At 40.5% G+C, this 57,671-nt stretch carries 60 protein-coding genes (2 of these 60 cut by a window edge); all 60 read right to left on the bottom strand.

Annotated elements, in window-relative coordinates; all coding sequences use genetic code 11:
• Positions 1 to 399, bottom strand: the 5' portion of a protein-coding gene (gene pnp, locus ACXAF2_RS18160) for a polyribonucleotide nucleotidyltransferase (RefSeq protein WP_475140777.1). It extends 1,725 nt beyond the left edge of the window; 399 of the gene's 2,124 nt are visible here — the first part of the coding sequence; the start codon lies at positions 397 to 399; its stop codon lies beyond the left edge, outside the window.
• A 357-nt stretch (positions 400 to 756) separates the two neighbouring features.
• Positions 757 to 1,026, bottom strand: coding sequence for a 30S ribosomal protein S15 (rpsO, locus tag ACXAF2_RS18165; RefSeq protein WP_034760125.1), 270 nt, complete (start codon positions 1,024 to 1,026; stop codon positions 757 to 759).
• Positions 1,027 to 1,161: 135 nt separating this feature from the next.
• Positions 1,162 to 2,106, bottom strand: coding sequence for a bifunctional riboflavin kinase/FAD synthetase (gene ribF, locus ACXAF2_RS18170; RefSeq protein ID WP_475140779.1), 945 nt, complete (start codon positions 2,104 to 2,106; stop codon positions 1,162 to 1,164).
• Between the two features lie 19 nt (positions 2,107 to 2,125).
• A complete protein-coding gene (gene truB / locus ACXAF2_RS18175; protein ID WP_475140781.1) occupies positions 2,126 to 3,034 on the bottom strand; it encodes a tRNA pseudouridine(55) synthase TruB in 909 nt (302 codons plus the stop codon).
• 100 nt (positions 3,035 to 3,134) lie between these two features.
• Positions 3,135 to 3,503: a 30S ribosome-binding factor RbfA gene (gene rbfA / locus ACXAF2_RS18180; RefSeq protein WP_148968773.1), complete on the bottom strand. Its 369-nt coding sequence runs from the start codon at positions 3,501 to 3,503 to the stop codon at positions 3,135 to 3,137.
• A gap of 55 nt (positions 3,504 to 3,558) precedes the next feature.
• Positions 3,559 to 3,837: a DUF503 domain-containing protein gene (locus ACXAF2_RS18185; RefSeq protein WP_475140783.1), complete on the bottom strand. Its 279-nt coding sequence runs from the start codon at positions 3,835 to 3,837 to the stop codon at positions 3,559 to 3,561.
• Positions 3,834 to 5,999 carry a translation initiation factor IF-2 gene (gene infB / locus ACXAF2_RS18190; protein ID WP_475140785.1) on the bottom strand — a complete coding sequence of 722 codons (2,166 nt, stop codon included), beginning with the start codon at positions 5,997 to 5,999 and terminating at the stop codon, positions 3,834 to 3,836. Before infB ends, ACXAF2_RS18185 begins: the two co-directional genes overlap by 4 nt.
• A gap of 4 nt (positions 6,000 to 6,003) precedes the next feature.
• The gene (locus ACXAF2_RS18195; protein WP_475140786.1) at positions 6,004 to 6,321 is read right to left on the bottom strand and encodes a YlxQ family RNA-binding protein; all 318 of its coding nucleotides are present in this window, start codon (positions 6,319 to 6,321) and stop codon (positions 6,004 to 6,006) included.
• 10 nt (positions 6,322 to 6,331) lie between these two features.
• A complete protein-coding gene (gene rnpM, locus ACXAF2_RS18200) occupies positions 6,332 to 6,601 on the bottom strand; it encodes an RNase P modulator RnpM (RefSeq protein ID WP_113968187.1) in 270 nt (89 codons plus the stop codon).
• A 12-nt stretch (positions 6,602 to 6,613) separates the two neighbouring features.
• Entirely contained in the window at positions 6,614 to 7,747 is a 1,134-nt protein-coding gene (gene nusA / locus ACXAF2_RS18205) for a transcription termination factor NusA (RefSeq protein ID WP_475140788.1), read from the bottom strand.
• A 35-nt stretch (positions 7,748 to 7,782) separates the two neighbouring features.
• Entirely contained in the window at positions 7,783 to 8,253 is a 471-nt protein-coding gene (rimP, locus tag ACXAF2_RS18210; RefSeq protein ID WP_113968189.1) for a ribosome maturation factor RimP, read from the bottom strand.
• A 186-nt stretch (positions 8,254 to 8,439) separates the two neighbouring features.
• The gene (locus ACXAF2_RS18215) at positions 8,440 to 12,765 is read right to left on the bottom strand and encodes a PolC-type DNA polymerase III (RefSeq protein ID WP_475140789.1); all 4,326 of its coding nucleotides are present in this window, start codon (positions 12,763 to 12,765) and stop codon (positions 8,440 to 8,442) included.
• A gap of 93 nt (positions 12,766 to 12,858) precedes the next feature.
• Positions 12,859 to 14,568 (bottom strand): proline--tRNA ligase, encoded by a 1,710-nt coding sequence (locus ACXAF2_RS18220; RefSeq protein WP_475140791.1) that lies wholly within the window; start codon positions 14,566 to 14,568, stop codon positions 12,859 to 12,861.
• 147 nt (positions 14,569 to 14,715) lie between these two features.
• Positions 14,716 to 15,972, bottom strand: coding sequence for an RIP metalloprotease RseP (gene rseP, locus ACXAF2_RS18225; RefSeq protein ID WP_475140793.1), 1,257 nt, complete (start codon positions 15,970 to 15,972; stop codon positions 14,716 to 14,718).
• A gap of 117 nt (positions 15,973 to 16,089) precedes the next feature.
• Positions 16,090 to 17,232 carry a 1-deoxy-D-xylulose-5-phosphate reductoisomerase gene (dxr, locus tag ACXAF2_RS18230; protein ID WP_475141281.1) on the bottom strand — a complete coding sequence of 381 codons (1,143 nt, stop codon included), beginning with the start codon at positions 17,230 to 17,232 and terminating at the stop codon, positions 16,090 to 16,092.
• A 34-nt stretch (positions 17,233 to 17,266) separates the two neighbouring features.
• On the bottom strand, positions 17,267 to 18,052 hold the full coding sequence (locus tag ACXAF2_RS18235) for a phosphatidate cytidylyltransferase (RefSeq protein WP_475140795.1): 786 nt from the start codon (positions 18,050 to 18,052) through the stop codon (positions 17,267 to 17,269).
• Positions 18,052 to 18,843, bottom strand: a complete 792-nt coding sequence (locus ACXAF2_RS18240) for an isoprenyl transferase (protein ID WP_475140797.1) — start codon at positions 18,841 to 18,843, stop codon at positions 18,052 to 18,054. Before ACXAF2_RS18240 ends, ACXAF2_RS18235 begins: the two co-directional genes overlap by 1 nt.
• 273 nt (positions 18,844 to 19,116) lie before the next feature.
• Positions 19,117 to 19,674 (bottom strand): ribosome recycling factor, encoded by a 558-nt coding sequence (frr, locus tag ACXAF2_RS18245; RefSeq protein WP_475140799.1) that lies wholly within the window; start codon positions 19,672 to 19,674, stop codon positions 19,117 to 19,119.
• Entirely contained in the window at positions 19,674 to 20,399 is a 726-nt protein-coding gene (pyrH, locus tag ACXAF2_RS18250) for a UMP kinase (RefSeq protein WP_148968763.1), read from the bottom strand. The genes frr and pyrH overlap by 1 nt, the downstream gene beginning before the upstream one ends.
• A gap of 82 nt (positions 20,400 to 20,481) precedes the next feature.
• Complete coding sequence (gene tsf, locus ACXAF2_RS18255) at positions 20,482 to 21,363, bottom strand: translation elongation factor Ts (protein ID WP_475140802.1); 882 nt, start codon at positions 21,361 to 21,363, stop codon at positions 20,482 to 20,484.
• A gap of 148 nt (positions 21,364 to 21,511) precedes the next feature.
• Positions 21,512 to 22,219 carry a 30S ribosomal protein S2 gene (rpsB, locus tag ACXAF2_RS18260; RefSeq protein ID WP_044337376.1) on the bottom strand — a complete coding sequence of 236 codons (708 nt, stop codon included), beginning with the start codon at positions 22,217 to 22,219 and terminating at the stop codon, positions 21,512 to 21,514.
• Positions 22,220 to 22,377: 158 nt separating this feature from the next.
• Positions 22,378 to 22,902: a DUF6115 domain-containing protein gene (locus ACXAF2_RS18265; RefSeq protein WP_475140804.1), complete on the bottom strand. Its 525-nt coding sequence runs from the start codon at positions 22,900 to 22,902 to the stop codon at positions 22,378 to 22,380.
• Positions 22,903 to 23,044: 142 nt separating this feature from the next.
• Positions 23,045 to 23,803, bottom strand: coding sequence for a FliA/WhiG family RNA polymerase sigma factor (locus ACXAF2_RS18270; RefSeq protein WP_475140806.1), 759 nt, complete (start codon positions 23,801 to 23,803; stop codon positions 23,045 to 23,047).
• A 120-nt stretch (positions 23,804 to 23,923) separates the two neighbouring features.
• Positions 23,924 to 24,421, bottom strand: a complete 498-nt coding sequence (locus ACXAF2_RS18275; RefSeq protein ID WP_475140807.1) for a chemotaxis protein CheD — start codon at positions 24,419 to 24,421, stop codon at positions 23,924 to 23,926.
• Entirely contained in the window at positions 24,418 to 25,053 is a 636-nt protein-coding gene (locus tag ACXAF2_RS18280; protein WP_475140809.1) for a chemotaxis protein CheC, read from the bottom strand. The genes ACXAF2_RS18275 and ACXAF2_RS18280 overlap by 4 nt, the downstream gene beginning before the upstream one ends.
• Positions 25,054 to 25,068: 15 nt before the next feature.
• Entirely contained in the window at positions 25,069 to 25,515 is a 447-nt protein-coding gene (locus tag ACXAF2_RS18285) for a chemotaxis protein CheW (protein ID WP_475140811.1), read from the bottom strand.
• A gap of 12 nt (positions 25,516 to 25,527) precedes the next feature.
• Positions 25,528 to 27,552 carry a chemotaxis protein CheW gene (locus tag ACXAF2_RS18290; protein ID WP_475140813.1) on the bottom strand — a complete coding sequence of 675 codons (2,025 nt, stop codon included), beginning with the start codon at positions 27,550 to 27,552 and terminating at the stop codon, positions 25,528 to 25,530.
• Positions 27,553 to 27,567: 15 nt separating this feature from the next.
• The gene (locus ACXAF2_RS18295) at positions 27,568 to 28,641 is read right to left on the bottom strand and encodes a protein-glutamate methylesterase/protein-glutamine glutaminase (protein WP_475140815.1); all 1,074 of its coding nucleotides are present in this window, start codon (positions 28,639 to 28,641) and stop codon (positions 27,568 to 27,570) included.
• A gap of 9 nt (positions 28,642 to 28,650) precedes the next feature.
• On the bottom strand, positions 28,651 to 29,511 hold the full coding sequence (locus ACXAF2_RS18300) for a MinD/ParA family protein (RefSeq protein WP_475140817.1): 861 nt from the start codon (positions 29,509 to 29,511) through the stop codon (positions 28,651 to 28,653).
• Positions 29,492 to 30,649, bottom strand: coding sequence for a flagellar biosynthesis protein FlhF (gene flhF, locus ACXAF2_RS18305; RefSeq protein WP_475140818.1), 1,158 nt, complete (start codon positions 30,647 to 30,649; stop codon positions 29,492 to 29,494). Before flhF ends, ACXAF2_RS18300 begins: the two co-directional genes overlap by 20 nt.
• Positions 30,649 to 32,682, bottom strand: coding sequence for a flagellar biosynthesis protein FlhA (gene flhA, locus ACXAF2_RS18310; RefSeq protein ID WP_475140820.1), 2,034 nt, complete (start codon positions 32,680 to 32,682; stop codon positions 30,649 to 30,651). Before flhA ends, flhF begins: the two co-directional genes overlap by 1 nt.
• Positions 32,683 to 32,700: 18 nt before the next feature.
• The gene (flhB, locus tag ACXAF2_RS18315; protein WP_475140822.1) at positions 32,701 to 33,783 is read right to left on the bottom strand and encodes a flagellar biosynthesis protein FlhB; all 1,083 of its coding nucleotides are present in this window, start codon (positions 33,781 to 33,783) and stop codon (positions 32,701 to 32,703) included.
• A 1-nt stretch (position 33,784) separates the two neighbouring features.
• Positions 33,785 to 34,561 carry a flagellar biosynthetic protein FliR gene (fliR, locus tag ACXAF2_RS18320; RefSeq protein WP_475140824.1) on the bottom strand — a complete coding sequence of 259 codons (777 nt, stop codon included), beginning with the start codon at positions 34,559 to 34,561 and terminating at the stop codon, positions 33,785 to 33,787.
• Between the two features lie 4 nt (positions 34,562 to 34,565).
• Positions 34,566 to 34,835, bottom strand: a complete 270-nt coding sequence (gene fliQ / locus ACXAF2_RS18325; RefSeq protein ID WP_044337389.1) for a flagellar biosynthesis protein FliQ — start codon at positions 34,833 to 34,835, stop codon at positions 34,566 to 34,568.
• A gap of 14 nt (positions 34,836 to 34,849) precedes the next feature.
• Positions 34,850 to 35,515, bottom strand: a complete 666-nt coding sequence (gene fliP, locus ACXAF2_RS18330; RefSeq protein ID WP_427597527.1) for a flagellar type III secretion system pore protein FliP — start codon at positions 35,513 to 35,515, stop codon at positions 34,850 to 34,852.
• Complete coding sequence (locus tag ACXAF2_RS18335; RefSeq protein ID WP_475140826.1) at positions 35,508 to 36,140, bottom strand: flagellar biosynthetic protein FliO; 633 nt, start codon at positions 36,138 to 36,140, stop codon at positions 35,508 to 35,510. Before ACXAF2_RS18335 ends, fliP begins: the two co-directional genes overlap by 8 nt.
• Before the next feature lie 24 nt (positions 36,141 to 36,164).
• A complete protein-coding gene (locus tag ACXAF2_RS18340) occupies positions 36,165 to 36,527 on the bottom strand; it encodes a response regulator (protein WP_098351769.1) in 363 nt (120 codons plus the stop codon).
• Between the two features lie 27 nt (positions 36,528 to 36,554).
• Positions 36,555 to 37,727, bottom strand: coding sequence for a flagellar motor switch phosphatase FliY (fliY, locus tag ACXAF2_RS18345; protein WP_475140828.1), 1,173 nt, complete (start codon positions 37,725 to 37,727; stop codon positions 36,555 to 36,557).
• A complete protein-coding gene (gene fliM / locus ACXAF2_RS18350; protein WP_148968746.1) occupies positions 37,717 to 38,715 on the bottom strand; it encodes a flagellar motor switch protein FliM in 999 nt (332 codons plus the stop codon). Before fliM ends, fliY begins: the two co-directional genes overlap by 11 nt.
• Positions 38,716 to 38,748: 33 nt before the next feature.
• Positions 38,749 to 39,174, bottom strand: a complete 426-nt coding sequence (gene fliL / locus ACXAF2_RS18355) for a flagellar basal body-associated protein FliL (protein WP_475140830.1) — start codon at positions 39,172 to 39,174, stop codon at positions 38,749 to 38,751.
• Positions 39,171 to 39,386, bottom strand: a complete 216-nt coding sequence (locus ACXAF2_RS18360; RefSeq protein ID WP_475141283.1) for a flagellar FlbD family protein — start codon at positions 39,384 to 39,386, stop codon at positions 39,171 to 39,173. The genes fliL and ACXAF2_RS18360 overlap by 4 nt, the downstream gene beginning before the upstream one ends.
• Positions 39,387 to 39,469: 83 nt before the next feature.
• Complete coding sequence (locus ACXAF2_RS18365; protein WP_475140831.1) at positions 39,470 to 40,693, bottom strand: flagellar hook protein FlgE; 1,224 nt, start codon at positions 40,691 to 40,693, stop codon at positions 39,470 to 39,472.
• Between the two features lie 70 nt (positions 40,694 to 40,763).
• On the bottom strand, positions 40,764 to 41,150 hold the full coding sequence (locus tag ACXAF2_RS18370) for a TIGR02530 family flagellar biosynthesis protein (protein WP_475140833.1): 387 nt from the start codon (positions 41,148 to 41,150) through the stop codon (positions 40,764 to 40,766).
• Between the two features lie 12 nt (positions 41,151 to 41,162).
• The gene (gene flgD, locus ACXAF2_RS18375; protein WP_475140835.1) at positions 41,163 to 41,795 is read right to left on the bottom strand and encodes a flagellar hook assembly protein FlgD; all 633 of its coding nucleotides are present in this window, start codon (positions 41,793 to 41,795) and stop codon (positions 41,163 to 41,165) included.
• 8 nt (positions 41,796 to 41,803) lie between these two features.
• Positions 41,804 to 43,048: a flagellar hook-length control protein FliK gene (locus ACXAF2_RS18380; protein WP_475140836.1), complete on the bottom strand. Its 1,245-nt coding sequence runs from the start codon at positions 43,046 to 43,048 to the stop codon at positions 41,804 to 41,806.
• Between the two features lie 29 nt (positions 43,049 to 43,077).
• Positions 43,078 to 43,668 (bottom strand): MotE family protein, encoded by a 591-nt coding sequence (locus ACXAF2_RS18385; RefSeq protein ID WP_475140838.1) that lies wholly within the window; start codon positions 43,666 to 43,668, stop codon positions 43,078 to 43,080.
• 4 nt (positions 43,669 to 43,672) lie between these two features.
• Complete coding sequence (gene fliJ, locus ACXAF2_RS18390; RefSeq protein WP_475140839.1) at positions 43,673 to 44,119, bottom strand: flagellar export protein FliJ; 447 nt, start codon at positions 44,117 to 44,119, stop codon at positions 43,673 to 43,675.
• Positions 44,120 to 44,124: 5 nt separating this feature from the next.
• Positions 44,125 to 45,444, bottom strand: a complete 1,320-nt coding sequence (gene fliI, locus ACXAF2_RS18395; RefSeq protein ID WP_475140841.1) for a flagellar protein export ATPase FliI — start codon at positions 45,442 to 45,444, stop codon at positions 44,125 to 44,127.
• On the bottom strand, positions 45,441 to 46,217 hold the full coding sequence (fliH, locus tag ACXAF2_RS18400; RefSeq protein WP_475140843.1) for a flagellar assembly protein FliH: 777 nt from the start codon (positions 46,215 to 46,217) through the stop codon (positions 45,441 to 45,443). The genes fliI and fliH overlap by 4 nt, the downstream gene beginning before the upstream one ends.
• Positions 46,210 to 47,223 (bottom strand): flagellar motor switch protein FliG, encoded by a 1,014-nt coding sequence (fliG, locus tag ACXAF2_RS18405; RefSeq protein ID WP_475140845.1) that lies wholly within the window; start codon positions 47,221 to 47,223, stop codon positions 46,210 to 46,212. Before fliG ends, fliH begins: the two co-directional genes overlap by 8 nt.
• Before the next feature lie 11 nt (positions 47,224 to 47,234).
• Complete coding sequence (fliF, locus tag ACXAF2_RS18410) at positions 47,235 to 48,833, bottom strand: flagellar basal-body MS-ring/collar protein FliF (RefSeq protein ID WP_475140848.1); 1,599 nt, start codon at positions 48,831 to 48,833, stop codon at positions 47,235 to 47,237.
• Between the two features lie 33 nt (positions 48,834 to 48,866).
• A complete protein-coding gene (gene fliE / locus ACXAF2_RS18415) occupies positions 48,867 to 49,172 on the bottom strand; it encodes a flagellar hook-basal body complex protein FliE (RefSeq protein WP_475140849.1) in 306 nt (101 codons plus the stop codon).
• An 18-nt stretch (positions 49,173 to 49,190) separates the two neighbouring features.
• Positions 49,191 to 49,652, bottom strand: a complete 462-nt coding sequence (flgC, locus tag ACXAF2_RS18420; protein WP_475140851.1) for a flagellar basal body rod protein FlgC — start codon at positions 49,650 to 49,652, stop codon at positions 49,191 to 49,193.
• 2 nt (positions 49,653 to 49,654) lie between these two features.
• On the bottom strand, positions 49,655 to 50,044 hold the full coding sequence (flgB, locus tag ACXAF2_RS18425) for a flagellar basal body rod protein FlgB (protein ID WP_475140853.1): 390 nt from the start codon (positions 50,042 to 50,044) through the stop codon (positions 49,655 to 49,657).
• Between the two features lie 679 nt (positions 50,045 to 50,723).
• Positions 50,724 to 51,503 (bottom strand): GTP-sensing pleiotropic transcriptional regulator CodY, encoded by a 780-nt coding sequence (gene codY / locus ACXAF2_RS18430; protein ID WP_148968731.1) that lies wholly within the window; start codon positions 51,501 to 51,503, stop codon positions 50,724 to 50,726.
• Between the two features lie 96 nt (positions 51,504 to 51,599).
• On the bottom strand, positions 51,600 to 53,012 hold the full coding sequence (hslU, locus tag ACXAF2_RS18435; protein ID WP_475141285.1) for an HslU--HslV peptidase ATPase subunit: 1,413 nt from the start codon (positions 53,010 to 53,012) through the stop codon (positions 51,600 to 51,602).
• A 68-nt stretch (positions 53,013 to 53,080) separates the two neighbouring features.
• On the bottom strand, positions 53,081 to 53,623 hold the full coding sequence (hslV, locus tag ACXAF2_RS18440; protein ID WP_324748084.1) for an ATP-dependent protease subunit HslV: 543 nt from the start codon (positions 53,621 to 53,623) through the stop codon (positions 53,081 to 53,083).
• A gap of 19 nt (positions 53,624 to 53,642) precedes the next feature.
• The gene (gene xerC, locus ACXAF2_RS18445; protein ID WP_475140855.1) at positions 53,643 to 54,542 is read right to left on the bottom strand and encodes a tyrosine recombinase XerC; all 900 of its coding nucleotides are present in this window, start codon (positions 54,540 to 54,542) and stop codon (positions 53,643 to 53,645) included.
• A 61-nt stretch (positions 54,543 to 54,603) separates the two neighbouring features.
• Entirely contained in the window at positions 54,604 to 55,902 is a 1,299-nt protein-coding gene (gene trmFO, locus ACXAF2_RS18450; RefSeq protein ID WP_475140857.1) for an FADH(2)-oxidizing methylenetetrahydrofolate--tRNA-(uracil(54)-C(5))-methyltransferase TrmFO, read from the bottom strand.
• A gap of 247 nt (positions 55,903 to 56,149) precedes the next feature.
• Positions 56,150 to 57,671: the 3' portion of a type I DNA topoisomerase gene (topA, locus tag ACXAF2_RS18455; RefSeq protein ID WP_475140859.1), read on the bottom strand. Its footprint extends 554 nt past the window's final position; the window shows 1,522 of its 2,076 coding nt (coding positions 555-2,076); its start codon lies off the right edge, out of view; its stop codon occupies positions 56,150 to 56,152.

A 57,671-nucleotide genomic window follows, 5' to 3' on the forward strand; every position in this document is an offset into this window, starting at 1 on the left:
TCCGAACATAGCTGCCATTTCAGATGAACAGTTTTGGTCTACACTCATCACTATACTGATTACTTGTACTTCATTACGGAATCCATCCGCGAACAATGGACGGATAGGACGGTCGATTAAACGGCTTGCCAGGATCGCTTTTTCACTAGGACGTCCTTCACGTTTAATAAATCCTCCTGGAATTTTACCAACAGCATATAATCTTTCTTCATAATTTACAGTCAGTGGGAAGAAATCCAATGGTTTTGGCTCTTTTGAAGCTGTTGCACTACTTAATACCGCAGTATCTCCATAGCGTACCATAACCGCTCCATTGGCTTGTTTGGCAAATTGGCCTACTTCGACCGTTAATTCTCTTCCTGCCCATTCAATGGAAAAGATTTGTTTAGTTTGTTCCATAAAGTGTGCCCCTCTCTTTATATATCACTAAAAGGTTCGGCCTGTACCTAACCCGGATAAATATTGTAAATAAAATAATCTAATCTATATCATGCACATTTGTGCCGTTATATTCGCTTGGGTGAATAACATAAGGAACTATGTAAAGATAGTACGTTCTCTCAATGGAAAGTTCTATTTACTCGCATTAAGGACTCGGATAACTCTTATGTACATATTATGTATTTTAGACAAAAACTATATAATTGAACACTTTTCGTGATAAAAAAATTCAAAAATAAGTGGGGGATCATACAAAGATTCCCACTTATCAAAACTAAAGAAAAAGCGGGACATAATCCCGCTTCCTTTGTCTGTTTATCGACGTAAACCTAATTTGTTGATTAACTCACGGTAGCGTTGTACATCTTTCTTACGTAGGTAAGATAATAGATTACGACGGTGACCTACCATTTTTAGAAGACCGCGACGAGAGTGGTGGTCTTTCTTGTGAACGCGTAAGTGATCGTTCAGGTTGTTAATTTCTTCAGTTAGGACAGCAATTTGAACTTCTGGAGATCCAGTATCGTTCTCATGTACTTTGTATTCACTGATAAGTTCGTTTTTACGCTCTTTAGTGATAGCCATCCTTTTCACCTCCTAATAATTTCTTTCAAATCCCCTGTTACTGAGCAACCGTTGGTGAATCGTGATGCCAAGCAAAGGTTCATTTCATACGCTATTTAGAATACTACTCTTTTCAACAAAAATCAAGTATAAACCTCAAATTTCCGAAAAGTAGTGTATTGCTTTGTCTTTATCTTTCTGAATCTGCGAGATTAATTCCTCTATCCCTGAAAACTTCTGTTCATCCCTAATTCTTTCATACCATTCGATATACACTTCTTCGCCGTATATTGACGCATGAAAATCAAAAATGTGAACTTCGATTGATAGAGAGTATTCATCTGGATTTTTAAATGTAGGCTTATAACCAATATTACATACACCATCGAACCATTTATCATGAATTTTCATTCGAACAGCATACACCCCCACTTTAGGAGTGAGATAGTCGTTGGCCAACTCAATATTGGCAGTAGGAAAGCCGATTTTCCTGCCTCTCTTATCACCATGAATGACAGTCCCTTTCATTTTATACGGCCTGCCCAGGAGCTTATGAACCTTCTTTACGTCGCCTTCTTTAAGGCATTCTCTTATGAACGTTGAACTTACTTTGGAGTCATCTTCTGTAAGCTTCGAAATTGTAGTAGAAGTAAACATATCACGTGAATGGAATGGAAGTGTTTCCATCGTCCCTTTCCCTAGACGTCCATATGAGTAATCAAAACCTGCTACTACATGCAGTGCATTGAGCCCAATGATGTATTGATCAACGAAGTCCTGAGGAATCAGACTTGCAAATTCTGATGTAAAACGGACAATAAATAAATAATCCACACCCAGTTCCTCTATTATTTCTTTCTTATCTTCAAGAGGAGTTATGTAGTGTATATGCTTGTGCTTATGACCTAATACAACTGAAGGATGAGGATCAAATGTCATCACCGCACTACAAGCTTTTAGCTCTTTCGCTTTTTCTTCTGCTTCACTGATCACCCTCTGGTGTCCTCTATGCACTCCATCGAAGTACCCTAGAGCCAAAACAAGGGGTGGAAAATCATTTTTACTAATTGAATGTGGATGATGTACAGTTATCACTTTCACAGTATTTCACCTTTTTTCACTAGTCGTTGAAAAGCACTTTGACAGGCTTGATAACCCCTGGTTTGTCCGGGTGACGGCGATAGATGGCAATACTCTTACCGTGATACTCCATCACTACCTCTCTGGTATCCGGCCAATCCTCAGGCTCTTCCAAGCGTGCTCCGTTCTTCACTTTCTCTGCTAATGTATCATTAATTGCGATTTTCGGCAAATGTGAAAGCCCCATTTCCAATGGGAGAAGAAGACCTTGTGGATTTTCATTATCAACGAACTCTTTTACATCTTCTAAAGTAAAACAGTCCTCTTTCCTAAAGCTGGCTGATTGTGTACGGGTAAGAGCTGACATATGAGCTGGATATCCAAGTCTATTTCCAATTTCAACAGCAAGAGTCCTCACATAAGTACCTTTGCCGCAAACTACTTCAAATGAGAAAGCCGGAACCTTGCTGTCTAACAATCCCCAATCCTCCAGTAATTTAAGCTTGTGGATACGAACGGTTCTTGATGGTCTTTCAACTTCAATCCCTTGTCTTGCATACTCATATAATCGTTTACCGTTTACCTTTACAGCTGAATACATTGGAGGGGTTTGCGTAATATCGCCGGTTAAACTCCCTAGAATCTCCTCAACCTCTGCTCTGGTAATCCTACGGTCCACCGCCTTCTCTACGACAGGTTCACCCCAAGCATCTTCTGTCGTAGTCGAGAAACCGAGAGTGACTTCCCCTTCATAGGTCTTTCCCGATTCTGTAATGTACTCAGCTATCTTTGTAGCTCTTCCAATACAAATTGGAAGTACCCCAGATACTTCCGGGTCAAGTGTGCCTGTATGGCCTACCTTTTTCGTTCTAAGGAGCTTCCTTAATTTAAATACACAATCATGTGACGTCATGCCACGGGGCTTCCATAGGGGCAGGATTCCATTCATCTTTATACCTCCATTAATGTTCATTCTTCAATACAACTATTAGAAAACAAAAGGACTCATCCATTGGAAATGAAATTCCCTCCGGATCAGCCCTTTCTTGTTACTCTTCTGTGTCTTTAGACTCTTCTGGTTCATCTTGAACTTTTCTTAATAAAGTTTCAATATGATTACCATAATCAATCGATTCATCAAACTCAAAAATAATTTCTGGTGTTTTGCGCAGACGGATTCTCTGCCCTACTTCAGAACGGATGAACCCTTTTGCCTTCGCCAGACCTTTAAGCGTGTTTTCTCTTTGGTCTTCTCCACCCAGAACGGTAATATACACTTTTGCCTGTTGTAAATCACCAGTTACCTGCACATCAGTAACTGTCACAAAGCCAATGCGTGGGTCCTTTATTTTTCGTCCGATAATATCGCTGAGCTCTTTCTTCATTTGCTCGCTAACACGATTCGCACGATGGCTCATCAATATCACCTCTTATATATCGTTAATGGTTATATGTTGGAATATAAGCCACTCTCTATAACGACTCGATTTGGGTCTCCAGTCTCTCCCACTCCGGAAAAGAATCAATGAATTTCAATGCATGCTCAATTTCTCTTTCACTGGCTCCCTTAGAAGAAGCGACTGAGACGATGGCAATCCTGGTTCGCTGCCATACATCCTGGTGTCCGATTTCAGAGACAGAAACATTAAATTTTTGTTTGAGGCGAGACAGAATCCTCTGCAGGACCGCCCGCTTTTCTTTTAAAGAGTGAGAATCATAAATCATGCACTCACATTCTACATATGTGATCATTTACGTGTAATTTCCTCCATGATGAAAGCTTCGATTACGTCGCCTTCCTTCACATCGTTAAAGTTCTTAATCGTAATACCACATTCGTAACCTTTAGCTACGTCTTTGGCATCATCCTTAAAGCGTTTAAGGGCATCCAGCTCACCTTCAAAGATAACAATTCCATCACGTATTAGACGAACGCCGCTGTCGCGAGAAATTTTACCTTCTGTTACATAGCTTCCCGCAATAGTACCAACTTTAGACACTTTAAATGTTTGACGAACTTCTGCTTGACCAATGATTTTTTCTTCGAATTCAGGGTCCAGCATCCCTTTCATAGCAGCTTCGATTTCCTCCATTACCTTATAGATAATACGGTGTAATCGAATTTCTACTCCTTCAGTATCAGCTGTACGTTTCGCATTTACATCAGGGCGAACATTAAAGCCTATGACAATGGCGTTGGACGCTGCTGCAAGTGTAATATCAGATTCGTTAATCGCTCCGACCCCAGTATGGATGATACGGATATTTACACCTTCAACTTCAATTTTCAGTAATGAAGCCGCAAGAGCTTCTACTGAACCTTGGACGTCCGCTTTAAGAACAAGGTTGAGGTCCTTCATTTCACCTTGTTTCATTTGCTCAAACAAATTCTCAAGGCTTACCTTCGACTTCTCTCCCCTTTGTGCTTGGAGAGCTTGAGAAGCACGGGCTTCACCAACAGAACGAGCCGTTTTCTCGTCTTCAAATACAACGAAACGATCACCAGCTTGAGGAACATCATTTAAACCTGTGATTTCAACAGGAGCAGATGGACCTGCCACTTTCACACGGCGACCAAGGTCATTGACCATTGCACGAACACGACCGAATGTATTTCCTACTACGATAGGGTCTCCAACTTTTAATGTCCCGTTTTGAACAAGTAAAGTTGCTACAGAACCCCGGCCTTTGTCCAATTGTGCTTCAATTACCGTACCTTGAGCAAGGCGATTCGGATTTGCTTTAAGCTCTTCCACTTCACTCACAAGAACGATCATTTCAAGTAGGTTATCGATCCCTTCACCTGATAATGCAGACAGTGGTACGAAGATTGTGTCTCCACCCCACGCTTCAGGAACCAGTTCGTATTCCGTCAGCTCTTGCATTACGCGATCCGGGTTCGCTGCTTCTTTGTCCATTTTATTGACAGCAATGATAATTGGAACTTCGGCCGCTTTCGCATGGTTGATTGCTTCAACTGTTTGAGGCATGACACCATCATCGGCAGCAACAACTATGATTGCAATATCCGTTACTTGAGCACCGCGGGCACGCATCGTTGTAAAGGCAGCATGTCCAGGAGTATCAAGGAAGGTGATCTTCTTTTCATCCACTTCTACTTGATAAGCACCGATATGCTGAGTGATTCCCCCAGCTTCTCCTGCCGTTACTTTCGTGTTACGAATGGAATCAAGCAGAGTCGTTTTACCATGGTCAACGTGACCCATGATTGTCACAACAGAAGGACGCTCTTCTACTTGCTCTTGTGTATCTTCAGTGAAGTATACTTCAAGATCAGTGGCATCTACTTTAATTTCTTCCTCTACTTCGACTCCATATTCCCCTGCTATCAGTTCAATTGAGTCTTTATCCAATTCTTGGTTGATTGTTGCCATGACACCAAGCATGAATAGCTTTTTAATGATTTCAGATGGCTCTTTGTGAAGCTTTTTTGCAAGTTCTGAAACTGTCAATGACTCTGAGAACGTAATTTTTGAAGGAAGTTCTTTTTTCTTGGCAGGCTGTTGCTGCTGTGGAGCCTGTTTGAAATTTTTATTTTGCCTGTTTGGTTTGTTATTTTGGTTTTTGTTGTTGTTATTATTGAAGACCTTCTTCTCCTTTGATTGGTGCTGTTGTTCGTGTTTTTTTCCTTCACGACTTTTCGGTGCTGATTTTACTTTTTCCTTGTTCGGAGCTTCTTCTGTCTTTGAAGCATTTGCCTTGGAATCCTTTTGGCTTGGTTTTTGACTGCCTGAATCCCCTTTATACATCGCGTCTAATTTTGTTACTGCGTCATCTTCTATAGTTGCCATATGGTTTGATACCTCAATATTCAGTTGCTTTAATTTTCCGATAACATCTTTGCTTGAAACATTGTATTTTTTTGCATATTCATAAACACGCATCTTGCTCATATGTTCACCCCCACTGAGATTCATCGAGCAGTTCGGATAATTTCCCGGCAAAACCTGCATCCATTACAGCCACCACTACCCTGGCTTCTTTTCCAATGGCCTGACCTAAATCATTCCTGCTATCCACCAAACTAACCGGGACATTGTAGGATTTACATTTGTCCGTGATTTTCTTGTACGTATTAGCAGAAGCATCTTTGGAAAGAATGACAATTTTTGCTCGTCCACTACGAACTTCTTTAATAACAAGCTCTTCACCTGAAATAATCTTACGTGCCCGATTCGCCAATCCTAAAAGTGACATCCAACGATTTTGATTCATACGCTAAACGTTACTCCTTCTCCACAAGGCTAATCAATTCATCGTAAAGAGATTCATCTATTTTCGCCTGTAATTGATTGGCTAATGTATTTTTCTTTTTAGCTTGTAAAATGATGTCTTTATCCTTGGAAAGATAAGCTCCACGCCCTGACTTCTTACCGGTGGGATCGATGGAAACCTCCCCTTCTTTCGAGCGGACAATCCGTATCATTTCTTTCTTCGGTTTCATTTCACCCGTTGCCACACATTTGCGCAATGGGATCTTCTTATTTACACTCATCCGACTCACCTCTTAATCTTGATTATCGAAATCAATATTTAAAGGCTCGTTATCATATTCTTCCTCTTCATCTTGAGGAAAGAATGACTCTTCTCGAGGATATAATCCCAGTTCACGAGCGTCTGTTTCACTCTTGATATCAATCTTCCAGTTTGTCAATTTGGCTGCAAGACGTGCATTTTGGCCACGTTTACCGATTGCAAGTGAAAGTTGATAATCCGGAACAACTACTCTTGTCGCTTTATCATCTTCATTCACCTGTACATCCAGTACTTTGGATGGACTTAATGCATTGGCTACGAATGTTACAGGATCTTCTGACCATTGAACAATGTCAATTTTTTCACCTTTTAATTCGTTTACAATTGCCTGTACACGTGCACCCTTTGTTCCCACACAAGCTCCAACGGGATCCACCTCGGAATTTTCTGCATGAACAGAGATTTTAGAGCGATCTCCAGCTTCCCGTGCAACAGATTTGATTTCTACCGTTCCATCAAAGATTTCAGGAACTTCGATTTCAAATAACCGCTTCAGTAATCCGGGATGTGTTCTTGAAACAAAGATTTGAGGGCCTTTTGTCGTCTTCTCAACCTTTGTAATAAACACCTTTATGCGATCATGAGGTTTGTATGTTTCATTTGGCATCTGCTCGCTCACTGGTAAAAGCGCCTCGATTTTGCCTAGTGCCACATAGATAAAGCGATTGTCCTGACGTTGAACGATACCCGTCATGATATCTTCTTCGCGATCCACAAATTCGGAATAGATAATTCCTCTTTCAGCTTCTCTTACTCGTTGGGTAACAACTTGTTTAGCGGTTTGGGCAGCGATACGGCCAAAGTCCTTTGGTGTAACTTCCAACTCAACAACGTCTCCAACCTCGTAGCTAGGATTGATTTCCCCGGCGTCTTCGACAGAAATCTCCAGGCGGGAATCAAATACTTCGTCTACAACTTCCTTACGAGCGAAAACTCTCATCGTACCCGTTTCAAGATTAAGGTCTACACGGACATTTTGTGCTTGGTTAAAATTTCGTTTGTAAGCCGACACAAGTGCAGCTTCAATTGCTTCAATGATGACATCTCTTGCAATGCCTTTTTCTTTCTCTAAAACAGTAAGAGCATCTAATAACTGAGTGCTCATGGTGGTTTCATCCCCCTTTATAGTGCGGTTAGTTCCTATGAAAATGTAACAGCCAATCGTGCGATCGCTATCTTATCTGTTGGAATTTCAACCTTCTTTTTTCGAGTCTTAATGGTTACTTCTAATGCTAATTGGTCTGAAGTATAGGAAAGAAGTGTGCCTTCGAAGGCCTTTTCACCGTTCAACGGCTCATATGTTTTTACATAAACGTTTTTGCCGATGGCTTTCTCAAAGTCCTTTTCTTTCTTTAAAGGACGTTCAGCTCCCGGTGAAGAAACTTCTAAAAAGTAATTATGAGGAATTGGGTCAATTTCATCTAACTTCTCACTAAGTCTTTCACTTACTATTCCGCATTCTTCAATGTCAACACCTGAATCTTTGTCGATGAATACGCGAAGAAACCAATTGGATCCCTCTTTCACATATTCCATGTCGATGAGTTCTAATGACATGTCGTCTAAGATTGGTGTAACAAGTTCTTCTACAAGTGTTGTTATTTTGCTCATACTTACCTCCTGGTCTATATGAAAATCTTGCACCAAGACTAGAAATGATAGTTCAAAAAATCTCCATGTAATAACGAAAGAGTGGGGTGCGACCCCACTCTTCTACCTTTAGAGCTATCTTTAGTATTTCCAATAAAAATATACCATAATCAACATTTTTATGCAAACAATTCCCATGGTATCAGCTTAGAATAGGGATAATTGGTTCTTATCCGGCAAGGCTTCCAAGCAGCCGTGATTGTCCAGGTACTCGATGATTGTCTTGGAGACTCGACCTCTTTGTTGAAGATCTTCTTTAGAGAGAAACTCCCCATTCTGTCTTGCATTCACAATATTGATTGCCGCATTCGTCCCGAGCCCGGGAATCGAGTTGAACGGTGGAATCAATGAATCTCCATCTATGACAAATTCAGCCGCTTGTGAACGATACAGATCTACTTTTTGGAACTTGTATCCCCGTTCACACATTTCAAGGGCCAACTCCAGTACTGTTAACGTGTTCTTTTCTTTCGGAGATGCATCCAGGCCTTTACTGTTGATCTCTTCTATCTTAGCCCGGATTGCTTGTGACCCTCTCACCATGGCTTCAATATCGAAATCTTCTGCACGAACGGTGAAGTAAGCAGCATAGTACAAGAGAGCATGATGCACTTTAAAGTAAGCAATACGAACTGCCATTAATACATAGGCAGCAGCATGGGCTTTCGGGAACATATATTTGATCTTCAGACAAGAATCAATATACCAGTCAGGTACCCCATTCTTTTTCATCTCTTCTACCCATTCATCCTGCAGACCCTTCCCTTTACGTACAAATTCCATGATTTTAAAGGCAAGTGAAGGCTCGAGTCCCTGATAGATGAGATAAACCATAATATCATCACGACATCCAATTACTTCGCTTAGATTGCATATATTATTATGAATAAGCTCTTGTGCATTGCCGAGCCATACATCAGTACCATGTGAAAGTCCTGATATTTGAACAAGCTCAGAAAATGTCGTCGGTTTTGTATCCTCAAGCATTTGACGAACAAATCGTGTCCCGAATTCAGGAATTCCAAGCGTCCCGGTCTTACACATGATTTGTTCCGCTGTCACTCCGAGGGATTCCGTTCCACTGAAGATTTTCATCACTTCCGGGTCATCTGTCGGAATCGTCTTCGGATCAACACCTGATAAATCCTGAAGCATACGAATGACAGTTGGATCATCATGACCAAGAATATCAAGCTTCAAAAGATTATCATGAATGGAATGGAAATCAAAATGTGTTGTCTTCCATTCCGAGCTAGAATCATCAGCAGGGAATTGAATTGGCGAGAAATCGTAGATATCCATATAATCAGGTACTACGATGATCCCTCCAGGATGCTGTCCGGTTGTTCTTTTCACACCGGTACACCCACTTACCAATCGATCGATTTCAGCTCCACGTATTTGCAGCTGATGATCATTGGCGTATCCCTTTACATACCCGTAGGCGGTCTTTTCCGCCACTGTCCCGATTGTACCTGCTCGATAGACATTGTCTTCACCGAACAGAACCTTCGTATAGTTATGGGCGTTAGGCTGATATTCACCCGAGAAGTTCAAATCGATATCAGGAACTTTGTCTCCTTTAAATCCAAGGAATGTTTCAAACGGGATATCATGACCATCCTTCTTATATGGAATACCACAATCAGGACAATCCTTATTGGGCAAATCAAACCCGGATCCCACAGATCCATCATCAAAGAACTCGGATTTTTTGCAAGATGGACATACATAGTGAGGAGGTAAAGGATTCACTTCCGTTATTTCTGTCATTGTGGCAACAAAAGAGGAACCTACTGACCCACGTGACCCTACCAGGTATCCATCATCCAATGACTTTTTCACGAGCTTATGTGAGATTAAATAGATCACTGCGAATCCATGTCCGATAATACTCTTTAATTCCTTTTCAAGCCTTGCTTCTACAATTTCAGGAAGCTCTTCTCCGTAAATGCTTTTCGCCATCGAATAACTCATGCGGCGCATTTCTTCATCAGCGCCTTCAATTTTAGGCGTATAAAGATCATCTCTGATTGGTTTAATTACGTCTACGAGATCAGCTATCTTGTTGGAATTATCCACGACAATTTCTTTCGCTGTTTCTTTCCCTAAGAAAGAGAATGCATCCTGCATCTCATTCGTTGTTCTAAAATGAACATCAGGAAGTTCGTGTCGGTTTAACGGATTCGCCCCTCCTTGAGAGCCAACGAGAATCTTACGGTAAATCTTGTCGGTTTCATTCAAGTAATGAACGTTACCCGTAGCCACTACAGGCTTATCCAATTTCTTACCAAGATCCACAATGTTCTTAATGATATCTTCAAGGTTTTTCTGACTTTGTACCAAATCCAACTCGATTAAATGTTGATAGACTTCTTTAGGATGAACTTCCAGGTAATCATAGAATTGAGCCGTTTCCTCAACTTCTTCTTTCCCTTTTTGCATCATCCCTTCAAACACTTCACCTTTGTCACAGCCTGAACCTACAAGAATTCCCTTTCGATACTTTTGAAGCTGAGAGCGGGGAATTCGCGGAACACGGAAAAAATAATTCATGTGAGAAATGGATACTAGTTTATACAGGTTCTTTAAGCCTTCTTCTGTTTGGGCAATCAGTGTACAGTGATATGGTCTTGATCGCTTGTACGCATCACCTTTCCCCATGTAATCATTGAATTGATTATGGTTGGTGATCCCGATCCCTTTCTCAATGGCATCCTTCAGCATTTTCAATAACAAGTAACCAGTTGTTTCCGCATCATAGATTGCTCGGTGATGCTGGGTAAGTTCAATATCAAATTTCTTGGCTAACGTATTTAAACGATGATTTTTGAATTGAGGATACAGGAGTCTTGCAAGCTCCAGCGTATCGATGACAGGGTTAGTCGCTTTTGGAAGTCCTGCTTTTTGATACCCTGCATTCAAGAAACCCATGTCAAAGGAAGCATTATGTGCAACTAATATATCTTCTCCTGCCCATTGATGATAGTCGTGAAGAACATCGTTTATTTCAGGTGCCGTTTGCACCATATCATCAGTGATCCCCGTTAATTCAATAGTTGTAGCGGATAACGGATGATGAGGGTTGGCAAACGATTCAAATTTATCAATGACCTCGCCATCTTTGATTTTCACAGCGGCGAGTTCAATGATGGTATCGTAAACGGCCGATAGTCCAGTCGTTTCGACGTCAAAGACAATAAAGGTACCCTCTTCTAAAGGAAGATCCCGGTCGTTATAGGCAATCGGTACTCCATCATCTACAAGATTCGCCTCTACTCCATACAGCAGTTTAATGTCATTTTTCTTGCTTGCGCTATATGCCTCAGGAAACGACTGTGCAACGGCATGATCCGTTATCGCAACCGCTTTATGGCCCCATTTTTTTGCTTGGGCAACAAGACTTGCCACTGAAGAAACGGCATCCATCTGACTCATTGGAGTATGCATGTGAAGCTCCACCCTTTTTTCATCAGCTGGAGCAGTATCCAATCTCAGAACAGGTTTAATTTCATTCACATCGTTGGCAATCATCACCAGGTCACGTACGAATGTATCATTTTGGATGCTTCCACGACAGCGGACCCACATGCCTTTTTTCATACTGTTCATGATAGCAGCGTCCTCTTTGTCCCTCGAGAACATTTTGACCAGGATCGAACTTGAGTAGTCTGTTACTTTAAATGTTAATAAAGTACGGCCGCTACGTAATTCTCGTGTTTCACAGTCGAAAACATACCCTTCAATGGCGATTCGGCGTTCTTCGTCATAAATCTCTTCAATCTTTCGGAAGTCAGCATCGTCTTTAATTGTAAGACCAAGCATGAATGGACCGCTGGGTGCATCACTTGCTTCCTCTTTTTCAGCCTTCTCCATTTCAATGAGAGCTTGTTTGGCCCTCTCTTGATCTTCTTTAAGCTTTTCTTCTAAAAACTTCTCATATTCATTGCTTTGTTCTTCTACTTGACTTACCTCTGCATCCAATACTAGTTTAGGAAAGCCAAAGTTCTCGAAAGTAGAGGTGATCATTTCACCGTATTTTCTTTTTAACTGTGTTGCTTCTGTATCATTGGAAGCAAACACAATAATTTTATTTCCGTTGATTTTAGGTTTTTGAGTATTTAATAATTTTAATAATGGCGGTGAAATACCTTGAATTTCTTTCACACATTCCTGCCAATAATCTAAAATATGCTGATCTGATATTTGGGTATTCACCACTTTTATCGTAAATCCGACGTTTGCAATATGTTTAAAGGATGTTTGAAGTGCGATTGAAAATTTACTCCACACGTTACACGGAACGATTTCTTCGAATGTAAAGTAAAAATGCCATTTCTTCTCCTTGCGAAACACCGCTAGTTTTTCAATTTCAGCGTATTGAAAGTACTTCACAAAGGCGTCCTCTGTTAACCCTAATTGGTTTAGCAACAGTTGAAACCTTTCTCTTTTGCCCAGGGGCTTTTCTTCCATGATCCTTCTCCCCCATTTCTAATCGTGTTATTTACAGTAGAAAAAGGGCTGACAGCTAAGGATTGCCTCCTTTAAAGTCGAGCCCTTTTCTTTTTAAGAAAGAGTCTTGTATAGTTCTTGCAGTTTTGGCAGTAGCTCGTCCTTATGCACTTCCAGCATCTCTCCGGTGCTTCTTACTTTCACTTCAACGATGCCTTCTCCTGCTTTCTTCCCGACCGTAATGCGAATTGGAAGACCAATCAGATCAGAGTCAGCGAATTTAACACCTGGACGCTCAGCCCGGTCATCCATTAATACATCATAACGATTTTCTTTAAATGTATCATATAGTTCGTTTGCAAGCTTCGCCTGCGCTTCATCCTTCATATTAATTGGAATTAAATGAAGGTCGAACGGTGAAAGATCCTTTGGCCAAACCAGACCATTGTCATCATTGAATTGCTCTGCAACTGCTGCAAGGGTACGAGAGACACCTATTCCGTAACAACCCATGATGATCGACTGAGAACGGCCATTTTCATCCAAGAATGAGCTGCCAAGGGCGTCTGAATATCTTGTCCCCAATTTGAATACATGTCCCACTTCGATTCCTTTTGCGAAAACAATCGTACCATTTCCGTCCGGAGAAGGGTCACCTTCCTGAATGAAGCGAAGATCTGCGTATTGAGAAACCTCAAAATCACGTTCAGGGTTCACGTTTGTGAAATGGTATCCCGCTTCGTTTGCTCCTGATACACCGTTTCGAATGTATTTAACTGCTTGATCAGCAACAATTTTCACGTCTTTATCTAATGAACATGGACCAATTGATCCGATTTCACATCCGATGATCTCTTTCGTTTCTTCGGCTGATGCCAATTCAACGATACTTGCATTTAGAAGGTTCTTCACTTTGATATCGTTAATTTCATGATCACCACGGGATAATACCAGTACATAATCATCATCTACCTTAAATAGTAGCGATTTTACACATTGATCTTTCTCAACAGATAGGAAAGAAGAAACTTCTTCAATCGATTTACTCTCTGGTGTTGATACCTTTTCTAATGCAAGCATCTCATCTGCCGATTGAGTATAGGAATCCACTACTTCAGCCATTTCGATATTCGCTGCATAATCGGATTCATCGGAGTATGCAATCGTATCTTCGCCTACTTCTGATAACACCATAAATTCATGTGTATCCTTACCGCCCATTGCTCCAGAGTCAGCGATAACTGCTCTGAAATTCAGCCCGCATCGGCTGAATATAGTTGAATACGCCTGAAATAATGCATCGTATGTTTGATCCAGACTTTCAGAAGATGAATGGAATGAATAGGCATCCTTCATAATGAATTCCCTTCCTCTAAGGAGTCCAAAACGTGGACGCTTTTCATCACGGAATTTAGTTTGAATTTGATACATCGTAAGGGGGAGGCGTTTATATGATTTTATTTCGTCCCTTACTAAACTTGTAATCACTTCTTCATGTGTTGCTCCAAGGGCAAATTCACGATCATGCCGATCATGCATTCTCATTAACTCAGGGCCATACGTTCCCCAGCGCCCCGATTCTTTCCAGAGCTCGGAAGGTTGCAGGGCAGGCATAAGCATTTCAACAGCACCTGCTGCATCTAATTCTTCACGAACAATCTCTTCCACTTTTTTCAATACTTTATTTCCTAATGGCAAAAAGCTATAAATACCACTTGCATTTTGTCTTATGAAACCCGCTCTCAAGAGAAGCTGATGACTCTTAATTTCTGCATCAGCTGGTGTTTCTCTTAAAGTAGGGATAAATGTATTACGTTGCTTCATCTATTAGCACCTCAGTTACCATATATATTATTTATGTAGTGTGGAAATTTCCTTCTCACTATTTTATCTTAAATCAACAGGCAGTGACACCCTCATTTTTTGATTCTGGAGGGAGAAACTGCCTGTTCATGATTCATGCATCATATTTTATAAGAAAAACCTTTGAATGTCGTTCCATGTCACAACAAGCATGAGAACCATGAGAAGGGCAAACCCGACAAAATGGACCATTCCTTCCATTTGGCGATCCACCGGTTTCCCTCTTACCGCTTCAACTGCGAAGAACAGGAGTCTGCCTCCGTCAAGGGCAGGAATCGGCAGAAGGTTCATAATTCCAAGGTTGATACTAAGGATGGCTGCCCATCTCATTAGGTAGAATATACCTGATTTAGCAACAACATCCGTTGACTGATAGATTCCAACCGGCCCTGATAATGCATCGATTGAGAACTCACCGGACACAAGCTTTCCTAATAGAACAAAAATCATTTTGGTCCATTCATAGGTTTGCTGTGCACTATTGGTCACCACTTTGAGAGGCGACTTTTCAACAGGACTATGAACACCAATGATCCCTATTTCTTCCCCTTCTATTTCTTGAGGTTTTGGGGTGACTGAAATCTCTGTGTTTGATCCGTTACGATCAACATTAAATCGCAGCTCATCGCCTGGGTGCTTCTGTATGATGGTGACAATATCATCCCAAGTTGAAATCTCTTTACCATCTATACTTAAAATCACGTCATTTTTCTGAAGGCCGGCTTCTTTTGCTGCCCCATCTTCTGTGAGTTCACCAAGAACAGGATCATTCGTCGGAACCCCTTGCAATAAGCCTACAAGGATGAAAATGAAGAAGGCTAAAATAAAGTTGAATAGCGGTCCAGCAAAAATGGCCATCGCTCGTTGGGGTAGTGACTTAGAAGCAAATTGTCGATCCCATGGAGCGATTTGTGTCTCGACACCATCTTCAATGAATACGGCATCCCTGGAAATCGAAAAGGTTTTCAGTTCCTCCTCGTCTTCTTCGTATCCACGTATATGCAGTCTATGCTCTAAATCCGCTTCTTCTACCTCAATGACACGAATGTTCGGATAGCGATCTTTGTTATTTAAGACAATTTTTTTAATTTTTTCATCCTGATCGAGTACAAGACCAACCCGATGACCGGCCTTTAGCTCTACCATTTCCGGGTCTTCCCCGGCCATTCGGACAAAGCCCCCAAGAGGCAATAAACGAATCGTATAGGTTGTTTCATTCTTTTTGTATGAAAACACTTTAGGACCAAACCCTATTGCGAATTCACGGCATAAAATGCCTGCACGCTTTGCGAATATTAAATGTCCAAGCTCATGAAAGAATACTAAAGCTCCAAAAATAACAACAAAGGCAATCACCGTTTGCAAATAAAAAACCACCTTTTTTATAACCTGTCGGTAACAGATCTAAATGTTTGAAGTAAGCGTAAGAAACATGTCCACTATCATACTACGTTACAAAACATGTAAACATGCCCAAGTACTCTACAACCAGCTTGAAACGAGTTGTCGAGTCTGTTGATCTATCTCATGTATGGTTTCAAGATCTGGTCTATGTATCACTTGATGAGTAGACATAGCCTTCTCGATATACGATTCAATGTCCAGGAAAGATATCTTATTTTCCAGGAACATGGAAACAGCCGCTTCATTTGCAGCATTTAGTACCGTCGTCATACTTCCGCCTATCCGTCCAGCTTCATAGGCAAAAGCAAGACAGCGGAAACGATTTAGATCCATCTCTTCAAAGTGAAGCTTACCCATTTCGACTAAATCCAATCTTTTACCTGGCCTAATGAGTCTATCAGGATAGGTTAAAGCATATTGAATCGGAACGCGCATATCAGGCGTACCTAACTGAGCCATCACAGATGAATCATGGAACTGGATCATGGAGTGGATAATGCTCTCTCTATGCTGCACCACCTCAATTTGGTCATACGGAATATCAAATAGCCAATGTGCTTCGATCACCTCTAACCCTTTGTTCATCATTGAAGCAGAGTCGATGGTAATCTTTGCACCCATTGACCAGTTCGGGTGATTCAAGGCTTCTGTTACTGTCACACCCACTAATTCTTCTCTCGTCCGGTCCCTGAAGCTACCTCCGGATGCGGTAATGATCAGTTTTTCAATATTCTTATCTTGTTCTCCCTGCAGCGCTTGGAATATGGCAGAATGCTCACTATCAACCGGCAGTAAAGGTGTATTCTTTTTCCGGGCAGCCTCCATCACCAGATGTCCAGCCGTAACGAGCGTTTCTTTATTGGCAATCGCGATCATTTTCCCTGCCTCGATGGCTTGTAATGTAGGGTAAAGTCCAACACTGCCCAGCACTGCGTTAACGAGTACGTCCGCATCCTGATGGCAAGCTACCTCCACCAAGCCTTCTTCCCCGTAGAGAACCTTTACAGAAGATGACATTTCTTTCTTTAGTGATTCAGCATCCTCTTTTCGTTGAACAGAAATCAATTGAGGACTGAATTCCAGTATCATTTTTCTAGCTTCTTCTATATTTTTGCCAACAGACATAGCCGTAAGTTTGAATTCTTCAGGATGCTCACGGATTACATCAAGGGTTTGTGTCCCTATAGAACCGGTAGCTCCCATTAAGCTAATCTTTTTCAACAACTACACTCCTCCCACTAAAAGCCTTCTACCTTTATAAAAGAAAGTGAAGAAGGGGAAACACAAATAATAAACTATCAAAACGATCCAGCATTCCACCATGTCCAGGTAATAAATGCCCGGAATCTTTTACTTTGTAATGTCTTTTCAAAGCTGATTCGACCAGGTCTCCAACTTGTCCAAAGACGGATAGAATTGCAGTCACGATAATAAGTTTAGGAATGGACATATCAAGATCCGTGAAAAATGTCATGATAACTCCAACAATAATGGCACATATAATCCCGCCAACAAAACCTTCGATGGTTTTATTCGGACTGATTTGAGGCCATAGCTTCTTTTTCCCCATTGCTCTTCCAATGAAATAAGCTCCTGAGTCTGTTGCCCAAATGATAAATAAAGCATAGAAAACAAACTGTACTCCCTCATCTAGACGGATCTCCATAAAGTAATAGAAACCAATCCCTACATATAAAATGCTTAACAGAGCAAAAGACACATCATCGAATGTATAACGGTTCTTAGTCGCTACTGTATAGGTTAAGAAAAGCAGCACGGCAAGAAAAGCCATTTCAATCTTGGAATAGCCAAAATCCGCTAATATCCCGATAGCATCGGTTGGGATCAAAAATACCCACAACAGGGCCAGGGATAACAACCCGGGAATGGTGAAAATCCATTGCCCTCTCATCTTTAAAGCTTCATATAAGCTGATGGAAGCAATAAGATACATTAAAATAATAAATGGTGTTTCACCAAAAATGATGATTGGCAAAAATATCGCTGCAGCTATCACTGCTGTTATAATTCTTTGTTTCATTAGGATTCCTCGCTTTGTAACCCACCAAATCTTCTTGAACGACCTTGATATGCTTCAATTGCTTCTATTAAATGTTCCTTGCCAAAATCCGGCCACAGTACGTCTGTAAAAAAGAACTCTGTATAAGCTAATTGCCATAGCATAAAGTTACTTAAGCGGATTTCTCCACTCGTTCGAATAAGCAGGTCTGGATCTTTTAAATCTTTCGTCATCAAGTAACTTGAAAACACTTCCTCATTTAATTGGTTCTCATCTAGTATTCCATTCTGAACATCTTTTAAGACATGCTTCATAGAATCAATAATTTCTGAACGGCTGCCATAGTTTAAAGCAAAGTTTAATATGAGACCGTCATTATTCTCCGTAGCTTCCATCGCCTTAGTGACGGCTCTCTTAGTGTGGTTCGGCAAGGCATCAGGAGAACCCATCATTTTAACCTGAACGTTTTCTTCTACTAATTCAGGTAGAAAGGTTCCTAAAAACTCTTCTGGCAACTTCATAAGAAACTCCACTTCCATTTTGGGGCGTTTCCAATTCTCAGTTGAAAAAGCATAAAGAGTTAAGGCTTCTACACCTAATTCGTTTGCCAATTTCGTTATTCTTCTAACACATTTCATGCCTTCATGATGTCCAGCGACTCTAGGTAAGGCTCTTTTTTTGGCCCACCTTCCATTACCATCCATAATGATAGCTATATGACCCGGAATCGGGTGTTTTACTAATTCTTGAAATCGATCATCCACTTCTTCGGAAGTTCGCTGTCTTTTCCATTGCTTAAGCTTGTTTAGCATAAAATCCTCCACCAACAATCCAAAAAATATTTACCTTTACTATCATATCAAAAAATAAGGAAGATATCTTTAAGAAAATAGATTATGTACATTCATATATGTATTTTGAACGTTAAACGATGTTTTCTCTCAAAACGAATAAGATCATTCAATCAGAGAAATGGAGAAGCCGGCTATCATAAACACTCTAAACAAGCATAAAACAAAGGGACCGGCCCATAAGGAATATGAGTTCACTTATAGGTCAGCCCCTTAGGATTAGAATATGATTAATTATACTTCTAACATTTCTTGTTCTTTATCTTTTGCAACAGCATCAATCTTGACAATGCTTTCATCTGTTGCTTTCTGAACATCATCAGAATATCCACGAAGGTCATCTTCTGTAATGTCCCCGCTTTTCTCTTTCTTTTTAAGATCATCATTTGCATCACGACGGATATTACGGATCGCCACTTTTGCATCTTCAGCTTCTTTTTTCACAAGCTTCACAAGTTCTTTACGGCGTTCTTCCGTTAATGCAGGAACAACGATCCGAATGATGTTCCCGTCACTTGTAGGTGTAATTCCCAAGTCTGATTTCAATATCGCCTTTTCAATATCACCTAAAGCTGATTTATCATAAGGCTGGATGACCAACATACGGGCCTCAGGAATTGAAATACCTGCTAATTGGTTAACAGGTGTTGGCGCACCATAGTAATCAACTGTAATCTTATCAAGCAGAGATGCGTTTGCTCTTCCTGCACGGATACTTGCTAACTCACGAGAAAATGTTTGAATAGCTTTTGTCATTCTTTCTTTTGCGTTTGTAATGATCGTATTTGGCATTATGCTTTCCCCCTAACGATTGTACCTATATTCTCACCTGTGATGGCTCTCTTAATATTCCCATCCTCCATAATAGAGAATACAATAAGTGGAATATCATTGTCCATACAAAGTGAAGATGCTGTTGAATCCATTACAGCCAAACCTTCTTTCAGAACATCTAAATAGGAAAGTTCTTCATATTTAACAGCCGTTTCGTCCTTCTTAGGATCTGCTGAATATACACCATCTACGTTGTTTTTAGCCATCAGGATGACCTCTGCTTCAATCTCAGCTGCTCGAAGTGCCGCAGTAGTGTCGGTTGAGAAGTAAGGATTTCCCGTACCTGCCGCAAAAATCACAACACGTTTCTTCTCTAAGTGACGGATGGCTCTGCGTCTGATATAAGGTTCTGCCACTTGACGCATATCAATTGAAGTTTGAACTCTGGTTTCGATGCCAATTTGCTCAAGGCTGTCTTGAAGAGCCAAAGAATTCATTACGGTAGCCAGCATCCCCATATAGTCAGCAGAAGCACGATCCATTCCCATCTCACTACCTATCTTACCACGCCAAATATTACCTCCGCCAACGACAACTGCAACTTCAACATCAAGTTCAGCAATTTCTTTTACTTCTTCTGCTACATTCTTAATGACAGAAGGGTTTATTCCGAAGCCATCATCACCTGCTAATGCTTCTCCACTAAGTTTCAGAACGACACGTTTGTATTTAGGAACGCTCATGGGAACCTCCATAAAGATAGAATTTTTCTTGAAAAATAGGGAACACGCTAAGTGTTCCCTACTAAGAATTGTTTAGCTTTTATTATTTCTTAACTTGACTCATTACCTCTTCAGCGAAGTTATCTTGACGTTTTTCAAGACCTTCCCCTACTTCGTAACGGATGAAATCAGTTAAAGTAGCTTTATTCGCTTCAAGGTATTGACGTACCTTTTGATCTGGGTTCTTAACGAATGTTTGATCCAGGATACAAATATCTTCGAAGTATTTTCCAAGGCGTCCTTCAACCATTTTTTCTACGATGTTTTCAGGCTTACCTTCATTTAATGCTTGTTGCTTAAGTACTTCACGCTCACGCTCTACTTCTTCAGCAGAAACTTGATCACGTGAAACATATTTAGGATTTAATGCTGCAGCGTGCATAGCAACGTCTTTCGCAACATTAGCATCTGTAGTACCTTCAACCACTGTAAGAACAGCGATACGGCCACCCATGTGCAAGTATTCACCGAAAGCAGCGTTATCACCTTTAGTACGGATTTCAAAACGACGCAGAGTGATTTTTTCTCCGATTTTAGCGATAGCAGCGTTGATGAATTCACTTACAGTTGAACCATTTGCCATTTTTTGTTCCATAGCAACTTCAACTGAAGCCGGTTTGTTAGCTAATAAGTGATCAGCTAATTCTTTAACAAGACTTTGGAAGTTTTCGTTTTTCGCAACGAAATCAGTTTCTGCATTCACTTCGAAAATGATAGCAGTATTCCCTTCGCTTGCAATGAAAGTAGTACCTTCAGCTGCAATACGATCAGCTTTTTTAGCTGCTTTTGCAATTCCTTTTTCACGTAAGAAGTCAATTGCTTTGTCCATATCTCCGTCAGTTTCTGTTAACGCTTTTTTACAGTCCATCATTCCAGCGCCAGTTTTTTCACGAAGTTCTTTAACCATTTGTGCAGTAATTGCCATAGTGGGTTTCCTCCTTAGTTTAACTATGTAGACTATATCACCTTGGGTGATAGTCAAAAATGTACTGTATCTCGAATTGAGTACAGTAGATGTGCATACTCTTTAAAAAAAGGTGATAAGGGTAAGCCCTCTTATCACCTTCCATTCATTACTCAGCTGCTACAGCTGCTTCTTCACCTTGCTTAGCTTCTAAAATAGCATCCGCCATTTTACCTGTAAGAAGCTTAACTGCACGGATTGCATCGTCATTCGCAGGAATGACAACATCGATTTCATCCGGATCACAGTTTGTATCTACAATACCCACGATAGGGATATGAAGTTTACGAGCTTCAGCTACAGCAATACGCTCTTTACGAGGGTCGATGATGAATAATGCATCAGGTAGCGTGTTCATATCTTTGATTCCGCCTAAGAATTTCACTAAGCGCTCATGTTCTTTTTTAAGTTGTACTACTTCTTTCTTTGGTAGTACTTCAAACGTTCCGTCTTCTTCCATTTTTTCAATTTCTTTAAGACGGGAAATACGCTTTTGGATTGTTTCGAAGTTTGTAAGTGTTCCACCTAACCAACGTTGGTTGATGTAGTACATACCTGCACGTTCTGCTTCTTCTTTAACAGACTCTTGTGCTTGTTTTTTCGTACCAACGAAAAGAACTTTACCGCCGTTACCAGCTAATTCTTTCACGAAGTTGTACGCTTCTTCAACCTTTTTTACTGTTTTTTGAAGGTCGATGATGTAGATACCGTTACGCTCAGTGAAGATGTATCTCTTCATTTTTGGGTTCCAACGGCGAGTTTGGTGTCCAAAATGTACACCAGCTTCTAGCAATTGTTTCATAGAAATTACTGACATGTGTGTTTCCTCCTAAATGGTTTTTGTTTTCTCCTCCGTTTCCGTCATCTTGTAGTAGAAACTATTCGTATGAATAGCACCATCTACCTCAATCGAGAAACGTGTGTAATCACACCATGAATACTATAGCACACCTACTCCAACCAATCAAGACATTCCTACATAATTTGACGGAATTTTAGCAGGAGCTCAATTTCCGTTTTCCCTTTTCCGACAGTTTGAGCAATTTCCTCGATGTCCTTCCCTTCTTTTTTAAGTGAGAGAACCTGTTGGATAAGGGGATCTTCATCGGTTTTTACTGTTGGTGTCACTTCCAACTTTTTTTCGACAGCTTCCAATTGTTGAGTTGGTGTTTGCTGATAGGCCCTTGAAGCTTGCTTATATCCTGTTCCTGACCACTTCGGGTTGGTTTGTAGCGGGGAACTATTTGCATTCTCATCGTCCGTTTTGTCAGGGATACGTGTTTGACTTTTAGCATGATGATCAAAAGTCCTTATGAACTCTTCATTCTCTTCTTTCATTTCGATCAGATAAGTAGAAATGACTTCTTCCAATTCCATGATCATTTTCTTTTGTTCTTTTTCCATGTTAAGAAAACGATTTTGCCTTGAGTATAAAATGACGATCGCGAGAAAGGAGACGATATTAAGAAGAAAAGTTATAAAAAGCAGGAATGTTACCATGTCATCACCTTAGTTTAGTTAGATTTTTGTTTTTTCCTGAACATATAAAAGGACTGCTCCTATAAGCCGTATTTCACCGGAACAGTCCTTCAATTTCTATGGTCTTGGCTCATTGTGTGCACCGTTAATCAATAAAGTTGATTCAAGAGCCTAATAAATTGCGCAGTTTAAAAATGGCCTTGGAATGTATTTGTGAAATTCGTGACGTTGACAGTTTCATGACTTCCCCGATTTCCGTCAAAGTTAATTCCTCTTTATAAAATAAGCTTAACACAAGCTGTTCTTTATCAGAAAGCGTTAAAATCGTTTTCTCTAACTCTGTCACCTTTTCACCTTTCAGCACTTCTTCCTCAGGTGTGATCGTCTTATCATCTTTAATAGAATAGCTTTGAGATTCATGATCTTCATCGGTTAGTTGCTCATCCATGGAAAGGACATTGGCAAAGAAATGTTCATTGGTCGTTTGATATACTTCCTCAGGAGCCATCTCTAATGAGGCGGCTACTTCCTCGGCGGTCACGTGGCGTAATAAAATTTGTTCCAGCTCTACTGTTTTGGCTTCGATTTTTTTCGCCCTGTCTCTTGTTGATCTTGGTAGCCAGTCTTCTTTTCTCAGTCCGTCGAGAATGGCTCCACGGACTCTGAACGAAGCATATGTATCGAACTTTAGATCTCTTGTTGGATCAAACTTCTGAAGTGCATCCAGTAAACCCATCAACCCAAGACTCTTTATATCTTCTCTCGAGACGTTTCTTGGCAGCCCAACGGAAATTCTCTGAACATGATACGACACAAGGGGCATATATTTCTTCACTAACATATCACCTGCCTGGGTATCACGACTGTTTATCCATTTCTCCCAATATAGTTGTTCATCTGTTCGAGGGGGTTGCTGAGACATAAGAATCCTCCTTGCTTACTATTTTCTTCCTTGAAACCCTGATTAAGGTATAGAACTCCATGGTATGAGAAGACGATGGATCATTCCTGTTACATCTACTCCTTGAAACGTATCATTAACTCATAATTCTCTTGTTTCTTCATTTACCGTGCGAACTTGAAGGATCCCAGTCGACGTGAAGAATTCGATGGTCCTCCCTTTATTACCACCCAAATCCTCTGCTACAATGGGCACCTGATGCTTCAAGAGAGCCTCTTTGACTGCTTCAGCATTCCTAGGGCCAATTCTCATCACATCGCTTTTTGATTTGAATTGAAACATTTGTGCACCACCCGCCATTTTGCACTTAAGTCTTTCAACTCTCGCCCCCTGTTCTCTCAGTTGTCGAATGAGTTCATCTATTCCAGTGTCTGCATATTTAGCTAAGTTCACGGCAGGCTCTTTCCCTAACGGTGAATGAGGGAGCATGACGTGGACCATACCAGCTAATTTGATACGTTCATCGTATAATACCACCCCTATGCAAGAACCTAAGCCCGATGTGCGGATTGAACTTCCCTTACTAACGATATTCATATCTGCAATACCCACCCTTACCACTGTGTCCACTATAATCATAGCCTCACACCGAGGGATTGGAAGATGATTTCAAATGAATCGGGATCCGGTAAGAGGAAGAAGTGACCTTTCACACTTTCTGATTCCTCTAACTCCTCTTCTTTTAATGCTGTATCTATGACGATGGCATAATCACTTACCTGAGAAATTTCCAGTAAGCCGAAGCCGATAATGGCACCAGCCATATCAACAGATAAAGCAGGAACAGAAGGTAATAGCTTAAGACTCGTAAAGTCGGATAAGGAAGACAAATATGAACCTGATAGAATATTCCCTAACTCTTGCATGGCTGATAAACCTAATTCTGAATACGGTGGTTCACTAAAGGAAAAAGAACGATCCTGTATCATTGTTCGAATATAAGTTGATGCTTGTTCAAGAGGCAATAAAAAAAACATACTACCAGGTGCATCCCCTTCAATTCTTAAGAACACACTTACGACCACATTATCCGGTCCTCCTGCCATGTCCATCATTTCATCGAATGTAACAACCTGGACATTGGGTACCTTCATGTCAATTTTCTTCCCCAGAAGAGTAGAGAGGGCAGTTGCTGCATGCCCCGCTCCAATATTGCCGATTTCTTTCAAAATATCTAAGTGCATTGACGAAATTTTCTTCTCATAACCCATTCGTATCTGTTCTCCTTAGATGGATTGCAGGATTTTGTCTAAATGAAGTAGAATCAATAATCGTTTATCTTGCTTTACGACTCCGCCAATATACTCTGCTTCTACTACCCCGACAACTTCCGGTGAAGGTTCAATCATTTCTCTCTCTACATCCAACACATCATTTGCCGCATCAACGATCAACCCTACTTCTTTATCCTCCAAACCTACGATAATCACACGGGTGCTTTCGGTTGGTTCAGAAGAGGATAGATCGAATCGACTTCTTAAATCTATGATGGGGGTCACGACACCACGTAAATTTATTACACCTTTAACATAGGAAGGCGTTCTAGGCACTCTTGTAATATGTTCTAGCTTCTCAATTGAACGGACCTGGTCGACAGGAATGGCATACTCCTTATCCACCAATTGAAATACGATAAGCTTTAGGTCTTCCAATGTCTCTGACACTACACTCATTTCCCTTACCTCCTATTTAATCAATGCATTGCAATCTACAATCAGCGCTACCTGCCCATCACCCAATATAGTTGCACCTGAAATGGCAAATACATCATTAAGATAATTCCCTAAAGATTTTAGGACGATTTCCTGTTGACCAATAAATGAATCCACTACTAACCCTGCCATTTTTTCTCCTTTGCGGACAACCACGACAGAATAAAACTCTTCATCTTTTGAATCTTTAGGAACTTCGAAAACATCCTCCAGGAATAACAAGGGAACTACCTTGCCTCTGAAATCTATCACTCTTTGATTATGTGCATTCATGATCTCTTCTTTTTTGACTATGGCAGTCTCGATAATGGAAGAAAGCGGAATTGCGTATTTCTCATCTTCTATCTCGACAAGCATGACAGATATAATCGATAAGGTTAATGGCAATTGGATAGAAAACAATGATCCTTCACCAGCACTGGAGTCGATTGTAATGGCACCACCTAATGACTCAATCGTCGCTTTCACTACATCCAATCCAACACCTCTACCAGAGATATCTGAGATTTGATCAGCTGTTGAAAATCCTGAAGCCAGGATAAGTTCATAGATTTGTCTATCGGATAAGGTTTGCGCCACTTCCTCTGATACGATTCCTTTTTGGATCGCTTTCTCCATGACTCGCTGCTTATTAATACCTGCACCATCATCTTCAAGTTCAATAAATACATGATTTCCGCTATGATAAGCTTTTAGCTTGACCGTCCCTTGCTCAGGCTTACCATGTTTCGAACGAACTTCAGGCATTTCAATTCCGTGATCCAGGGCATTTCGGATTAAGTGAACAAGTGGATCTCCGATTTCATCGATCACCGTCCGATCAAGTTCTGTTTCTGCCCCTATGATTTCTAATTCAATTTTCTTATTTAAATCTCTTGCAAGCTGTCTTACCATGCGGGGAAAGCGGTTAAATACCGTTTCTACAGGAACCATCCTCATAGTGAGGATAATGCTTTGTAAATCTCCGGAAATTCGTGTCATTCTTTCCACCGTTTCATTTAATTCCGGATTATTCAAATCTTTTGAGATCTGTTCCAACCTGCCTCTATCAATGACAAGTTCTTCAAAAAGGTTCATAAGTACATCCAGCCGCTCAATGTTTACACGTATCGTTTTGCTCGAAGGATTCGATTGTCTTGATGTTGAATTCGTTTCTTTAGGTAACGCGTCTTCCTTTTCTTTTACAACAACTTCTCCTGACTGTTCCTCCGACCCTTTCACTTCATTGTTGTGAATATGATGTGAGGTCAATTCCATTAAAGTGACTTCTTCAACCTCAGAGACGTTACGTATACTCTTTTCTATGTCGCTTGCATCCTCTTTTGACACAACTGCTATAACAAAGGAATGGTCGAACTGTTCTTCTTCCAGCTGATCTACAGTAGGGAAAGACTTAATGACTTCTCCGAGTTTTTCCAGCACTTCGAAAACCATATATACTCTTGCTGCTTTTAACAGACAATCATCCCTCAAGGAAACGGTCATTTCAAAGCAACGGAATCCCTGCTCAAAGGATTGCTGAATAACCGTTTGTTCAAATGCTTCGTACTTCATGGACAATGTATGTATTTCAGGGGCTATGGTTGCGGCAGCTTCATTACTTGCGGATTGTAAATTTTCTCCCTTTTCAATTGCTTGGAGAAGGGTGACTACTTCCGTCACGTCCCGTTTCCCATCTCCGCCGTCCGCGATAGAAAACACCATTGCTTCCAGATCGTCAACGGATTTAAACACTACATCCAATATTTCGGGTGTCACTTTAATTTTTTCATTACGTATAGCATCCAGAACATTTTCCATTTTATGGGTAAGGTTTGCTAAATCTTCGTACCCCATCGTTGCAGACATCCCTTTTAACGTGTGAGCTGAGCGAAAAATTTCATTAACGATCGTCAGGTTTCCAGGGTTTTTCTCCAATTCCAGTAATTGCTCATTACATGTTTGTAGATTTTCCTTACTCTCTTCTATAAAAACTTCTAAATATTGACTCAATTCCATGTGCTCCACACCTCTCTACAACATGTACTTCATAATAGTTCGAGAAATATCCTCGATATGTTCCACGCTGTCCACTAAATTTGTAGCGATAGCCGATTTCGGCATTCCAAACACAATACAAGTCTCTTTTGATTCTGCAATGGCTCTCACTTCACCTGTTTCTTTAAGCCTGATCAATCCCTCAGAGCCATCGGAGCCCATCCCTGTCATAATGACAGCTATTTTGCCATAATTTCGAAGCAGGCTTGCGGATTCAAACAATACGTCCACGGAAGGTCTGTGACCATTTCGTGGTGCTTCTTCCTTTGATAGTTCAAAGGCTAAATGTGCTCCATGCTCGACCACCTTCATTTGAAAACCACCCGGCGCTATATATGCTGTTCCTTTTTGGAGGATTTCTTCATGCTCCGCTTCCTTCACTTTAATGGCTGATTGACCATCTAGCCGATTGGCCAGTGAGTTGGTAAAACCGGGCGGCATGTGCTGTACCACGACCACTGGTGCACCCAGTTGAGGAGACAGTTCTGTCAGCACCTGCTGTAAAGCGCGTGGACCTCCTGTTGATGTTCCAATAAGAATCAATTTCGGTGAATCCCGGGTCCATTTATGTTCTGAAGGTAACGTTGGTACACAACTTTTAGCAGATTCACTTGACTCTGTCCTTTTTCGAAATGTGCTGGTTATTTTCGTCATGTTCACCTTGCTTGCCGATAGGACTTTTTCAACCATTTCATCTTGAACTTTATGAAGGTCCAATGAAATGGTTCCTGAAGGTTTCGCGATAAAATCAACAGCTCCAAGCTCCATGGCTTTGACAGTCTCCTCCGCCCCCTCTTTGGTTGTAGATGAGAGCATCACGACAGGTACCGGACACTCCACCATGATTCTCCTTAAGGCTTCTATTCCATTCATCTTTGGCATTTCCACGTCAAGGGTCACGACGTCGGGGCGGAGTTTTTTAATTTTTGAGATTGCGTCTTCACCATTTCTGGCAATCCCAATCACTTCTAGCTGTTTGGAGGCTGTTAGAAAATCACCAATAAGTTTTCTCATAAATGCTGAATCATCTACAACTAGAACTTTTTTCATTCAGGAATTTTACCTCCCAAAAAATATATTTCTCATACTCTTTAAAAAGCCTGACTGTTTCGTCACTGGTCGATAAGGTCCCCCGACTAGGTGGTGCAACATCGTACGCAGACTTAAAGTCATAGCTGAAGCAGGGTATCCGATAACTATGGGTGTTTGATGGATGACCGCCTTCCTTACTGTTGAATCTTCAGGTAAGACTCCTAGAGAAACGATCTCCTTATGGAGGAATTTCCTCATCGTTTCTTGTAATCTCGTGATTGTTTCAAGACCTTCCTTCTTGAAATCTGCCCGATTACATATCAGATAGAACTGTTTCTCTTGATCCCTCATATATATATATTTCATCATTGAGTAAGCATCTGTAATCGAGGTAGGTTCAGGTGTCGTGACAACAATGATTTCGTCCATCGCCAAGAGAAATTCCAACGTCTCTTTCGTAGCTCCTGCACCCATATCAAAAAGTATGTAATCGTACTTTTGAACTACATGCTCCATCAGTTCAAAGAACCGTTCTATCTGCTCCTCTTTCCACTCCACTATACTTTTCAGGCCATTCCCCCCACTAATGTAAGAGACACCATGAACATTTTCACATATAACCTTGTCAATATCTAGTTCTTTTTCCTCGATATAATCCATGATTGAGTAGGAATGATGACTTCCTAGTAAAATATGAATATTTCCCATTCCGATATCCAGGTCAACCAATAATACTTTCTTATTTTCTTTACCAAGCAAAACGGAAAGGTTAGTGGAGATATTCGATTTTCCAACCCCACCCTTTCCGCTTACGACTGCAATGGTTTTAGCGGGAGAAGAGTCGCCGGTGAGCATTTTCCTCCTTAAGTTATATGCTTGATCTTTCATATCGAAATCCTTTCATTAGTAAATGACCTATTTCTTCAACATTTACCTCGGTAATATCCTCTGGTACATCCTGACCGATCGTTACATAAGATGCACCGATCTTCACCTCTGTCATCATATTGATCATAGAGCCATAACTGGATGTTTCATCTAGTTTCGTGAAAATAAATCGATCAATGTCAATGGAAGAAAACTGTGAAATGATTTCCTTCATATCCCTCTCCTTGCTTGTCAGGGAAAGAACCAGGAACGTCTCCATGTGGTGGTCAAAGTCAATAATTCCACGCAAATCCTCTACATACTTCTTTTCTCTGAAATTCCTGCCTGCAGTATCAATGAATACATGGTCGTAGTCCCGGAATTTATCGATTGCTTTTTTAAAGTCTTCAATTTTATAGACTACTTCAACTGGAACATTCAACAGACCTGCATACGTCTTTAATTGCTCGATCGCTGCTATACGATACGTATCTGTCGTGATGAAAGCTATTTTCATCCGTTTCTCTATGACTGCTTCAGCCGCCATTTTCGCTAAAGTAGTTGTTTTCCCCACACCGGTTGGGCCTATCACGTTAATATATTTCTTCTTGTAACTCATTCCCCCAAGAGCAATTCCTTTCAACAGACCATCCAGAAAATGTTTGACTTCCTGTTTAGCCCATTCATTTCGATGGTTCCCTGGAAGAAATCCACTCTTGATTCTCTCTTCTAAATAGTCGCCCAATCGGAAGAGAGTTGTATCACTGATGTCATGATTTTTAAGAAATAGCAAGATTTCTTGAACTTCTTCAGCAAATTTCTCAAATTGATTTTTTGATTTAATAGTAGAGATCATTTGTTTTAGTTCTTTTAATTCTGCCTCTACCAATTGATTTGGTACTTCGTATTTTTTTTCGGATGGTGAAGGAGGAGCGATTGGTGCAGATGTCGCTTTCAATTTACTCATCTCTACCTTTTCACTCTCAACCTCTGGATCAATGGTAGCAATGACTTCAATCATTTTCTTTTTGAATAACCCCATGAAACCGCCAGTATATGCTACTTTAGAGTTTAGGATGACGGCATCATCCCCTAATTCAGATCTGATCTTTTTCATTGCCTCATTCATGGAAGGCGCTGCATATTTTTTTATTTTCATCAGACATTCACCACCCCTAAACTTTGAACTTCTACATTTGCTTCTAATTCGTTATATGAAATGATCGGTACTTGAGGAAAGTACCTTTCTGTCAATTGTCTAACGTACATTCTCACAGCTGGTGAACACAGGATGATCGGTGACTCCTCCATAAGAGACAACTGCTCCATTTGTGATGCGACTGCCTCCAGGATTCCTTGAGAATCGGTTGGATCCATGGATAAATAATTTCCATGTTCCGTTTGTTGAATGGCGTCGGCAATCAATTTTTCGACCTTTCCTGACATAGTCACAACCTTTAAGGAAGCATCTCCTTGAACATATTGACTGGTAATTTGCCTTGCCAACGACTGCCGTACATATTCAGCTAAAAGATCTGTATCTGAACTCATTTTGGCATAATCAGCAAGTGTTTCAAAAATAATCGGCAAATTTCTGATAGACACATTTTCCTTTAACAACTTGGCTAATACTTTTTGTACTTCACCTACTGTTAAAGGATTCGGCGTCACTTCTTCCACTAATATCGGGTAGGATTCCTGCAGATGATCAATGAGTTGTTTCGTCTCCTGCCTGCCCAGTAGTTCATGAGCATTTGTTTTAATCATCTCGGTTATGTGGGTCGACACCACTGACGGCGGATCCACAACCGTATAACCGAAAATTTCTGCCTGCTCTTTCATTTCTTCTGAAATCCATTTAGCCGGAAGACCGAATGATGGTTCGATTGTATCAATTCCCTCAATGGAATCATCCTCCACACCAGGACTCATGGCTAAATAGTGATCAAGCAAAAGCTCTCCACGGGCCATTTCATTGCCTTTAATTTTCAAACGATATTCATTCGGTTGAAGTTGTATGTTATCCCGAATCCTTACAACAGGTATGACCAGCCCAAGCTCTATCGCTAATTGACGGCGTATCATTACAATCCGGTCAAGGAGATCTCCTCCCTGATTCGTATCGGCAAGGGGAATCAGACCATAGCCGAACTCAAATTCAATCGGATCAACATTCAGTAAGTTCACGACGCTCTCCGGACTTTTCATTTCGTCCTGCTCTACTTCCTCTTCCATTTCCATCATGTCCGATTCAGTTTCCTTAGGTGACCTTGAGAGCATGAAGGCCCCTATCCCTAATAAGGCTGCCACTGGAATGGTTAAGATATCATTAATAGGAGTTGCTACTCCCAGCATGAAGATCGTGAAGGCAGCTACATACAGCATTGCAGGATAAGCAAGTAGCTGATTCATGATATCCTGTCCCAGGTTCCCTTCAGATGCTGCTCTGGTTACCACGATTCCCGTGGCTGTTGAGATCAACAGGGCAGGAATCTGGCTGACGATTCCATCTCCGACTGTAAGTAAGGAATAGCGCGTTGCCGCTTCGGCAATGGGTAGCCCTTGTTGTGTCATTCCAATAATAATACCGAAGATTAAATTGATCATGACAATGACAATACCAGCTATGGCATCTCCCTTGACAAACTTGGATGCCCCGTCCATGGCACCATAAAAATCTGCTTCCCGACCCACTTTTTCCCGACGGTTTCTGGCATCATGCTCTGAAATCATCCCGGCATTCAAATCCGCATCTATACTCATCTGCTTACCAGGCATCGCGTCAAGTGTAAATCTTGCCGCGACCTCGGACACACGCTCAGATCCTTTTGTTATGACAATAAATTGAATCACGATGAGGATGATGAATACTACTAGACCGACGAGAATATTTCCTCCTACAACGAATGTTCCAAAGGTTTCAACAACGTCCCCTGCTTCACCTTTACTAAGGATCGATCTCGTTGTGGAAACATTTAGACCTAATCGAAAAAGTGTTAACAATAATAATAGGGATGGAAATATAGAAAATTGCAATGGTTCATTCATATTCATCGAGGTTAGGAGTACAAGGAGTGCAAGTGAAATATTAACGATGATCAATAAGCTTAATAACCAGGATGGGAACGGGATGATAAGCATGGCAACGATTAATATGACACTGGCTAGTACGGATAAATCTCTTGCTGACATTATTTCTCTCCTAACTGCTTACATTTGATTTTTTATTCGGTAAACATAAGCTAAAATTTCTGCAACTGCTTTGAAAAATTCTTCAGGTACTGCATCACCTATTTCAGCCGAGTCATATAGGGAGCGGGCTAGGGGACGATTTTCCACCATAACCACGTCGTTTTCATTTGCGATATATTTAATCTTTTGAGCTAGATAGTCAACGCCTTTCGCCACTACATACGGCGCATCCATTTTATTCTCATCGTATTTAAGCGCAATGGCAAAGTGAGTAGGGTTTGTAATCACCACATCTGCTTCAGGGACTTCCTGCATCATGCGTCTCATGGCCATTTCACGCTGTCTCTGCTTAATTTTGGATTTAATCAGAGGATCTCCCTCGATGTTTTTATGTTCATCTTTTAGATCCTGCTTTGACATTCGAATATTTTTTTCAAAATCATATTTCTGATAAAGAAAATCGAATAGTGATAAGAAAAGTAACGCCAGTGAAGCAGCGATTCCCATTTGCACAGTCAAGCTCGCCATCGTCGCTAATGAATCCCCCACTGATTTAAACGATAAACTTAACACTTGATCAATATTCATCCAGAGAATGACAAAGGTGATTGCCCCAACAAATGAAATTTTTAAAATGGATTTTAATAGTTCAACGATTGCTCTTAAAGAAAAGATGCGCTTAAACCCTTTAATCGGATCAATCTTTTCAAGCTTCGGCTCCAGCGGCTTAGTCGTAAACATGACTCCAACTTGAATATAATTTGAAAACAATCCGGCAAGTATGGCCACTAACATAATCGGTCCGAGAAGTAACGCAAGTTCTTTCATTATATCCATGGTTATGACTTGAACTGTATTCTCTGTCAGTTCCATCAGCATATATTCCTGAAAGGTTTGATTAAAGAGATCGAACACAATATTTCCAATATATGAAGCACTGAATGTAAGGAATAAAAAAACGGCAAGAAGGATTATGGCTGTATTCACATCCTGGCTTTTTGCTGTTTGTCCTTTTTTCCGCGCGTCGTCCCTCTTTTTCGGAGTCGCTTTCTCCGTCTTTTCCCCACTGAAAAACTGCAGGTCTAATGATAACCACTTCAATTTATGTGCCTCCAATAATTTTCATTACATCTCTCATGGTCACGAACATCATTTCAAAAAGCTGCTGCATGACAGCAAACATCACTCCCATTACTATGAACAACACGATAAATGCAACGGCAATCTTGATGGGAAACCCTACGACGAAGACGTTCAACTGCGGTACAGTACGAGCCACAATCCCCAAGGCCACATCTACAAGGAACAGCGTTGCGACAACAGGAATCGACATTTGAAAAGCAATGATGAACATTGAGTTAAATGATGTCATGACATAGTCAATTAATCTCTCATCTCCAAATGGTATCCATGGACTATCTAACGGGATCAGCTGATAACTATAAAAAATTCCATCGAGGAGCAGATGATGACCATCAAGAGCAAGCAATAAAAGCAGTGCAAATGTATATAGATACTGACCCATCAAGGGGCTTTGTGCTCCTGTTTGGGGATCGATCACATTGGCAATGGCAAACCCCATTTGAAAATCTATAAACCCACCGGCTATCTGAATGGCCGTCACGATCATATAGGCAACAAAACCGATGAGAAGTCCGATCATAGCTTCTTTCATGATCAGCAAAAAATAGTGGCCGTTAATTTCAAATGCCTTAGATTCAATCGTATAGTACATGACCCAGGAGAGTACCAACGAGAATGCGATCCGATGTTGTGCAGGTATGTTACGGTATGAAAACAGAGGCATCGTAACAAAAAAAGCAGAAACCCTTACAAACACTAGTAAGTATACCGATAGAATGGGTACAAGCTCTTCCATTCTCTTACCCTACGAACCTTGTTAAATCTGAGAATATTTGTGAAGTATACGTCACAAGCTTCGTTAACATCCAAGGTCCAAAGAAAACAATCCCGATCAAGACCGCCACGATTTTAGGAATAAACGCAAGAGTTTGTTCCTGTATTTGTGTTGTTGCTTGAAAAATACTGACGATCAATCCTACAACAAGGGCCAATAGCAATAGAGGACCGGAAACGATGAGGGTTACATATATTCCACGCTCCGCTATCGCGATAACAGATTCAGCATTCATTGAAACTCACCTACTTAAAAACTTTGTAAAAGAGATTTTATTACTAAATACCAGCCATCCACTAGCACAAACAGTAAAATCTTAAAAGGCAATGAAATCATAACAGGAGGAAGCATCATCATTCCCATGGACATCAAGACACTCGCTACCACCATGTCGATGACTAAGAAAGGAATAAAAATCATAAATCCTATTTGAAAAGCCGTCTTAATTTCACTTAATGCAAATGCCGGTACTAACGATGTTAGAGGAATGTCTTCCACAGATTCGGGTCGATCAGCCCCGGAATATTGTAAAAACAACTCTAAATCCTTTTGTCTTGTGTGCTTACTCATAAATTCTTTAAACGGGATCGAAGCCTTGTCGTAAGCTTCTTCAAGATTTATCTCTTCGTTAAAAAGAGGAGTCAATGCTTCATCGTTCACCTCTTGAAAAGTTGGAGCCATGATAAAAAACGTAAGAAATAAAGAAATTCCAATCAATACCTGATTCGGTGGCATTTGTTGTGTGGCAAGGGAAGTCCTGACAAAGGATAGGACAATCATGATCCGGGTAAAAGATGTCATTAAAATCAAGATACTGGGTGCAAGGGAAAGGACGGTAAATAGTAATAGCAGCTTTACACTTGTCGATACATTATCTGCAGAACTACTATTAAAAAACTCCATGAATTCATTCATCAGAATGATTCTCCTTATTCTTTAGATCCTTGAACATCTTCTTTCTTCCCTTTTTCATTTCATCCAGCTGTAATTTCAACTGTGATTGAAATGAGCTTGAGTCAGATGATTGCGATTGATTTTTTGCCTTTGTTAACCATCTGGATACGGCTGTTTTGGCATCAGGTAGTTGAGCGTCCTGATAAAAGGATAGTATCTGTTCTTTCTCTTTCTCATCCTGAATCTCTTTCAATAGCTGAATATCTTCTCCTACACCGAGTACCAGTACTTGTTTGCCTACCTTAACAATTTGGACAGAACGATTTCCCCCGAGAGGCGTTCCACCTAAATGATTGATTAATTTCGTTTGTTGAAAGGATCTTCCTTTTTGGTTGATAAATTTCAATAAAAAATAGATGAGCGCAACTACAAAGATAAGAGCAACAATCATTTTAAAATAATCCAAAAAAGTAACCGAGGTAGCAGCGCCTGAGGTGTCAGTCACATTATTTTGTTGTTCATTGCATTTCTCTGGGTGTTCTATGCAGTCCTTGACATTATTCACTTCTGCAAATGCTGTTCCATTCACAGCATTTGCAGTAATGATAAAAACAATAAGACTCACTAGAATTTGAATCTTCTTCAATACATGCACCTTCTTACTAATCTGTTAGCTTAGAGCTTTTTGAATCGCTTCGATTACACGATCTGCCTGGAACGGTTTAACGATAAAATCCTTTGCACCCGCTTGTATGGCATCAATCACCATTGCTTGTTGACCCATTGCAGAGCACATAATGATTTTCGCACCGGCGTCGATTGCTTTGATTTCTTTTAAAGCTGCAATACCATCTTTTTCAGGCATCGTAATATCCATAGTGACAAGGTCAGGTTTCAGTTCTTTGTATTTATCAACAGCTTGACTTCCATCGGCTGCCTCTCCTACCACATCAAACCCGTTTTTAGTTAAAATATCTTTAATCATCATTCGCATAAAAGCCGCATCATCTACAATTAGAATTTTATTAGCCATTATCGTCATCCTCCATCATCATCTATGTTATTTAAGTTTTTTAATACGATCACTTTGACTTACAATGTCCGTAATTCTGACACCAAAGTTCTCATCTATCACTACTACTTCTCCTTTAGCCATCAATTGACTGTTTACAAGGATATCAACCGGCTCCCCCGCTAATTTATCAAGCTCTATTATGGAGCCGGACGATAACTCAAGTATGTCCCTGACAGATCGGTTCGTCCTTCCAAGCTCTACCGTGACCTGCAAGGGAATATCCAGTAGCATATTCAGGTTTTTTGCTTCCTGTTGTCCCAATGTTGTCGGTTCAAAATGACTAAACGTAGCCGGTTGGACATTGACAGTTTCTGCATGCCCCCCTTGTCCCCCCAGATGCTGAGGAGATGCATGCTGTTGGGAGGTACGGACAGGCTCCTCATACGTACCGCTATAAACAGGCTCTGGTTGTGGAGCTGCGGGAGATTCCAGACTCGGAGTAACCGCTGCGGCAACTTCTTCAGAAGCTCCACCATTCATTAATTCATCCACCAGGCTCTTGGCAAAACCCAAGGGCAAGAGCTGCATGATGCTAGAATCAATAAGATCTCCGATTTTTAATGAGAATGATACTTTTACTAATAGATCTTGATCAGGAAGGTTTTCTTCTCCCTCCCCTTGAGGTATGTACATCAAATCGATGGAAGGTGGTGAAATATCCACTTTCTTACTAAAAACCGTAGACATGGAGGTTGCAGCAGACCCCATCATTTGATTCATTGCCTCTTGAACAGCACTTAGCTGTATTTCCCCCAAATCACCGGATGGGTTCCTTCCATCTCCTCCAAGCATCAAGTCAGCGATGATGGATGCATCTGATTGTTTGATCACCAGCAGGTTCACGCCTGAAAAACCTTCAGTATATTGAACTTGAATGGCGACATACGGATGAGGAAATTCCTCCTCTAAATAATTTTTATCAATGATCGTTACTTTAGGGGTCGTAATCTCAACCTTCTGATTGAGCAATGTGGATAAAGCCGTTGCAGAACTCCCAAAGGAGATGTTCCCTATTTCACCTAAAGCATCCTCTTCCATAGAACTAATGTATTCATTACTATTTATCTCTTTGCGCTCTTCTGTTTCCTCTTCAGGCTCTGCAGACCCACGGAGCAACGCATCAATTTCATCTTGTGATAACATATCATCACTCATCATCGTCGTCTCCCCCCTTCAACGAATCTAAAATTTGTACGGCCAGTTTCTTATTTGACTTCCCTGGCTGAGCTGTAAATTTAGGAATTTCACCCACTCTGATCGTTAAAGGATCATCGATTCGGGTGTTCATTTCGATTACATCACCAATATCCAGCATAAGGAACTCTTCAATTGAAATATCAGAACGCCCTAATTCAGCTACAATTGGCACTTGGGCTTTCTTGATTCTTCTTTCAAGATGTGCCGTTTCTTCCGGCTTACTCTCTTTACGTTTGCTTTCCATCCAATAGCTTCCTGATAGTTTCGGAAGGATCGGCTCCAGTACAACGTGTGGAATGCAGATATTAATCATTCCACTCGTTTCACCTATCGTTGTGTTCAATGAAATAACCACAACCGTTTCATTCGGTGACACCATCTGAAGAAATTGCGGGTTCACTTCGAATTCCGCAAAAAGCGGATCTACATCAGCCACAGTGCTCCAGGCTTCCCTTAAATTCTCAAACGCCTTTTCAAAGAGCTGACTCATAATTCTTGTCTCAATTTCTGTTAAACTCTCTACTTTGTTAACGCTGACTCCCCTTCCGCCCATCACCCGATCCATCATCGAATAAGCTATATTCGGGTTGATTTCCATAAGGATCCTTCCATCCAAAGGAGGTAATTCATATACGTTCAAGATGGTCATTTTCGGAACGGAACGGATAAATTCTTCGTATGGGATTTGGTCAGCAGAAGCAACATTTATTTGTACATAAGTTCTTAATTGAGCAGAGAAATAGGTAGTCAAGATCCGGGCGAAGTTTTCGTGAATTCTCGTTAAACTTCGGATTTGATCTTTAGAAAACCGTAAAGCTCTCTTAAAATCGTACACTTTCACTTTTTTCTCTTCTTCTTCTTTTTTGAAATCATCTGCGCTCATCTCTCCCGTATTGAGAGCAGACAACAGAGCATCGATTTCACTTTGAGATAAAATTTCACTAGCCATGCCTTCACCTCCGAACACTCGATATAGGCTACCTTATTGAATCATCATAGAGGTGATATAGACTCTTTCTACCATACCTTCTTGCATAAGGGAGTTTACTTTGTCTTTGACCTTTGTTTCGATCAATTCTTTCCCTTTTTTCCCTTGCAGGTCTTCTGCTTTCAATTCTGAAAGCTCTTCTATGATGATGTTATTCACTTGAAAGTCTCTCTTTTCCAGCTCACTTTTCGCTTTTTTACTATCGGTTTGTATCTTAAAGGAAATACGAATGAAATCATTACTCATTAAATTGGTTGTCGTCTCAGGTATGTCCACCGAATGTTCTATCACTTCTTCAATGGAAGGCTCTTTCGTTTCTTCCTCTCCTGAAAACTTCAGAATGACAACTAACGCGATCACACCCACAAGTGTGATCGTAACCAACAGGATCATCATGATTGTCAGGGCTTTATTCTTCAACTGTTACTCCCTCCCTCTTGGGGCAGGCTGAGTAATTTTGCTTTTTGAAAGAAAGAAAGTGTAAGGGAGTCAACCTCGTCCACCGTTTCTTTCACAACATATCGTCTGCCATTTGTTAATAGAATCGTAGTGTCCGGAAACGCTTCTACTGTTTCAATGTATAAAGCATTCAACGTAAACGACTTTCCATTCAACCTGGTTAAAGTGATCATAAATTTCAGGACCGACAATCATCCTCCGATTCAACCTAATGTAAACCTTTAAGGTGTCAGTCCATTCCTCCCTTTTTAACGTATTAACGTTTCAAGTTTACAAGCTCTTGTAAGATTTCATCCGACGTTGTGATAATACGTGTATTTGCCTGGAATCCACGCTGAGCCGTGATCATTTCAGTAAATTCTTCGGATAGGTCTACGTTGGACATTTCAAGTGCACCGGACTGAAGTGCACCTCTTCCCTCTCCAGCTACCCCCTGATTCGGAAGCCCTGAGTTATTCGAAGCCTGGAACAGATTATTGCCGGCTTTCGTCAAACCACCCGGATTGGAAAAAGTAGCTAGTGCCAGTTGACTTAAAACTCTCACTTCTCCATTGGAAAATACTCCGTTCACTTCACCAGAGGAACCTATGTTGAAGCTTTCAAGGTACCCTTCTGAGTTTCCGTCAACAGTATCTACATTAGCGGAGGATGAGCTATCAAACTGAGTGATCTTGGAGAAATCCAAATCGATCGTTTGGGTAGGATTTGCACCAGTTTGATTATTTAATGTTATGGGGAAAGGCACTTGGGAAGTTAATTTACCTTCTTCGTCAAAATTCAATACGGTATTTTGACCATTGCCGACTGTAACGTCATCGGTCAGACTGGATATTGTTACGTCCCATTCATTTTGACCTGATTTCTCCATTACTAACTTAATACTAATATCTTTACCCAGTGAATCCTTCACCTTCGTTTCAAGCTCCACAACAGTACCATCGACGGCACTAGACTTTAAGTTCCCATTGTAAGTAGCCTCGCTGGTTGCCTGTGGTGCCATTGTGGTATTAGTATCAATTTTGATATCAGTCACACCACTCTGATTGACTACACCGTCACCGTTGACCGGATATCCCTGAACAAGGTTTCCTTGACCTGTCACAAGGTTCCCATTTGAATCTAAATAAAAGTTTCCAGCACGGGTGAACATTTCGTTATTTCCTTGTCTTACAACAAAAAACCCGTCACCCGAGATGGCTACATCCAAGGATCTGCCTGTTGTCTGCAGACTTCCTTGAGTTTGAATCGTATCAATGGACGATAGTGAAGCTCCAAGTCCTACCTGCTTTGCATTTTGACCTCCACGGTTTTCTGTTGCTCTACTTGCACCAGAAACGGTTTGGTTCATTAAATCCTGGAATGTGACACGCCCTTTTTTATAGCCGTACGTATTTACATTTGCAATATTATTTCCGATTACATCCAGTTTTGTTTGAAAGTTTTTCATTCCACTGATACCCGAATACATTGAACGTAGCATGAATTTTTTCCCCTTTCGTTTTAGCTGCTTCAATCAGTCCACAGCTACAGGCCTCCTAAAAAGGTCCAGCCTATGAATCTATTAATATCGTTCCATTGATGTTTGTGAAAATCTGTGAGTGTGCTTCATCACGGTCTAATGCTGTAATCACCGTTTTGTTTTTTGCACTTACAATTAGGGCTGCATCATTTAATATTACCAGTGAATCCCCGACACCCTTTGTTTTAGCCTCATTCATTTTCTCCCCTATTTTCTCCCATGTTTGTGGAGAAATTGAAATCCCCCGTTGTTCCATCCTTACCTTTGCATGTTTGCTAATCTGTATATGGGGTACATGTTGAATTGCCTTATCTAATTGGGCAGCAAATGATGATGCACTTGAAGGTTTACTAATTGCTTTCGTCTTATTAATTGGTGCAATAGGTTGAGGTGAACGATGAAAGAATGTTTTTTCCATACTATCCACTCCCTAGGATTCAATTTTAATTAATTTATCACTGGAGATTTTGTCACCTGCTTCAGTATGAAACCAAATGAGTGAATCTTTCTTTGAAACGGATTGAACGATTCCCCTCATCTCTCCATCTTCACTGTTCCATGTTACGTTCTTTCCTATTAATAAAGATGCATTAACGAGAGAAGCTTCCGGGGTGTCCGTCGTATTCACCTGTGAAATATTCCCGGGAGTCAGGATTGTTCCGTCCTCCATGATGAATTCAACAGAGTCACCTTTAAAGCGGACTCCTTTTACGAACCCCTGTCCTTCTTGTATTTCGGGTGCATCGCCTGCTTCTGACTCTATGATTTTATGCCATGTCACTTGTTTACCAACAAACTGATTATAAGAAATCAATTGTGATTGACTTTGGTTATCCACGAATTTCTCCATTGTTTTCGTCAGGTTCGTCATTTGCTCTAATGATGAAAAGGTAGCCATTTGTGCGATGAAGTCTTTGTCCTGCATTGGATTTAACGGATCTTGACTCTGTAATTGTGTCATCAGGATTTTCAGGAAGTCATCTTTTCCCAAAATATCCTTACCGCCTTCACGCTGTTTTGTTTGGACGGTGGAATATAGTAAACTCGGATCGATTTTCGTCATATTATCACCTATATTTCGGTATTTACGAGATAATCCTTAAAGGATTGAGTTCTTTCTTCTTCCTGGCTCCCTGCTTGTGGCTGATTCTGCTTTTGCTGTTGTGAGGACTGTTGTTGTGACTGCCCTTTTGATTGTCGCTCAGCATCTGTTAACGCCTGTGAGATTTCAATCTTCTCTACTTGAAGATTCTGTGATGTAAACGCATGCTTTAATCCTTGAAGTTGAGAATCCAGCATTTCTTTCGCAGTTGCCGTGGAAGCTAATATTTTCGCGGTCAACACTCCGTTTTGTTGTAGAAGTTCAATCCTTAATGAACCCAGCTGTTCTGGATACAGCTTGATTAACAGCTTACTCATGTTAGGCTGTGACAGCATTTGAGATTTGTTTAGGATATTCTGAAATTCTTTCACAAATTGTTCATATTGAATGGAGCGATTCCCTGATGAGAGACTCATGGAAACGGATTCTGTTTTCGGAAGAACAAAGTGTATGTGGCTTGCCTGAATCGGTTGAATGTTTTTCTTCTCCACTGTGACCGCTTCTGTTGAGGACTGCTTTTCCATTGTTTGCACAGGTGACTGACGTTGAAAAGCATCTTTTAATACCCGGGACCAATCCTTACCCTGATTAAACTCCCTCGCCAAGGTTGCATCTACACCCGATTGAACCATCTTCAACATGTGTTTTAGCTCGGTCGCTTTTGATGCTTCCACCACAAGTAAGTCACGGTTAGCTGCCAAAAGTTCAATGACCTTTACAAGTTTGGTTACTTCTTCTATTGGTCCTTTTCCACTTATGCCCCGCACCTCATTTTTTAATGCGGATTGCAACAGCTGCATCGTTCCCAACAGGATTTCATGAAGGTTCCCTTCATTATCACCTGATGACGAAGAGGCTTGCTCAGTCCCAATAAGAGCAGATTGAAGCTCAGAAAAAAGTGTTTTGACTGTTTCTTTATCCACACCAACAATTTCAGCGATTTGGTCATAATCAAATTCTTTTAATCGGGATATGTCTTCTAATTGTCCGCTTGTCAGTCCAATTTCATCAAGCTCTGTTACACGTAAGATGCTTTGCAGGCTAACAAGAAGAGATAGTGTCTCAGGCTGTTTTACTGCTTCCTTTTCAACAACATGATTCGATACAAATCCTAATAGTTTCGAAAATCCATCCATTTCTTCCTTGGGAAGCGTTGATTCTTTTCTCATCCCCATGGGAAAGTTGGGAGCTTTTGTACCTATTCCGATTTCCACTCTTTCACCTCCTCTCAAAACCTAGTCCATCAATCCACCGTAGAGAGCAGCTCCGTGTATCTGGCAGCATCTTCCGGGGGCATTTTTTCCAAAATATCTGCTAGAGTGTCAGGCTTGATATTTGATAGAATCTTCATTGCCTCATCATCATCCATGTTCATCAGAACAGGGGCAGAACTCTTTGCTGACATGGATTCAAATGTATTGACTACCTCTTTAAAGGCCCGCTTGTTTTCTTCACCAATCTGCCGTAATTCTTCAAGCTCTTCTTTTTGCTGCTGAATGGTCGCTTGCAATTGTTCATTATCACTTTCTTTTTTATCTACTTCATTTTGAAGCTGGGCAATTTCCGCCTCTTGATCTTCGATTGAAGCTTGAAGTGAAACCATTCGCTCATGTAATTCGTCTGCTTCCTCAGCTTCATTTGATGGCAGGATATTAGCCAGAAACGGGATATCAGAGCTGAATGATTGTGCTTTTTCAAATACATTGATTCCAGCAGCTGTCATGATTACGAGTGCGAAGGTTATGGTAAACAAGATAGGAATGAAGAAGATAAACACAACTTTTTGCATACGGCCTGACTGCTCTTTATTTTCCTCTTCGATCACCTTTGCCATGAAATCACCTAACTCCCCGTTTCATATATTGAACAACTGATAATTCATCTAATTGTTTATTTTCCGCTTGTTGATTAGTTTGCAAAAAACGATGGAGATCATTCTCCTTCATCTTTTCGTATTTCTTTACTTCTACATTCATATCTACAAGTTTTTCTTCACACCAGTTCATCCGGTTCCTTGCTTGTATCACCAGGTCCTGGTAATAAGAAATGGTTCTTTCAAGATTGGTGATGAATTGTTGATGATGACGAATATGTTGTACAGATAAACCATTTTGCAACTTGGTTTCTTGATGCTGTTCAAGAGTTTCTTTCTTTTTCAGAAACTCATAAAGCTTCTCCGCAACTTTCTCAAATTTTTCAATGGAACCTCTGTACATTTCCTGAACTTCATCTTTTTCTTTTTCCTTTAACGTTAAAATACGTTGAAACCTATATTGATAACTCACTTGATTCATCCACCTTTTTCCGATAGCTTTATAAGTTCATCAACACTTGCAGGGAGAGAAACCTGTTCATATACACCCTGTTTCAAGAAGGAGATGATACCCGGATAGTATTGGATGGCTTCATCAACCTCACGGGAAGTACCCTTTTTATAAGCACCAATTTGGATAAGATCCTCAGAGTTCATATAAGTACTTAATAACTCTCTTATTCTCGTAGCGGCCTGTAAATGTTCCTTAGATGCCAGATGATTCATTAACCTGCTCACACTTTTTAATATATTGATAGCCGGATATTGACCTCTATTCGCGATTTGTCTGTCAAGCACAATGTGACCATCGAGTATTCCCCTAACCGTGTCAGATATTGGCTCATTTAAATCATCACCATCTACCAAAACGGTGTAAAATGCTGTTATGCTACCGAGTACATTTGTTCCTGTTCTTTCTAATAGTTTCGGTAAAATAGCAAATACAGATGGCGTGTATCCTTTGGTGGTCGGTGGTTCACCTACTGCCAATCCGATTTCCCTCTGAGCCATCGCTACCCGAGTCGCGGAATCCATCATGAGCATGACGTTCATTCCTTTATCTCGAAAATATTCCGCAATGGCAGTCGCCGTAAAGGCTCCTTTGATCCTCATCAGTGCAGGTTGATCTGAAGTGGCTGCCACTACAATCGTTCGCCTTAATCCTTCTTCTCCTAAATCCCTTTCAATAAATTCCCTTACTTCCCTGCCCCTCTCACCGATTAACGCAATTACATTTAAATCCGCTTTTGTGTTGCGGGCAATCATTCCAAGCAGTGTGCTTTTTCCTACACCACTTCCAGCGAATATACCGACCCTTTGGCCTTTGCCTACAGTCAGCATGCTATCGATGGCTTTTACACCAACCTCCATTTTTTCGTTAATGGGCGGTCTTGATAAGGGATTGGGAGGATCTTGTTCCGTGTATGTCGTACTTAAACCATTCGGTAAGTGACTTCCATCGAGTGGATGTCCAAGAGAATCAATCACCTTCCCTATTAAAGATGGTCCAATTTTGATTTCTAATGACTTTGCTGTACCTTCTACTATACTGCCGGGGGAAATATCCTGCATATTGGTATAGGGCATGAGGATTACTAAATCATCATTAAACCCTACCACTTCTGCCAGAATCACCTTCTGTTTCCCCCTGGAGAGAATATGAATATGACAGACTTCACCCACTGAACTTTCAGGTCCTTGAGATTCGATCATTAACCCGACAACCCTCTTTACCTTCCCAAACTTTTTGAAAGTTGGAATCTGGGGGATTTGGTGAATTAGATCTGCTGCTTTCATTCAACATCACCTTCCAAAATGTGAAGAAGCTTCTGCTTTAACTCTCTTAATTGGGAGTCCACACTCACAATAACTCGTCCCTGATTTGTTTCTATATAACATTCCTCAGCTTGAAGATCATCATTTGCATAAATAAAGCACTGAACATCCGTAGGGAACATGGCTTCAAGCTCATTTTTGTTTTCAACCAACAGCTTATGCTTGGACGGATGAACATGAATTTGAATGTGAGACAGATCCCTTACTTCCTTTAATCCCCGTTCCACGATCGAAAAGAAATGATCGGGTTCTTCCTGGAGTTTCCGATTCATGATTTTCTCAGCACATGCAATCCCTAAAGTAACGATGACTTTCTCTGCATTTTGAATATAGTCTTGATACTGTTGTTTATTTCTCTCCGTCATGTCATTGGCTTCCATCAATCGTTGTTGATATTCTTGATAACCTTTGTTTCTACCCTCTTCTTCACCTTGAAGAAAACCAACATTATAGGCTTCCTGCATGAGTTGCTCGCGCTCTACCAGCCACTTTTCTTTCTCACGTTCAATTTGATTCTGAGCATGGAAAGTCATCTCTTTCGCTTCTTCGATTATTCGAGCCGCTTTATCGTTTGCTTCATGTATGATGTGATTTCCCTCGGCTACTGCGTTCATTTCAGTGCCGTTGTTTTCATGTTGCTTGAATTCTTCCAGTGTTTTCACCCTTTTAAGGGATATCAGTTTTTTATTTTCATCAGTGGTTCGAGCAATGGAAGATTTAATGATTCTAGACAATAATATCGTCTCCTCCACCACGGGCTATGATGATTTCACCGGAATCCTCTAACCTTCTTATCACCGCAACAATCCGTGATTGTGCTTCTTCTACATCCCGTAATCGAACTGGCCCCATGAATTCCATTTCCTCTTTAAGGGTTTCCACCATGCGATTAGACATGTTTCTAAATACCACTTCTTTCACCTCATCACTTGATACTTTAAGGGACAGGAGCAGATCTTCGTTATCACAATCGCGAATGACACGTTGAATGGAACGCCCATCAAGGGTGACAATGTCTTCAAACACAAACATTCTCTTCTTGATTTCCTCAGCTAATTCAGGATCTTGTATTTCTAATGCATCCAGAATGGTCTTCTCTGTAGAACGATCTACCCCATTCAGCACTTCGACTACCGCTTCAACTCCACCCGTCTGCGTATAATCCTGGGTCACAGTCGCCGAAAGCTTTCTTTCAAGGATAGCTTCCACTTCACTGATCACTTCCGGCGAAGTTCCATCCATGATCGCTATTCTCCTGGCAATATCTGCTTGAACTTCTTGAGGTAATTCAGAAAGTATTTGTCCTGCTTGCTGTGGTTCAAGATAAGATAGAATTAATGCAATGGTTTGAGGATGTTCATTTTGTATAAAGTTGAGAATCTGTGCAGCATCGGCTCTTCTCGCAAAGTCAAAGGGCTTTACTTGTAACGATGAAGTTAATCGGTTAATGATCGCCGATGCTTGTTCTGATCCGAGTGCTTTTTCTAATACGGTTTTGGCATAGCCAATCCCGCCCTGGGATATATAATCTTGTGCAATGGCGATATGGTGAAACTCTTCTAAGATACCCTCTTTCGCTTCAGTCTCAACCTTCTTGACTCCGGATATCTCTAACGTTAACTTCTCGATTTCTTCTTCTGACAAATGCTTGTATACTGATGCGGATACATCAGGACCAAGAGAGATCAGAAGGATGGCTGCTTTCTGTTTACCCGTTAAATCTTTCTCTCTTCTAACCACATTCATCCCTCCTAATCCTCTGATAACCAGGTCCGTAATAATTTTGCAAATTCTTCTGGCTTTTCTTTGGCCATTTTTTCAAGTTGTTTCCGGCGAATCGTTCCTTCTGTTTCTTCTTTAGGCTCAATTTCCGGTATATGGACAGGCTCCCTTGTTTCTTCATATGCCATTTCTTCTATTTTTTCTTTCTTTCTAGAGCGAAGCAGGAAAAACACCAGCAGTAGAATGACAATAAGAAGGATTCCACCTATCACATAGGTCCACCATGGAAGAACAGATTTTTCTTCAGATGACATATCGACTTTCCCATTAAATGGTTGAACCGAGACGGTCACTTTGTCTTCTATTGCTTCGTCTGTCAATTCAGGATTGGCTTCCTTATCAATGGAAGTTCGTACAATGGTCGATAATACTTGGCGGATATCATCCACCCTGTCTTGCGGCAGGGAATTAACCTCATCAGGATTTGGCGGTTCCACCATAACCTGAATCCCAAGATCCCTTATTTTATAAGGGCTCTCAACTACTTCTTTACGGATACGATTGACTTCATTGTTAATCGTTTCCTCCATTCGTTCATAATCACCATTAGATTCTGAACCGGAACCATAAGTATCCCCTGTATTCGTCGGTTCATTAGCATCACCGGCTCCAGGTGTCCCACCCGGGTTTGCCCCTTCGCCTGAGAAGGTTTCAGTAATACGCTGTGCACTTACGGCTATTCCCTCCATATTTTCTTCATCCACTGGTGTAACAATGTTTTCTTCACGGTTTTCCTGGGTAAAATCTATATCAGTTGTAACCGATACAACTACTTTATTAAATCCAATCAATGTGCCTAACATATTCTGAACTTGACGTTGTATATCGCGTTCAATCTCTTTTTTGACATCCATTTGTTGAACAAAGTTGCCTCCGCCCATGGAATTATTTTGAGATTCCAAGTCGAAATACTCAAAAAATTGATTCATGATGACGATATTCTCTGTAGGGAGATCAGGAACACTTTTGGATACCAGATGGTAAAGTGATTTAATCTGCTTTTGATCAAATGTGAAACCAGGATTTGTATTTAATACAATCGAAGCTGATGCTTGTTGAATGTCATCATTTAAGAATACCTGCTTTTCTGGAAGATTGATCATGACTTTAGCGTCCTGTACTCCTTCGATTCCTTTCATGAGTTGAGCAAGTTCTGTTTGCATCGCATCGAGCTTCAATACATTAAATTCATTATCAGTCATACCAAACCCAGCATTTTGACTGAAAAAGGAGTAATCAATACTGCCTGAGTCAGGAATTCCTTCTGCAGCCAATTCAACCTTCAATGTATCTACTTGTTCTTTAGGAACCATGATGGTTGATCCACCATCGGATATCTCCGATGGGATACCTCTCCCATCGAGATTCTCTTTAATCGTTCCGGTTTCTGAAGGTGATAAATTACTATATAGGGGAACAAGAGTGGTTCTAGTTGCAAAGAAGCTTACAGCACTAATCAGAATGACTGTAATCAGAAAGGTTGCTCCCATACCTATCTTCTGTTTTTTTGTTCTACTTGCCCAATATGACTTTATCTGTTCTGTATATTTCTTAAACGATTCATTCATTACAATCCTCCGGTACATGACTGAATGAGTCTACTACATTGGCATTCTCATTATTTCTTGGTAAGCTTCTACTACTTTGTTACGCACTTCCATGGTCGTTTGTAATGTGATACTTGCCTTTTGTGAGGCGATCATCACTTGATGAAGATCAACATTTTCTCCCCGCACGAGCTTCTCGGTCATTTGATCCGATTGAACTTGCATAGTATTCACTTCGTCAATGGACTGTTTAAGTAACTGACTGAAGTTCTCAGTAGCTTCTGAAGGAGAAATATTTTTTTTTGCAATTGACGGACTAATAACGCCAGGATTAATCGAACCTATATTATGTATTGCCATAGAACTATAACCTCTTTCTTATTTACCGATTTCCAAAGATTTCATTAACATCGCTTTATTCGCATTAAATACGGTTACGTTTGCTTCATATGAGCGAGTGGCCGATATGAGGTCAACCATTTCTCTTAATGGGTCAACATTTGGAAGCTGCACATACCCCTCGCCATTCGCGTCAGGATGTTCTGGATCGTACACCACTTTAAATGGTGTTTCGTCATCTTCTTCGATTCTGGAAACCTTAACTCCACTTCCAACATTTTGATTATCCCTTGTGTTCATGGCTTTATTTAAAAATGATGAAAATTGATTTTCCTTTGGTGCCATCACAACAGATTTTCTTTTATATGGCTGCCATTCTCCTCCAACCATTTCTCCTCTTGTTGTGTCTGCATTGGCCATGTTTGACGAAATGACATCCATTCTTAAGCGTTGGGCAGTAAGGGCAGATGCTGTTGTATTCATACTTGTAAATATCGCCATGATTATTTACCACCCCTTACAACGGTTTGGAGACTGTTAAACTTACCATTTATTCGATCTGTCAAGGCATTAAAATAGATTTGATTCGAAGCCATTTCTGACATTTCCTGATCTAAATCCACACCATTTCCATTGTGATTATATTGATATGCTGTTTTTGTTTTAACTGCTGGATGTTGACTACTTGAGTGAAAGCTGAAATGTCGTTGATCCGTTTTTTTTGCATCAAGTTGTTGAACTGACTGGTCTAAAATTGTCTTAAATTCTACTTCTTTTGCTTTATAATTTGGAGTGTCGACATTGGCGATGTTTTGAGAAATCACTTTTTGATTTAACGAGGCGTAATTCAGTCCTCTTTCCAGAGTTGTGAAAGTGTTGGAAAATAATTTCACTTTAGGCACCTCTATCCGTTTATTTGACAAGATACTACTATTTTTTACAAATTTAGCATGCAACAGTATTTATTGTAATGTTTAGCAAGATTAGTGTCTATGAATATTCCGTAAATTTTCAAGAATGAGGGCGATATTCAAAGAATTCGTGACTTTTAATCTATATTTAACCCTTAAATTCCCAAGGATATTTTACCAATTTAATGTGAATTTTTCTAATTTTATTACATATATATTACATATGTATATACTTGTCCGACTCGCTTTTATAAGAATGAAATCAAACATTAGCGTGTTTAAGATGGTTTAAACACCTTATAACACTCTTTTGCACATGAAAATATCACCTTCCAAGAGGTGAATGGCATTATATACTCACTTTGTCATCTTAATTAAACAAACTGTCGAATATAGTCGTAACATTGTTGTAACTTTATTGTACTATTCATGCCTTATATGACAATACCTTAAGAAAGATTACCAATAGTCCATTCGACTTATTTTCCCTAAACAATCAGACATTTCCGCCCAATTGAACTACAAAAGCGGAGGAACTTTTCCAAGAGGCGACAAGCATAAGCTGGCTGATGCAAAAGCAGAGGATGCCTACAGAAGAATGCAATAAGGTATCCAAATAAAAAAGCTGTTCCCATTTAACAGGGAACAGCTTTTCATTGGATTAATTTGTGCGAAGCTTATCTAACTCAACTAAGAATTTATTGTTTAATACTTTAATGTAAGTACCTTTCATACCCAGTGAACGAGACTCAATTACTCCCGCACTTTCTAATTTACGAAGGGCATTGACGATTACTGAACGCGTAATTCCCACTCTATCGGCAATTTTAGAAGCAACCAAAAGACCTTCATTACCATTTAACTCTTCAAAGATATGCTCAATCGCTTCAAGCTCACTGTAAGATAAAGAACTGATCGCCATTTGTACGACAGCCTTGCTTCTGGCTTCCACTTCAATTTCTTCTGCTTTTTCACGAAGAATTTCCATTCCTACTACAGTTGCACCATATTCACCCATAATCAGATCATCATCTTCGAAGCTTGCTTCAAGACGGGCTAGAATTAATGTACCCAGTCTTTCACCTCCACCAATAATAGGGACGATTGTCGTTAGCCCATTTTTGAAGAATTCTCTATTTTCAACAGGGAAAGCAGTATATTCACTGTTAACATCCAGGTTTGGAGAAGTTTCTTGAACATTAAACAAGTTTTGAGTATACTCCTCAGGGAATTGACGATCAGCAAGCATTTGTTTCATTCGCTCATTTTCAATTTGCTGATTAATGGCGTAGCCAAGTAATTTCCCTCGGCGACTTACGACGAATACATTTGCTTCAATGACCTTGCTAAGTGTTTCTGACATTTCTTTAAAATTAACTGGTTTACCGGCTGCTTTTTGCAGCATAGCATTAATGGTTCTTGTTTTACCTAATAAATTCATTACATTTCCTCCTACTACAACTTAAGTGTATCTATTATTAAATTTTGAATTCTAATTGATTCATCTATCTTTACCCAATAGAACGAAGGTAAAAACTTATAGAATAAACTGACTCAGATCCTTATTCTTAGCTATGGCCCCTAATTTATCATCCACGTACTTAGGTGTGATATTAACTGTTTCCAAAGTAATGTCCGGAGCTTCAAAGGAAAGGTCCTCGAGAAGTTTTTCCATAATGGTATGAAGTCTTCTCGCTCCTATATTATCCGTGTTCTGGTTTACATCATAGGCAATTTCAGCAAGTCTACGAATAGCATCGTCAGAAAATTCAATTTGTATACCTTCTGTTTCCATTAAAGCAATATATTGTTTAATGATTGCATTATCAGGTTCAACGAGTATACGCACAAAGTCTTCTGTAGAAAGCTTCTGAAGTTCCACTCTGATTGGAAAACGGCCTTGTAATTCCGGAATAAGATCGGATGGTTTACTCATGTGAAAGGCACCTGCGGCTATGAAAAGGACGTGATCTGTTTTCACCGAACCATGCTTTGTAACAATCGTAGATCCTTCTACAATAGGAAGGATGTCACGCTGAACCCCTTCTCTCGAAACATCAGCTGAAGATTGGCCAGAGCTCTTGCTTGCTATTTTATCAATCTCATCGATAAAGATGATTCCTGATTGTTCTGCACGCACGATTGCCTCCTGGGTTACTTCATCCATATCGATAAGCTTTTGAGCTTCCTCATTTGTAAGAACGACTCTTGCTTCTTTCACCTTTAATTTACGTTTTTTCTTTTTCTTTGGCATAAAGTTGCTCATAGCATCCTGCATATTCATGCCCATTTGTTCCATACCGGAGCCTTGAAGCATATCGAACATCGAGGGCTGCTGCTCTTCTACTTCAATCGAGATGAACTCCTCTTCTAGTTCACCATTGTGAAGCCTTTTTTCCACTCTGCGCCTTTGCTCATGAAGGGAAATCTCTTCTTGCTTTTCTTCCTCTTCTTCCGAAGTGTCCTGAGTCTGATTACCACCAAAGATCATTTCAAATGGGTTTTTGTAAGAAGTGGACTTTTTCTTAGATGGTACAACAAGTTCCACTAAGCGGCGGTTAGCATTTTCAGCTGCTCTTTCACGCACCCCTACCATTTTCTCTTCTTTCACCAGTCGGACAGATGTTTCGACTAAATCTCTCACCATTGATTCTACATCGCGCCCAACATAGCCGACTTCAGTAAACTTAGTTGCCTCTACTTTTACAAAAGGAGCTCTCACAAGCTTAGCAATCCTTCTGGCAATCTCTGTTTTACCGACCCCGGTTGGTCCCATCATTAAAATGTTCTTTGGAATCACTTCATCCTTTAATACATCAGGAAGAAGGCTACGGCGATATCGATTTCGTAATGCAACAGCTACCGCTCTCTTTGCATCTTTCTGTCCTACGATATATTGATCGAGACGTTCAACAATTTGCCTTGGAGTTAAGTGATCAGTACTCTTCATCAAATGGCACACTCCTTACTTTCCCTTTAGTGTAAAAGAATATAAAATTTCAATCTAATGATTAATGTTTACAGCTCTTCAACAATAATTTGGTTATTTGTATATACACATATATCAGCAGCGATTTGTAAGGAAGACTGAGCGATTTCCCTGGCAGATAAATGGTCACCTGCGTATTGTTTTAAAGCTCTCCCCGCAGATAATGCATAATTACCACCTGATCCAATGGCTAAAATCCCATCATCCGGTTCAATCACTTCACCAGTCCCGGAGATTAGCAGCAAGTGATTTTCATCCATTACAATCAACATCGCCTCAAGCTTTCTTAATACCTTGTCGCTTCTCCACTCTTTCGCTAATTCAACAGCTGCTCTTGGGAGATTCCCATTAAACTCCTGAAGTTTCCCCTCGAATTTTTCTGATAATGTGAATGCGTCGGCAACAGACCCGGCAAAACCCGCTAATACTTTTCCATTAAATAGCTTCCGTACTTTTTTTGCTGTATGCTTCATCACAACAGTATTACCAAATGTCACCTGTCCGTCCCCGGACATCGCACATTTGCCTTTATGCTGTACGGCAAAAATAGTGGTTGCGTGGAATTGTTCCATATCCTGACCTCCAACTCTTCTAAGCACGTGGATGATGTGCCAAATATGTTTTTCTCAACTGATCCTTCGATACATGGGTATATACTTGAGTTGATGATAATTGTGAGTGTCCAAGTAGTTCCTGAACCGTTCTTAAATCGGCACCATTATTAAGTAAATGCGTGGCAAACGTATGTCTTAACATATGTGGATGGATTTTTCCCGTCAAGGAAGCCTTCTCGATCATTTTATTTAAGATAAGACGTATCCCTCTTTGGGTTAATGCTCCTCCACGATGATTGACCAGCAATTGGGTATGAGTTTGATTTTTCATCAACTTAGGCCGGGACTCTGTTATGTATTGTTCTATAGCATCGTGGGCAAAGCTTCCAAATGGTACATATCTCTCTTTGTTACCCTTACCTTTAACAAGGATTGTGGAAAGCCCGAAATCTACGTCCTTCAGTTGTATGCTTGTGCATTCACTTACGCGAATTCCGGTAGCATACAGGATCTCAAAGATGGCCCGGTTGCGAATGTCTAAAGGCTTGTCTCCTCCACACGCTTCTAACAATGCTTGTATTTCTTCCTCATAAAAAAATTTAGGCAATCGCTGTTCTTTTTTAGGAAGATTCACAAAGGAAAATGGATTATCAGTGAGCTGCTTTTCCCGATTTAAATAACGGTAAAAACTTCTTAAACTGGATACCTTCCTTGAAATGGAAGATCTCATTAAACCATGATCATGCAGCTTAGTTAAAAAAAGTCTCGCATCAGAATACTCGACATCTTTTAATGAACTTAAACCTTGTTCTTTCATAAATACGTAGAACTCTTCAATATCATGACGATATTGTTCAAAAGTGTGAGCAGAATAATGCTTTTCTATTTGTATATATTCAGTAAAGGATTGTAATTGTTCATATAATTGATTTTTCATTTTTAACACCTCACAAGGGCTACTAAATAGTAACACAACCCAGCTACCCTTGCAATGAATTTTACACTTTTTTCACAAAGTTCTGAATTGTTTCTAAGGCCCGATTAGCGTGTTGCTCATTACGCTCTTTTTTGCCTTTGACCTTTTTGGGCAGATCAGGGAGTAGACCGAAGTTAGCATTCATCGGTTGGAAGTTGTTTTTGTTGGCCGTCGTAATATATCTTGCCATACTTCCAATCGCTGTTTCATGAGGGAATACTACGGGTGATTCACCCATAGCCAATTTCGCTGCATTGATTCCCGCGATCAGCCCGCTGGCAGCAGATTCCACATACCCTTCCACTCCAGTCATTTGTCCGGCAAAAAACAGGTTCTCATTTTCTTTAAGTTGATAGGTATCCATAAGAACATTGGGAGAGTTGATGAAGGTATTTCTGTGCATCACCCCAAAACGGACAATTTCCGCACTCTCTAGTCCAGGAATTAATTGAAGGACTTCTTTTTGCGGGCCCCACTTTAAATGAGTTTGGAAGCCCACAATATTGTAAAGTGTTCCTGCTGCATCATCTTGTCTTAACTGGACAACGGCATATGGTCGTTTACCTGTTTTAGGGTCTTCTAATCCCACGGGTTTTAAAGGACCAAATAGCATGGTTTTCTTGCCTCTGGATGCCATCACTTCTATCGGCATACAGCCTTCAAAGTATATTTCTTTTTCAAATTCTTTTAAGGGCACCGTTTCAGCTGAAATAAGGGCTTCGTAGAAACGATTGAACTCACTTTCTGTCATCGGGCAATTTAAGTATGCCGCTTCCCCTTTGTCATACCGGGATTTCAAATACACTTTGTCCATATCAATGGAATCTTTCTCAATGATCGGGGCGGCTGCGTCGTAGAAATATAAATGTTCTTCTCCTGTTACTTTTCTGATTTTCTCTGAAAGACTCTCACTTGTAAGTGGTCCTGTTGCTATAATGGTGATCCCTTCGGGTAAATCCGTAACCTCTTCATTATATACCGTGACATTCGGGTGATTCTTCACTTTGTTTGTGACATGGGCTGCAAATTCGTGACGATCCACGGCCAATGCTCCTCCTGCAGGAACGGAACAGGCATCGGCTGCTGACATGATGACGGAATCCAAATGCCGCATTTCCTCTTTTAATACACCAACAGCATTGGTTAATGTATTCGCTCTAAGCGAATTACTGCAAACAAGCTCTGCAAATTTATCTGTATGATGGGCAGGTGTTTGACGTACCGGCCTCATTTCAAAAAGGTTAACCTTTATTCCCCTCTTCGCAATCTGCCAAGCGGCTTCACTTCCCGCTAACCCTGCTCCAATAACATTAACTGGCATCTATATAAACCTCCTGAAAATCGATCCTTCATCTTAACCAATTTGTATTGTACACCAATGCACAAAGATACAAAAGACAAAAGCATATCGAGAATTTGTCTTTTTGACTAAATACAAACAGAAAAGGGCTGACCCAACAGATAATAGAGAAATCACCTGTTGGGACAGTCCCTTGTTACATTGTATAAGTTCATTGTTCAACAATCAATCATTTTTTTTATTAATCAGAGGAACTGAAAAACTCACACTATTTCTGAGGTTCTTCTTTATAATCACAATTCGTACATTGAATTTGATTACCTTTTTTAAGCTTTTTCTCTACAAGTAATTCTGAACACTTCGGACATTTACGTTCAATCGGCTTATCCCATGATAAGAAGTCACATTCAGGATATTGATCACAACCGTAGAAAATACGCTTTTTCTTGCTTTTTCGTTCGATGATATTGCCTTTTTCACATTTTGGGCATTTCACACCGATTTCCTTGACGATTGGCTTAGTATTTCTGCAATCAGGAAAATTACTGCAGGCCATGAACTTTCCATAACGACCCATTTTGAATACCATTGGATGTCCGCATTCTTCACAATCTTCACCGGCAGGTTCATCGCGGATTTCGATTTTTTCCATCTCATTTTCCGCTTTTTCCAAATGCTTTTCAAAATCCTTATAAAAACGGTCGATGATTCTTTCCCACTTCACATTACCGTCTTCAATATCATCCAGGCTGCGCTCCATGTTTGCCGTAAACTCGACATCAATGATATCAGGGAAGAACTCTCTCACCAGTTCTAAGACGATTTCCCCCAGTTCAGTCGGGATGAAACGCTTATTATCCAGTGTTACATAGCCTCTTCGTTGAATTGTATCAAGAGTGGGGGCATATGTAGAAGGACGGCCAATACCCAGTTCTTCCAAGGTCTTAACGAGTCTTGCTTCTGTATACCTTGGTGGTGGTTGAGTGAAATGCTGATTTGGGTCAATGCTTTCACTTTTCACTTTATCATTTTCTTCCAAGGCTGGCAGCAGGTTGTCTTTTTCTTCTTTCTGATCATCAGACCCTTCAACATACACTTTCATAAAGCCTGGAAACTTCACTTTAGAGCCGGTTGCTCTAAACATGACGGAACCATTTACAATATCAACACTCATCGTATCCATTATCGCCGGGGACATTTCACTTGCTACAAATCGTTCCCAAATCAATTTATAAAGTCTGTATTGATCTCTTGAAAGAAATTCTTTCACTGAAGCCGGATCCCTTAATGTACTTGTTGGACGGACGGCTTCGTGAGCATCTTGAGATTTTTGTTGTTTCTTCTCTTTACGCTCAGTCTGTTTAACGAAGTCATTTCCATATTTATTGATGATGTATTCGTTCGCTTCTTTTTGAGCCACTTCAGAAATACGAGTCGAGTCGGTTCTCATATAAGTAATAAAACCAACCGTGCCTTCTTTCCCCATCTCGATACCTTCATATAATTGTTGGGCAAGCATCATGGTTTTCTTTGCACGGAAGTTTAATTTTCTCGCTGCTTCCTGCTGTAGTGAAGAAGTCGTAAATGGCGGAGCAGGATTCCTCTTTCTTTCCTTTTTTGTTACTTTGTTAATTTCAAAGGACTTCCCTTTTACTTTACCAAGCACTTCTTTCACATCTTCTTCGGTCTTCAATTCAACCTTCTTACCGTCCATTCCGTAAAACGATGCCTGGAATGTATCGTTTCCTTTTGTGAATTCAGCTTCTATTGACCAGTACTCTTCTGGAGTA

It is taken from the genome of Rossellomorea sp. ABR4_004 (assembly GCF_056159585.1).

Coding starts and splice junctions, on each gene's coding strand:
- rpsO (WP_034760125.1), bottom strand. CDS start 1,026: ATGGCTATCACTAAAGAGCGTAAAAACGAACTTATCAGTGAATACAAA.
- truB (WP_475140781.1), bottom strand. CDS start 3,034: ATGAATGGAATCCTGCCCCTATGGAAGCCCCGTGGCATGACGTCACAT.
- rbfA (WP_148968773.1), bottom strand. CDS start 3,503: ATGAGCCATCGTGCGAATCGTGTTAGCGAGCAAATGAAGAAAGAGCTC.
- ACXAF2_RS18185 (WP_475140783.1), bottom strand. CDS start 3,837: ATGATCACATATGTAGAATGTGAGTGCATGATTTATGATTCTCACTCT.
- infB (WP_475140785.1), bottom strand. CDS start 5,999: ATGAGCAAGATGCGTGTTTATGAATATGCAAAAAAATACAATGTTTCA.
- ACXAF2_RS18195 (WP_475140786.1), bottom strand. CDS start 6,321: ATGAATCAAAATCGTTGGATGTCACTTTTAGGATTGGCGAATCGGGCA.
- rnpM (WP_113968187.1), bottom strand. CDS start 6,601: ATGAGTGTAAATAAGAAGATCCCATTGCGCAAATGTGTGGCAACGGGT.
- nusA (WP_475140788.1), bottom strand. CDS start 7,747: ATGAGCACTCAGTTATTAGATGCTCTTACTGTTTTAGAGAAAGAAAAA.
- rimP (WP_113968189.1), bottom strand. CDS start 8,253: ATGAGCAAAATAACAACACTTGTAGAAGAACTTGTTACACCAATCTTA.
- ACXAF2_RS18215 (WP_475140789.1), bottom strand. CDS start 12,765: ATGGAAGAAAAGCCCCTGGGCAAAAGAGAAAGGTTTCAACTGTTGCTA.
- ACXAF2_RS18220 (WP_475140791.1), bottom strand. CDS start 14,568: ATGAAGCAACGTAATACATTTATCCCTACTTTAAGAGAAACACCAGCT.
- ACXAF2_RS18235 (WP_475140795.1), bottom strand. CDS start 18,052: ATGAAACAAAGAATTATAACAGCAGTGATAGCTGCAGCGATATTTTTG.
- ACXAF2_RS18240 (WP_475140797.1), bottom strand. CDS start 18,843: ATGCTAAACAAGCTTAAGCAATGGAAAAGACAGCGAACTTCCGAAGAA.
- frr (WP_475140799.1), bottom strand. CDS start 19,674: ATGCCAAATACGATCATTACAAACGCAAAAGAAAGAATGACAAAAGCT.
- pyrH (WP_148968763.1), bottom strand. CDS start 20,399: ATGAGCGTTCCTAAATACAAACGTGTCGTTCTGAAACTTAGTGGAGAA.
- tsf (WP_475140802.1), bottom strand. CDS start 21,363: ATGGCAATTACTGCACAAATGGTTAAAGAACTTCGTGAAAAAACTGGC.
- rpsB (WP_044337376.1), bottom strand. CDS start 22,219: ATGTCAGTAATTTCTATGAAACAATTGCTAGAAGCTGGTGTACATTTT.
- ACXAF2_RS18265 (WP_475140804.1), bottom strand. CDS start 22,902: ATGGTAACATTCCTGCTTTTTATAACTTTTCTTCTTAATATCGTCTCC.
- ACXAF2_RS18270 (WP_475140806.1), bottom strand. CDS start 23,803: ATGTCTCAGCAACCCCCTCGAACAGATGAACAACTATATTGGGAGAAA.
- ACXAF2_RS18275 (WP_475140807.1), bottom strand. CDS start 24,421: ATGATTATAGTGGACACAGTGGTAAGGGTGGGTATTGCAGATATGAAT.
- ACXAF2_RS18280 (WP_475140809.1), bottom strand. CDS start 25,053: ATGGGTTATGAGAAGAAAATTTCGTCAATGCACTTAGATATTTTGAAA.
- ACXAF2_RS18285 (WP_475140811.1), bottom strand. CDS start 25,515: ATGAGTGTAGTGTCAGAGACATTGGAAGACCTAAAGCTTATCGTATTT.
- ACXAF2_RS18290 (WP_475140813.1), bottom strand. CDS start 27,552: ATGGAATTGAGTCAATATTTAGAAGTTTTTATAGAAGAGAGTAAGGAA.
- ACXAF2_RS18295 (WP_475140815.1), bottom strand. CDS start 28,641: ATGAAAAAAGTTCTAGTTGTAGATGATTCAGCATTTATGAGAAAACTT.
- ACXAF2_RS18300 (WP_475140817.1), bottom strand. CDS start 29,511: ATGAAAGATCAAGCATATAACTTAAGGAGGAAAATGCTCACCGGCGAC.
- flhF (WP_475140818.1), bottom strand. CDS start 30,649: ATGAAAATAAAAAAATATGCAGCGCCTTCCATGAATGAGGCAATGAAA.
- flhA (WP_475140820.1), bottom strand. CDS start 32,682: ATGTCAGCAAGAGATTTATCCGTACTAGCCAGTGTCATATTAATCGTT.
- fliR (WP_475140824.1), bottom strand. CDS start 34,561: ATGGAAGAGCTTGTACCCATTCTATCGGTATACTTACTAGTGTTTGTA.
- fliQ (WP_044337389.1), bottom strand. CDS start 34,835: ATGAATGCTGAATCTGTTATCGCGATAGCGGAGCGTGGAATATATGTA.
- fliP (WP_427597527.1), bottom strand. CDS start 35,515: ATGAATGAATTCATGGAGTTTTTTAATAGTAGTTCTGCAGATAATGTA.
- ACXAF2_RS18340 (WP_098351769.1), bottom strand. CDS start 36,527: ATGGCTAATAAAATTCTAATTGTAGATGATGCGGCTTTTATGCGAATG.
- fliY (WP_475140828.1), bottom strand. CDS start 37,727: ATGATGAGTGATGATATGTTATCACAAGATGAAATTGATGCGTTGCTC.
- fliM (WP_148968746.1), bottom strand. CDS start 38,715: ATGGCTAGTGAAATTTTATCTCAAAGTGAAATCGATGCTCTGTTGTCT.
- ACXAF2_RS18360 (WP_475141283.1), bottom strand. CDS start 39,386: ATGATCACTTTAACCAGGTTGAATGGAAAGTCGTTTACGTTGAATGCT.
- ACXAF2_RS18365 (WP_475140831.1), bottom strand. CDS start 40,693: ATGCTACGTTCAATGTATTCGGGTATCAGTGGAATGAAAAACTTTCAA.
- ACXAF2_RS18370 (WP_475140833.1), bottom strand. CDS start 41,150: ATGGAAAAAACATTCTTTCATCGTTCACCTCAACCTATTGCACCAATT.
- flgD (WP_475140835.1), bottom strand. CDS start 41,795: ATGACGAAAATCGATCCGAGTTTACTATATTCCACCGTCCAAACAAAA.
- ACXAF2_RS18385 (WP_475140838.1), bottom strand. CDS start 43,668: ATGGCAAAGGTGATCGAAGAGGAAAATAAAGAGCAGTCAGGCCGTATG.
- fliI (WP_475140841.1), bottom strand. CDS start 45,444: ATGAAAGCAGCAGATCTAATTCACCAAATCCCCCAGATTCCAACTTTC.
- fliF (WP_475140848.1), bottom strand. CDS start 48,833: ATGAATGAATCGTTTAAGAAATATACAGAACAGATAAAGTCATATTGG.
- fliE (WP_475140849.1), bottom strand. CDS start 49,172: ATGGCAATACATAATATAGGTTCGATTAATCCTGGCGTTATTAGTCCG.
- flgC (WP_475140851.1), bottom strand. CDS start 49,652: ATGGCGATATTTACAAGTATGAATACAACAGCATCTGCCCTTACTGCC.
- codY (WP_148968731.1), bottom strand. CDS start 51,503: ATGAATTTATTAGGTAAAACAAGAACCATTAATGCTATGCTGCAAAAA.
- hslU (WP_475141285.1), bottom strand. CDS start 53,012: ATGAAGAGTACTGATCACTTAACTCCAAGGCAAATTGTTGAACGTCTC.
- hslV (WP_324748084.1), bottom strand. CDS start 53,623: ATGGAACAATTCCACGCAACCACTATTTTTGCCGTACAGCATAAAGGC.
- xerC (WP_475140855.1), bottom strand. CDS start 54,542: ATGAAAAATCAATTATATGAACAATTACAATCCTTTACTGAATATATA.
- trmFO (WP_475140857.1), bottom strand. CDS start 55,902: ATGCCAGTTAATGTTATTGGAGCAGGGTTAGCGGGAAGTGAAGCCGCT.